This window comes from Coprococcus sp. AF16-5, from assembly GCF_003479365.1.
GTDB classification, from domain to species: Bacteria; Bacillota; Clostridia; order Lachnospirales; family Lachnospiraceae; genus Coprococcus; species Coprococcus aceti.
Map to the genome: position 1 here is coordinate 1,051,508 of NZ_QUGZ01000001.1, position 57,671 is coordinate 1,109,178.

Here is a 57,671-nt window from a genome sequence, read left to right on the forward strand (position 1 = left end):
TTTGGATAGAACACGATGATCTTTGTTCCAGGAACATCTGCAAATCCTGCAAGGGCAGCCTTACCTGTATCACCTGATGTTGCTGTGAGGATGACGATCTCATTCTTTACGCCATTCTTCTTTGCTGATGTTGTGAGAAGATATGGAAGGATTGAAAGTGCCATATCCTTGAATGCTATTGTTGATCCATGGAAAAGCTCAAGATAATATGCTCCTGCCTTATTCACAAGTGGTGCTATAACCGGTGTATCAAACTTTGAATCATATGCTGAATCTATACAATGCTTAAGCTCAGCCTCTGTGAAGTCTGTGAACATAAGCTTCATAACCTCGTATGCAACCTGCTGATAGTTCATCTTTGCAAGATCTTCCAGAGACACATCAAGTGCTGGTATAGAATCTGGTACAAAGAGTCCCCCCTCATTAGCAAGTCCCTTAAGTATAGCCTGTGATGCTGTTGCTGTCTCATTTGCATTTCTTGTGCTTCTGTAGATAAGTTCCATTTGCCAATCTCCTTAATAAATATATTTAAACATTTCGTTATGTACTAAACTCAGGAATCACCTGTATTCTTACAAATAATCGTGTGCATTATAACACAGCATTTTATAAAAAACAAGCTATAGCCCGCCTCATTCGTGCGACTTTTCCAACACTTTCCCAACACTTATCTCACTGCATTTAAAAACCCGCCTTACGGCGGGTCTTTAATATATCTGTATACAATTTCTGCTTTTTATTACTTTACATATACATCATAGTAGCCTGTTGCGAAGTTAAGAGCTGCCTGATGATTTGAGAAGTAGATATCAAGATGATTGCCATTGATAGCTCCACCTCTGTCCTGAACTGTGTATGTATGACCATCAACTATAAGCTCTGTACCAAATGCAAAGTTACTTGGCGCTGCACATGTCACACCCTCGACTGCAGGTGCACCTGAAGCTGTTGTCGGGTTATCCATGTTGCTGTACTCACCGCAGCAGATTGGACATGGACAATATGCCGTAATCCAGAATGTTCCGAGATATGTACCTGATGCCTCACCATTCACATAAATAACCTTGTCATCAGGAAGTCCATCTGTTGACTTCTCTGTTGATGGATCAACTGATATCTGATCGTCAGGAAGTCCTGCTGCTGACTTATCCTTATCCTTAACCTTCATCTGTGTGGTAGGTTCTGACTTTGTTGTGTCTGCTGCCTGCTGTGCAGCCTCTGTTGCACGAGCCTCTGTTGTGCTCTCCTGAACTCCACCGCTTATGGCTGAAGTCTTCTTAACTGTCTTCTTGCTTGAGAGGGCTACTGAACCAGTCTTGTTGACATCTGACAGAGTACCATCTGCCAGTGCAACTGATGATGTTGCCTCTCCATAGTCTGCTGTGTTGTCTGCGTATAATGTATTACCTGCTGCTGCGATCGACACTCCCTTGCCCTTGGATGAAACCATGCTGTCATCTGATGCGATAACTGCGTATGATGAAAATCCAACTGCCAGGAGTACTGCTCCTATGCTAATCTTCTTTACGTTCCTTTTCAGTGATGTCTTCATTAGTTTCTGTGATTTCATACGTGATGAATCTGAAAACTTTTGCATAACCTTTTCTCCTTAATTTCTTTACGGTTTCAGAATTGTTACAAAACCGTTAAAATTTAACTCATGACGCTATTATAATCTCTGTCGAAAGAAAGGTCAAGCAAAGTGGCTATTTTTGTAAATCATGCACAACTCGCATAAAATCTTTAATTCAGTTAATGTAAATATGCAACATTTTAAAATGCCATTTTTGTGCACATTTTACATTTTAGTGCCGTAACATTTTTGAAACAAATTAGCATCTTGTATATTTTTACTTTAGAATTTTTAATAAATTCTTTATTTCCTGTTACATTTTTTGTTTTTATGTTAACTCACAATGACCTTTTCAGGTGCGCTGTCAGCCCATCTACAGAGCAGTTCCTCAAGCTCCTCGTAAGTCTCAACCTGGTTCACATTGCTCCTGAGCTTTGCCGAATCATACATTCCGACTGAGTACCATGCCACGTGCTTTCTCATCTCATGGATACCTGTGTACTCACCCTTGAACTCAACCATGAGTCTCGCATGTCTCAGCATCATATCCTTCACTTCATATATGTCAGGCTTGTCCGGCAGCTCGCCATGCTCGTAGTAGTATTTCATATCGCGGAATATCCACGGGTTGCCCCTCGCACCTCTTCCTATCATAAAGCCGTCACAGTTCGTCTGCGCCCTCATGTCTATGATGTCCTGAGGAGTGTTTATATCGCCATTGCCAATGATCGGGATGATGCACGCCTCCTTCACCCTGGCTATGACGCTCCAGTCCGCATGTCCCTGATAATACTGCTGCCTTGTCCTTCCGTGCACCGCCACAGCGGCAGCCCCGCTCTCCTGGGCTATATGTGCTATCTCAGGCGCATTTATATGCTCTGAATCAAATCCGCTTCTTATCTTGATGGTCAGCGGTATGCTTATAGCTTTTGCCATGGCCTCGACTATCCTTCCAACGAGAACCGGATCCTTCATCAGCGCAGATCCCTCTCCATTGTTGACCACCTTCGGCACAGGGCAGCCCATATTTACATCTATGAACGAATAACCGTTGCTCTCTATCCTCTTTGCCATCTCCGCCATGATCTCAGGATCAGAGCCAAAGAGCTGCAGCCCAAATGGCTTCTCCCGCTCATCCATAGCCAGAAGCGGCTTCGTGTTCTTATTTTTATAATATATTGCCTTGGCACTCACCATCTCGCTGTACAGGATATCACAGCCCTGTTCCTTGCATAAAAGACGAAATGGCTGGTCACATACACCAGCCATCGGCGCCAGGATCAATTTATCTCTGAAATCCATAAATTTCTCCATTGCTTCTATAATAATATATAATTTGCAAAATCCGACTTATTTCTGCTTGTCCATGATAAGTCTGAGTCCGTGAAGTGTGAGATCCGGATCATACACATCTATGCAGTCCGTGTTCTCATATATCATCTTTCCAAGTCCGCCGGTAGCCACGACCTTCATGTTGTCGTATCCTGACTCCTTGCGCATTCTCTTCACTATATACTCTGTCTGGCCAATATAGCCCATGCACACACCGGCCTGCATACTGGATATCGTGTCCTTGCACAGTATCGTCTCAGGCACCTTTATCTCTATCTCAGGAAGCTTGGCTGTTCCCGTCCACAGAGCATTTGCAATAAGCCTTATGCCCGGCGATGTGACCTCAGCCTCAAACACGCCATCGGCATTGATGAGGTCGTACGTTGTGGCAGTTCCAAAGTCCACCGTGAGAACCGGTCCGCCATACATGTGATAAGCCGCAACTGCGTCAACTATTCTGTCAGCTCCAAGCTGCTTCGGGTTTGGCAGCGCTATATTGATCCCCGTCTTTATTCCCGGTTCAACTATGAGTGGTGTTATTCCAAAATATTTCTTTATGCCATTCACCAGGGAATGCATGATCTTCGGAACAACCGAAGCGATTATAACTTCATCTATAACATCAGTTGACAACTGTCTCATTCTGAGCCAGTCGCGCAGAAATACTCCGTACTCATCCGATGTTCTCGATATCCCGGTGGTCATCCTGAAGGTCTTCTCCAGGCGTTCTCCGTCAAACAGTCCTATCGTAATATTTGTATTTCCAGCATCAATAGCAAATAACATGCCCCTTTTTCCTTCCTGATCTTCCAATTATTTTATATCATTCATTTACAAGACTGTTAATGTCAACACCCTGTATAAATATCTTATAGAACAGCTCCAGACTCTGGAACAGCTCCTTCTTTTCATTCTGCAGCTTCTTGACCTTGAGTCCGCATCCTATGTCGTCAAATAACAGGTCATCCTCAAGTGCCCTCGTCTGTATCTTCAGATTGCCGGCGTCGTCAAACACCAACATAAATATTCCTCCGACCTCCTGTGTAAACGCTCCACACATGGCGTGAAGCTCGTCCTTTATCTCATCAGGAAGCTTTGAAAATTCCTTGTTCAGATAAAACTTCTGATTATATATCGAGCTGGCGCACAGAACAAGCTCGCCATCCTCTGTCCTGGTTGAAATCTCCATAACCGCTCCTATCCTATAACGTCCGCCATATCGTACATTCCTGCAGGCTTGCCCTTGAGGAACTTTCCTGCCTCAACAGCACCCTTTGCAAATACTGACTTGGAATATGCCGTGTGCTTGAACTCTATAACCTCATCAATACCTGCAAATATCACCTCATGCTCTCCAACTATAGTGCCGCCTCTGACAGCAGAGATTCCGAGCTCCTTCTTATCCCTCTTCTTTCTCACCTGGCTTCTGTCGTACACATACTCATACTGCTCATTGCATGCCTCATTGATTGAATCAGCAAGAGCAAGAGCTGTTCCGGATGGAGCATCCACCTTCTGGTTGTGATGCTTCTCAACTATCTCTATATCATATCCGGCTGGTGAGAATACCTTCGCAGCATCCTTCAGAAGCTTCATGAGTGTATTGATTCCCAGTGACATGTTCGCTGACTTGAGTATGGCAACCTTTGCACTGCACTCCTTTACCTTTGCAAGCTGCTCATCTGAGAGACCTGTTGTGCAGAGAACTATAGGAGTCTGTGTCCTCACACCGTAATCGAGGAGCTTGTCAACAGCTACAGCCGCTGCAAAATCTATGATGACATCAGCCTCGACATCACAGGCATCTATGTCTGTAAATACCGGATATCCGTTATCCCTGTTGTCCACAACATCTATTCCCGCTACAATCTCGGCATCAGGATCGCCTGCAACGATACCTGTTATTACCTGTCCCATCTTTCCATTGCAACCATGCATTATGATCTTTACCATGTCTGTCTATCCTCCATATATATAAGCTTTGTCATTTGTTGTCGTCTTTTGTGTGGTCTATGCACGCTGACATGCGCATATATTTCAACATGTACTCCATTTTACACATTTGCTGTCCATTGTGCAACGTTTATATCCACCTCGGCAAATAAAAATGTCTGCAGCCAGTTGAGACCGCAGACATCTGTATTGTTTCTATGATAATTACAGTCCTAGAGAACTCCGTACTCTTCCATTGCCTTCTTGAGCTTCTCCACGTTCTGTGGCTCCATCTCAGTGAGCGGCATTCTCATTGTTCCATCACACATACCAAGAAGCTCTACAGCCTTCTTGACAGGTATTGGATTGACCTCGCAGAACAGTGCGTTGCAGAGATCAATGGCCTTAAGCTGAAGATCAAGGCTTCCCTGAACATCTCCGTCAAGATACTTCTGAACCATATCGTGTACATCCTCAGGGATTATATTGGCTGTCACTGAGATAACTCCCTTTCCGCCAAGTGAGAGAAGAGGTACAACCTGATCGTCATTTCCTGAGTAGATATCTATGCATCCCTTTGCAAGGCTTGCAAGCTTTACAACCTGGCTTATATTGCCTGAAGCTTCCTTGATACCGACAATGTTCTCAACGTTCTGTGCAAGATATACTGCTGTTTCCGGCTGGATATTGCAACCTGTACGTGATGGCACATTGTAAAGGATTATAGGCACATTTACTGAATTTGCAACGGCTGTGAAGTGTGCGATGAGGCCCTTCTGTGTAGCCTTGTTGTAGTATGGTGTAACCACGAGCAGACCGTCCACTCCGTAGCTCTCTGCCTCTGTTGAGAGATATATTGCTGTTGCAGTACAGTTTGAACCTGTTCCTGCTATTACCTTTATTCTGTGGTCAGCGAACTCTACACACTTCTTCACGCACTCAAGATGCTCCTCGTGTGACAGTGTTGAAGCCTCGCCTGTTGTTCCGCAGATAACTATGGCATCCGTCTTGTGTGCTATATGAAACTCCACGAGCTCCTTGAGCTTATCATAATCCACATCTCCATTTTCAAGAAATGGTGTTACAAGTGCAACTGCTGAACCGGTAAAAATTGACATATTGTCGTCCTCCTTAAAAATAAATAGTCGATACAATATAGCATAAAAATGGGCTGGCAAAAAGCCAACCCATAAAAACATCCCATTCTTACAAGTAGCTCTCCATCCTCAGATGACAGTCATACAGTTCTTAACTGCACAACCAGCAACAGATCCTGTGGAATATCCATCACTTCGGCGGTCTTCCCTTTCGTCAGGCATCTTCTGCATCCACATGCATCAGCCTGCTTAATCATTAATCCCGCGCCTCTACTATATTGTATTCAGTTTAACCTTAGATAGTGCTACTATATCACCGCATCCAGACCATGTCAACCATATATTTTACTGCGTGCTTCACAAGGATTCCTCCCACTGACGTGGGCCCCTCCTTATGAAATATCATTCAAGACATTCCATCTTGCTCACAGACACCTCGTATGCCACCTTGCTGATCACCTGGTCATTGTCGATACGCTTCTGATACTCCCTGCTCTGGATCCTTCCCCAGATGGCCACATGCTCTCCTACCTGGAGCTTTCCGGCAAATCTCGCATTTCTGCCCCAGCAGATACATGGTATGTAATCGCTCTTGCCGTATGCTCTGTTGACCGCCAGCAGCACATCCGCGATCTCCCTTCCAAGGGGCGTCATCCTGTACACAGGTGCCTTACATATGTAACCGTCAAGATAGATCTGATTTGGTCTGTTCTCCTCCTCCGCATCATCCTCGTCGATGGTCTCGATCTCTCTCACAAACACAGACAGTATAAGGCGGTTTCTGGTCTCCTCATGCTTGTTGTATGACCTGAACTGTCCCTTTGCCATGATGCGCTCCCCTATGTGGGATTCGTTCACATCGAACAGTCTGTCAGACACCATGAGCGGAATAGTATCGTAAGCATCGCTGAGTCTGCTGACGATGAGATCCACCATATAGAAGCCCTCGCCAAATATCTCGTGGCTGAACACGAACTCTGATGCTATCTCTCCTGCCACCACTACCTGATTGTTGTTTAATGTTTTTTCAGTCATATTTTCTCCCTCCGTTATAACAAACTTTTGCATACTTTAAAAGTTATGCCACGCAGTACAAAAATATGCTGTCTTGTTTGATCTAGTTTTGTCGGTCTCTCTTTCGCTGTCTCATTACCTCATACGACAAAAGAGTCGCCGATATTGCAGCGTTCAGCGATTCGACCTTGCCCTCCATCGGAATCCTGAGAAGTCTGTCGGCTCTGCACGCCACCTCATCCGTCAGGCCATTTCCCTCATTTCCTATGAGGAATGCCACCCTGTCCGGGAATCCTATGTCGTAGAGATCGTCGCCGTCCAGATGTGCTCCGTACACCACAACGCCTGACTGTCTCAGCTCCTCCACAGTCCCGGGCAGGTCATCGCACATGACAAATGGCACCCTGAATATGGCACCCATCGTCGATCTGACTACCTTCGGATTGTACGGATCGCATGAACCTTTTCCTATAAGCACGGCGGTCACACCTGCTGCCTCGGCGCTTCTGAATATAGTTCCCATATTTCCGGGATCCTGGAGCGTATCCAGCACAAGAAATGTCTCTCTGTCATTCCTGCCAAGCACGGAATCAAGCTGATAATGCATGCATTTCACCACAGCCATGCACCCCTGTGGAGTCTTGGTCTGTGACACCCCTGCGAACACTCCGTCGCTGAGTATCCAGGTATTCCTCCCATCAAGCACACCCATGCTCTTGAATTCATCCCTGTATTCCTTAAGCGCACTCTCCGACAGATACACCTCCTGAACATTCTGAAGCGGAAGCTCCCTGAACATGCGTATCCCCTCGACCACGAACACGTCTCTGTCCTTTCTGAGCTTTGCATCCTTGTTCAGCTTATTAAGTTCTTTTATCCTCGGATTACTGTTTGCTGTAATTACTTCCACTTTTTTCTCCTTTTGCGGTATTTCTGTCACACTTTTCTGAGCAATACTCTGTCTTTGCCGTATTCCATCTGGAGCGCGTACACCACGCCGGAATTCTCATCCACACAGAATCCCCGGCCCATATTCTTCGCCTGTCTGGACTTCTTGAGCTGCACGTACACCGGACATGTGCCCTTGTACTCCTCAAGGATCGACATAAATGCAGACTCGTTCTTCATGTATTCGTCCACATCATCGAACAATACCCAGAGCTGGCTGTTGCTCTGAACAGGCTTCTGTCTGTTGTTCCATGGCTTCCCCGACTGAAAGCTCTTGCCACCTTCTGCCTCCTCAAAGCTTATCATATCCGACAATATGAGCTTGTTTTCCTTCTCGCCGAGATTCGCCCTGCCCCTGACAAACACTCTGGAATCCACCAGAAGTCTGTCCCTGAACTTCTCGAAATCCCTCGGGAATACTATAACCTCGACCTGTCCGACCAGATCCTCTATAGTCACATACGCCATATTCTGATTGTTCTTGGTGAGCTTCACCGTCACCCTTGATATGAGTCCGCCGATGACATACATTGCATTGTCCTGAAGCTTCTGTCCATCTCCGTCACCCTGATCCTGGCTCATCTCATCGTCATCCTCGGTGTCCACCACGAAATCCGTCGCCTGGGCCGTGCATATTCTCTGCATAAGCTCGATGTATTTGCCAAGCGGATGTCCCGATATATACACTCCGAGCACAGACTTCTCAAGCGCCAGCTTCTCCTGATCTGAATACTCCTCCACATCAGGGTAAGGCACGAGATTGCTCTGCACAAAATCGTCTCCCATCAGGTCAAACAGAGACATCTGCCCTGACTCCCTGCTCTTTCTCTCCCTTGCGGCTTCCTCCGCTATGGCCGGCAGAGCCATCATCATCTGCTTTCTGTTTGCTCCCATATCATCAAATGCACCGCTGAGTATCAGAGCCTCAACAGTTTTCTTATTTGTGTCCTTTGAAGGCATCCTTGTGAGGAAATCCCTGAGATCCTTAAACGGTCCATTCTTGGTCCTCTCCGCCTCTATCCTGTCGACAACAGCACCGCCGACACTCTTTATACCGGAGAGTCCGTATCTTATCTTGCCGTTGCTTATGGAGAACTTTGCCACTCCCTCATTTATATCCGGAGGGAGCACCTCAACTCCCATCTGCTTACACACACTTATATACTTTGCAACCTTGCCATTGTTGTCAATTACCGATGACATCAGCGCAGCCATGAACTCCACCGGATAGTAATACTTAAGGTACGCTGTCTGTGCCGCAAGTACCGCATATGCCACGGAGTGGGACTTGTTAAATGCGTACTCCGCGAACTTCATCATCTCGTCAAATATCTTATTTGCCACAGTCTCCGAGATTCCATTTGCCACGCATCCTGGAACATTGAGCTCCTTGTTGCCGTACACAAAGTTATGACGCTCCTTCTCCATCTCCTCAGGCTTCTTCTTCGCCATGGCTCGGCGCACAAGGTCACTTCTTCCCAGCGTATAGCCCGCCAGCTTCATAACGATCTGCATTACCTGCTCCTGGTAAATGATACATCCATAAGTCGGCTCAAGTATCTCCTCGAGCTCAGGAGTATCATAGTGAACCAGCTCACGGTTCTCCTTGCCCCTGATGTAGTCGTCTATGAACTGCATAGGACCCGGTCTGAACAGAGCAACACCGGCAATTACATCGTCCAGACTCTGTGGCTTCAGCTTCATCATGAAGTTTCTCATGCCCTCACTTTCGAGCTGGAACATACCCTCGGTCTTTCCCTGTCCCATGAGTCCAAGTATATTCGGATCATCGTAATCTATATTGTCTATGTCTATATCCTTGCCTGTTGTCTGCTTGACAAGCTTGACTGTATCCTGCACAACGGTCGCCGTTCGGAGTCCCAGGAAGTCCATCTTGAGCATTCCCAGATGCTCCACCGTGTTCTTCTCAAACTGGGTTACCACCGCGCCCTCGGCTCCAACTGACAAAGGCGCATACTCCTCTATCGCCTCACGGCCTATAACCACTCCCGCCGCATGCATTCCTGCATTTCTAGGGAGTCCCTCAAGCTTTCTGGCTATGTCCACAAGCTCCTTGATCTCGTCCGAGCCCTCGTACATATCCCTGAAATCCTTGCTCGTCTTGAGTGCTATATCTATGGTCATATCCTTCTCTGCAGGTATTGCCTTTGCAAGGGAATCACACACCGCATACGGGAGATCCATGGCTCTTCCAACGTCCCTTATGACGTTTCTTGCGCCCATGGTCTGATATGCTATTATCTGTGTCACGCACTCCTCGCCATATTTCCTTACGCAGTAGTCGATGACCTCCTGACGTCTGATATAGCAGAAATCTATATCAATATCCGGCATGGATACTCGCTCCGGGTTCAGGAATCTCTCAAAGAGAAGGTTGTACTGCAAAGGCTCAATGGTCGTGATGTCCAGACAGTAAGCAACCACACTTCCAACCGCCGAACCTCTTCCAGGTCCAACCGCAATTCCCTGCGATTTTGCAAAATGAATGAAATCCCACACTATCAGGAAATAATCCACAAATCCCATGCTCTTTATGACAGACAGCTCATAATCTATTCTCTGTCTGACCTCGTAGCCGTGGGTTCCCTCGGCCATCTTACCGGACTCCTCATATGTAAATCCGTACTTTTTCTCCATACCCTCATATACCAAATGATCCAGATATTCCTCCGCGGTATATCCCTCCGGCACATCGAATCTCGGAACCTTCTGCTCGCCAAATACGATATTCACATTACACCGCTCTGCGATCTTATGTGTATTCTCCAGAGCCTCCATGGCATATGGGAACAGCTCAGCCATCTCCTCCTTTGATTTGAGGTAGAACTGACCTCCATCATAGCGCATTCTGTTCTCGTCCTGAACCTTGTGATTAGTCTGTATACACAGGAGAACATCATGTGCCTCCCAGTCCTCGGCATAGATGTAGTGCGAATCATTTGTCACGACCATAGGGATACCCAGTTCCTTTGACAGACGCATGATCCCCGCATTCACGGTTGCCTGCTCAGGTATTCCGTGATCCTGCATCTCCAGGAAATAGTTGTCCTCTCCAAATATATTCCTGTATCTTATCGCAGTCTCCTTCGCACCGTCGTAGTCGCCCTTTCTGAGCTTTGTCGCAACCTCACCGGCAAGACACGCGCTGAGCGCTATAATTCCCTCGTGGTACTTCTCCAGCACCTCCATGTCGACCCTCGGCTTATAATAAAAGCCCTCAGTAAATCCTCTGGTCACGATCTTGGACAGATTGTGATATCCCAGATCATTCTCCGCCAGAAGTACAAGGTGATAATATCTGTCATCGCCCTTTCCTACTTCCCTGTCAAATCGTGATCCCGGACTGACATACACCTCACATCCGAGAATAGGTTTTATCCCCTCTCTGAGACAAGTCTCATAGAACTCTATAACACCGTACATGACGCCGTGATCCGTTATTGCGAGGGAATCATATCCCAGTTCCTTTGCCCTGCGCACAAGTCCGTCTATCTTCGCCGCGCCGTCCAGCAGACTGTAGCCTGTATGCACATGCAGATGTGTAAACTCCATATGTCTCCTCCTTATTTGTTATGCAGTATCTCCCGCCTTATATAGTCAAATGTATAATCTTCGCCCTTCTCAGCCAGAGTCGTTAGCATGTCCTCCAGCAGATCCGCCGATTCAGGGTGCAGATGATGTCTGGATCTGCCCCTCAGATAATACTCAAGCGGAAATGAATCCGTATACTTATCACCATTATAATTCTTGCTGGCAGCCACCCTGTCGCAGAACATCTCCACAACGTACTTCTCCGGCATGCGCATTCCCACCAGCTCCACACAGTTCCTGTCAACACTGTAGTCTACCCAGTATTCCAGATGGTGCTTGTTTCTTCCCTTGTGGTGCAGCCATGCGCTTGAATACCCCTTGCTCTCGCGCTCCGCATCATTCGGGCTTCTTGTTCCCTGATAATACTTTGCCCCGACTGAGAACTCAGTCCACGAATACTTTGACAGATCGTGCACAAGCCCCTGCCAGTATAATCCGCACTTAAAGCAGTTATGCATGACCATTCTCTTATGTCTGTTTATGGTTTTCAAATGTCTGTACCATTTTGGAGCATCCATATCATCCCGTCCTTTCCCACTGAGTACAAAAGGCTGCCGCAAAAACTTTTGCAGGCAGCCTTCCTCAATATTGAAGCCGAAAAAGGGACTCGAACCCTCGACCCACGCATTACGAATGCGTTGCTCTACCAACTGAGCTATTTCGGCATCTATAAATTACTACCATACGCTATCGGTTAGAAACACCAGATACCATATAGCGGTATATTTACCAATCCTTTATCGACAAACATGTCATCTGTAGATATCCTCACTGAAGTCTGATTGTCATATCTCTGTTTGAATACTCTGGAGCTCTGGGCCTTGGTGTGCGGACTTGTCTGAACATCCACTGGAATGACCTCTCCATCGCCCTCATACACGAAATCAACCTTCGCTGTGGCCGATGAGATCCAGAAATACAGATCCCCGATACTCCTGTTCACATACAGCTCTGCAAGAGCGTACTGCTCTGCTATAACTCCATCCATCATATCAAGAACATTATCTGTGTCAATATCCTGAACCAGAATACCAGCCATGACCCTGAGCAGACCATGATCAAGATGATACAGCTCAAATGACTTGTCATCCTTCTGGTTTGCCAGAGGAAGCACTCCATTCCTGACTCTGTACACCTGACGCACAACGCCCATCCTGACGATCTGATCAACTGACGCCTCGTACTCCCTGGCACGGGCCTTCGGATCAACGTATCCATACATGAACTTCTTGTTCTCCTTGGTAAGCTGAACCGGAATACTGTTCCATATCGCCATGACCTTGGTAAGATATCTCTTCGGAGTGGAGTTTATCAGATATTCAGTAGTTCTGTCAAGTATAGACTTCAAAACCACATCAACTCTTCTGAGATCTCCTGTCTTATAATATTCATCCACCGCCTCCGGCATTCCTCCGGTCACGAAGAAAGTCTCAAGCATTGTCTGGACGCTGTCCCTGACCTCATCCGGCATCGGTGTGATCTTCTGGTTCTCTATAAATGCACAGAGCTTTCTGCCCTTTCCCGCTTTCAGGAATTCCTCAAAGTTCATAGGCATCATCTCATATACGCATATGTCATCCTGGCACTCTTCCTCTCCCGGGATTGGTCCACAGGATGTCGCAATGACACAGATCCTGCAGTCAGTATTGTATCTGCTATACTCAACAAGGTTGCCGAGCAGTCCCACACAGTTCTGCGCATTGTCAAATATAAGAAGCTTATCCTTGAAATCATACTTGTCAAGCGACGTTGTAAGCTTGGCATGAAGCTTCTCCGGCCTCCTTTCCTTTGCTGCATATGCGGCAAAGTCCGGATACTTGTCCATGTCTATTATTATATGATCCTCAAAAAATCCCATGGCAAAATCAGCCACAGCCCATGTCTTGCCAACAAACTTGCCACCACGGACAACTGCAATCTTATCCGCTCCGGTCTCATACCATGTTGCAAGGTCATTCATAACATTTCTAAACAAGCATCTCACCTCGATTCGACCACTTTTTCCAAATCTATTATAGGATACCACTAAAAATTTGCAATGTAAATAGTTAAACCCATATCATTGCACTCTCTGATTTTTTATCACTTTATACTATTCATACAGGAATTTTTCCCTGAAATACGTCTTAAGTGCTGGTTCATCGATATCCATGTACTTCATCACAACCTCATACAGGAACTCCTTATAATATTCCCAGTCTTTTCCCGACATATCCAGCTCCTGTACATCCTCATAGAATATCTCTCCAAGCTTATTGCGAAGTCTTATAGTCGCTACATATAAGTTGATATTACCATTTGCATTCTCTGACTTCATCACATCCACCGTCATGTCTCCATACTTCAGATGGGTCTCTCCACGCATGATCCTTACTTCCTTCTCAATGCGCGAAAGGCACTTCTCCTCCACCATATCCCGCAGGAAATACCCACGATTTTCAAACAGATATTTCTTTATGGACATGAGAATGATCTCATTCTGAGAATAACCGGTATAATCAGATAATCTCTCCAAATCCCTAGCCATTCTGGAATCCATTCTCAAAGGCTTGCTCGTGAGCTCTCTCTTGTTAAGTCCCGGCATAATATGCTCCCTTTCTCTATCCCTATGGGGTAAAAAACCCGGAGGAGATATGTCCTCCGGGATCATTCTGATCTAATTGATATCCTGTTGTATTACTCGCCCTTGCCGATTGACAGGAATCCACTCTCATTAGCCTTCAGCAGGAATGCAAGACCGATATTCTTCTTGCCCTCCTCTGTCGCCTTGTAGATCTCACCTGTCTCAACAAGAGACTTGGCTATTGCAACTACGACATCCTTGAACTGCATCATCTGACGTCTGTCCTTAGAACTCAACTTAAATATGTACTGGTTCTTGGAGCTTATCAGAAGGATGCTGAATGTATGTACGTTATCCTTTGAAGCCCTTATTGCAGATCCGATCATTCTTGAGTTGGCAATGATGACATCCGCATTCTCATCAGGCAGATACTCTGAAACTATCAGCTTGTAGATCTTCAGGTAATCCTGCTCTGCCGTAGCATTGACAGGCATCTCGGCAACTGCAAACTCAACGACTGAATCAGCCATCTTGATAGTACCGCCATCATCGTTGATGACTGCGTTACACTCCTTTGGAACACAGAGTCTGAAGAACTTGTTCTCCACAACTTTCTGTCCCTTGGCAGGTTCTCTGAGTATGAGATCTACATAGTTCATCTCCAGCTTGTTCATCGCAACTATCGCTGACTCATCGCCGGTCTCAGCAAGATCGATAAGAGCGTCGTACAGGCTCCATATCTGCTGAGTAGTTGTAGGAACGAGCTCCATGAGCTTCTCAATAGCAGGAACATATCCCATACTTGCATTCTCTATGTACAGCTTGACCGCCTCATCGCTGGCCAGGCCCTTCTCAACCTTGTAATTGATAACCTTGAATAAGTTCTCCTTATCCCAGTCATCGAAGTTCGCATTGAACGCCTTCTCGAAATACTTGATACTCTTGATCTCGCCCTTGTAGTTATCCTGCTTCTCCTGTACCTGATAGATTCTTCCGAGCTCATATCCGGCACGGGCGCTTCCAAGACCAAGTGCTTCAAGGTAAGCCTTCTCGATCTCATATGGTGTTGCAATGTAGAATATCTGTCTCTGCTTCATCATGGCTATCTTGATAGCCGCTGACTCGCTTCCGGCCTCCACTGCACGCTCCCACTTCTCAACGGCTGTCTGAAGGTCCTCTCCCTTGAGATCCTCAAGATCCTTGATATAACCCTCAGCCTCCTGAATACCGTTCTCTCTGGCCTTCTTGAAGTAAGACAGCGCCTTGACTCCGTCTCTCTTCGTTCTGAGCAGACCATAATAATATATTCTTCCAAGATAGAATGCAACTCTCTTGTGTCCAAGACGCTCTGCATTCTCATACCAGTTAACTGCCTTCACATAATCCTTGAGCTGCTGGTCATATACGATTCCAAGAAGGAATGCAAGCTCAGGATCCTTGGTTGCCTCAAACAACTGCTTTGCATAACTTATAGTCTTCTCAACATCCCTGTATGGGCTGTCCTCATCGTAGTACAGCTCTATCAAAAGGTAACTTGCCTTTATGCTTCCAAGCTTAAGAGCCTGCTTTGCGGCTCTCATGGCGCCCTCATAATCCTCAAGGTAGTAGCAGTATATAGCCTCGTTATAATACTGCATATCCTTTCTGTTGGCACTGTGGTCACTGGCCAGCGTAGGATCTACAAACGCAAATGAGTTGGCTGTCTCAAATATGATCTCCTCGTACTGCTCTATGATCTCCATAGTAGCACACACGAATCTCATACATGCCAGTCTACGTCCATGATAGAAGGCAAATGACACGATTCCCTTCTCCATGTCCTTATGATAGTAAGTCGTACATATTCCATCTGCATACTCTGTGACATACGCCTTGAGCTGCAGCTCTTCGTCAAACGCATCGTTACAGTATCTCAGGTAGTTCTCAAGAGTCATCTTTGAATCCTTTGGCACACTGTCATAATATACATACATAGCAAAATCCTTATATGTAAGACTTGGTGCGTAATACTCCTCGCCTGTCGACTCGTTGATCGTCTTCACCCAGCCCTTTGGAAGCTTGTGGATGAATCCCTCAACCTGATCATGTACATATGTGTACTGATACTGAAGTCTTGAAGCCTCGATAACCTTGTAACGCGGCTCCTTTCCCTTTGCCTTTCTGGCCTCTGCTATATCCGTGTACAGCTTGTCCTTCTCCTCGAACTCAAGGCTGTCACCATGGGTACTCATGTACTCAACTCTCTCGTATGAAGCCTTCGCCTTGGCATCACCGGTATCAGCAAGCTTCTTGTACCACATCATGGCCTTGTCCAGATCGATAGGCACAACATAATCACTCTTGTTGCCGTACTCATCCACTCTGTTAAGTCCGCTCTCGTATATTGAACCGAGGCTCATATACGCTGCCTTTATACCGTAATCTGTGGCTGCAAGCTCATAATACTTGATTGCCTTTGAGAAGTTCTGAACCTCCAGAAGCATCTTGGCAAGCTTGAATATAACATCGCCGTCGTGGTTCTGATTCACATACTTCTCGTAATACTTGGTAGCTTTATTCAGATCCACATCCACAACTGCGTTGCGGTACTTTCCCTTCTCATAAAACTCTGCAAGTGCAAGAAGAGCATCATCCCCATATGACTTATACTGCGCATCCATTATTCCTATGTCTGCAACCTGTTCAAGTATGTTTACTGATTCCTCAGCATCTCCGTTGTCCATAAGGTTCATGGCCTTGTTGAACTGGAGCTCCACATTGTTGACCGGTTCCTTCTTTTTGGAAAATCTGGATACGAATGGTATCTTCTTTAATAATCCGTCAAAAAATCCCATATCCTGTTCCTCCGACAAATGTCCATTGATAAATTCATTTTACCACATACACATCCGAGGTGCAATAAATCATCCAAATTACTTATTGTTTTTTGTCAGATATTCTGAAAGTGCATTGACTGCTGCCTCTTCGTCAGCACCGTCTGCAACTATAGTGAGCTCACTGCCATTCTCGAAGCTCATGCTCATCATACCCATAATGCTCTTAGCATTGATTCTCTTATCTCCGGTAACAAGGTGAACCTTGCTGTCATACTGACTTGCAACCTGTACAAGAACTGCAACAGGTCTTTCCTCTGCCTCTCCCATCATTGATACAACAACTGTCTTTTCGATCATTACATCCTCCTTGGGCTCATCAACAGCCCCGCATTTCTTCTGCGATTTCACTTATTTTTCTTAATCTATGATTAACCCCCGACTTACCGATCGGCGGCGTCATCATCTCACCAAGCTCCTTAAGGGAAGCATCCTCATTCTCCAGTCTGGCAAGCGCCAGCTCCTGAAGGTTATCGGGCAGATATCCTATGCCCTTTGTCTCTATTATGTAATTAATGTCATTCATCTGCTTTACGGCAGCGCTCACGGTCTTGTTGAGGTTTGCAGCCTCACAGTTGACCCTGCGGTTGATATTGTTACGGATATCCTTCCTGATCCTTATGTTCTCCATATTCATCAGGGATATGTGTGCCCCCATTATTCCCAGCATATCAACTATCATCTCTCCATCCTTCAGATAGACGACGTAGTATTTCTTCCGCTGTATTATGCGGGCTTCCACACCAAATCCGTTTATTATCTCCTGTATGAACTGTGCCCTTCCCTCGTTCTCGCACACCACCTCCATGTGGTAGCCCTTGTTCGGATCACTGATTGATCCCGAGGTCATGAACACTCCTTTTATATATGCTCTTCTGCAGCAATCCTGCTGAACATCCATCCTGCTGACCTTCATGAGCTGACACTGCATCAGTCCTTCACACTCATGTTCATTTTCTATCTTCAAGGTCATCAGTATCGTATTGACAATCTCCGGAGAATTGATCTCCATCCTGTATACTCTGCTGTCAGCTCCGGTCCTTCTTACACTTGAGTCCGGAATATATCTGAACAGCCTCTTTATCAGGGAAGCTATCTCCTTTGCGATAACACTTCTCTCTGTAACTATCACCAGCCCGGCCGGTCTGCCAGCCCAATATCTCACATATGCCACCATTGAGATCATCGCAGCCAGCTCAGCTATCTGACAATGCCTCGCTCCTGGGACATTCCCTGCCAGCTCCATCTTAACGTCTGAAGAAAATGACATATTCCACCTGCTATACTATCTGTTATTACATGCTACAACTTCTTGACTATTGAATCCTTCAAAATATCCCTGTGAACTATCCTCACTGTATACTTTGACTTCTGCAAACGGGCATAGACAGCATTGGCTATCGTGACGGATCTGTGTTTTCCGCCTGTGCAGCCGATGGAAATGACCAACTGATTTTTGCCTTCCTTGATATAATTCGGTATCAAAAATGTTATCAGATCTATAAACTTTTCCAGATACTCAGGACCCTCCTTGCAGTTCATAACATAGTCCTGTATCTCTTTGTCGTTTCCCGTTTTCTCCCTGAGTTCAAGGTCATAGTACGGATTAGGCAGAAATCTCACATCCTGAACTATATCAGAATCCCTCGGTATTCCATACTTAAAGCCAAATGACATAACCGTAATTATGAAATTCGAATACTCCTCATTCTGCACAAATATCTTGTCAAGCTCCGCCTTAAACTCTCTCACAAGGAGGTTGGTAGTATCGATTATATAATCAGCCTCCTCCTTGAGGAAGCCGATAAGCTCACGCTCCTTGTTTATTCCATCTATTATTCGCCCACCCTTGACCGAAAGAGGATGGTTTCTTCTAGTCTCTTTATAACGCTTTACCAGAGTTGCATTGGAACACTCAATGAACAGGATCTCATAATTCATGCCCTCTCTTCTGATATCCGCCAGGCACGAATTGAGCTGTGACAAAGCCCTTCCACTTCTGATATCAACACTGATAGCAACATCATCCACCTGGATCTGCTCATCATAAGCGATCTCGGCAAACCTTTTTATAAGCTGGATAGGCAGATTATCAACACAGAAAAATCCGGCATCCTCAAGCGTCTTAAGCGCCGTTGCCTTTCCTGCTCCACTCATTCCTGTCACAATAACAAATCTCATGCTCTGTTCTCCCTGTCTCACTGAATGCTAGAAATCGCCAAGCATCTTCACCTCAGGCTCCAGCATCACGCCAAACTGATCCATAACCTTCTTCTGTACATCACGGATCAGACCTGTCACATCAGCAGCGGTTGCACCGCCCCTGTTCACAACAAATCCGCAGTGCTTCTCGGACACCTGCGCTCCTCCCACAGAATATCCCCTGAGTCCTGCATCCATTATAAGTTTACCCGCAAAATATCCCTCAGGTCTCTTGAATGTAGAGCCCGCCGACGGATACTCAAGCGGCTGCTTTGTTCTTCTGGAATCCGACAATTCCTTCATTCTGTCATCTATATCCTGCTGCACACCTGCTGTCAGCTTCATGGTAACCTCAAGAACTATGAGCCCCTCAGCCTCCACAGCACTGTGTCTGTACGAAAAATCCAGTTCATCCGACGACATATCATATATATGTCCATCGGCATCCATCACCTTGACACTGGTGACAACGTCCTTCATCTCACCACCATAAGCTCCCGCATTCATATACACCGCACCGCCTATAGTACCGGGGATCCCGGAAGCAAACTCAAGACCGGTCAGCGAATTATCCCTTGCCAGTCTGCTGACTCTCACCAGCTTCGCCCCGGCCTGGGCTGTTATCACATCACCATCAACTGTTATCCCATTCATATTGTCCATTATATTGATTATCATACCCCTGTAGCCAGCATCCGACACAAGCAGATTACTGCCATTACCAAGGACAAAATACGGTATCTCACATTTCCGACAAAGTTCTATAAGCCCCGCAACCTGATCTGCATCAGAAGGACTCGCAAAATAGTCGGCAGGACCGCCCACCCTGAAGGTAGTGTGTGCGCTCATCACCTCATCTGCGCTTGCATTCTTCTCTCCGGTTATCTCTCGAATACTGTTCAATATATCTAAATCTGACATGTCAACCTCATACAATCTGTCTTCTATATTTTATTCACATGTGCATGCATTTTAAAACAAAAGTAAAAGCACCCTCTGTCACAGAGAACTGCTTTTTTCTTAACATACACAATAAAAGTCTTTAATATATTGGATTTTACGGCACTATTCATCACCATTAAATTCATCATACATTAAAGACTTTTATAATTCAATATTAAAATTTAATATAAATTTACCATCTTTCGCAAAACCTTTGGATATTTTCACAAATTCTACTGGTAAATTTTACCGAAATTACATTCAGGTCAATTACCTTCCAAGTATGCTGCATGCACTTCCATAAATACCTGCATCATTGCCAAGCTGTGCAAGCGCGAACTTTGTCTGTCTGCATGCATGGAATGCATAATGCTCGAAATACTTCTTTACTGAATCTGTAAGTATGGAGCCCGCCTTTGACACGCCTCCACCGATTACAAATATCTCAGGATCAACTACACATGCTATCTGTGCAAGCGCACGACCCAGGATACGTGCCTGTGTATCAACTATCTCAAGTGCAAGCTCGTCTCCTGCCTTTGCTGCGTCAAATACATCCTTTGCAGTAACAGCCTCGAGCTCACGGAGAGTTGACTTCTTATCTGAAGCTGCCATAGCTCTGCCCGCAAGTCTTACCACGCCTGTTGCAGATGTGTACTGCTCCAGACATCCCTTGTTTCCGCATCCACATGTCTCAGTCTCTGAATCGTCAACACATATATGTCCGATCTCACCGCCGGCACCATTCACGCCGAACAGCATCTTGCCGTTGAGTATGATTCCGCCGCCAACACCTGTTCCAAGTGTTACCATTACCAGATTGCTGTGGCCCTTGCCACCGCCCTGCCACATCTCTCCGAGCGCAGCGACATTTGCGTCATTTCCAGCCTTTACAGGATATCCGACCAGCTTCTCCAGCTCGTCCTCAACATTCAGTATTCCCCATCCGAGGTTTACACACTTGAGAACCGTTCCATCCTCCTTGACAGGTCCCGGAACTCCGATTCCAACACCCTCAACATCTTCCTTTGCAAGCTTCTTGCTTTCAATAACTTCCTTTATAGAATCAGCAATGTCCGGAAGAACATTCTTTCCACCGTCCTCTGTGCGGGTCTTGATCTCCCACTTGTCGAGCAGTTCGCCCTCAACGGTAAAAAGTCCCATCTTTACTGTAGTTCCTCCAACATCAACTCCAAATACATACTTAGCCATGTTTTTTCTCCTTCCACATTCTCCGCTTTTTATTGTAATATCACGGCCGGCAGTCATTTACTGCTTGTCACCACCGCCGTTGCCCTTCATAATATTCTGTGTAACTCTGTTATAAAGCTCCTGAGCTGCATTGTATCCCATCTTCTTCTGTCTGTGGTTTACAGCCGCCGACTCAACTATGATCGCGATATTTCTTCCCGGTCTGATAGGTATGTTGTGACTTACCACCTTATTTCCCAGAAACTCCATATAATTGTCCTCAAGTCCTAGTCTGTCGTATTCTGTATCTTTGCTCCACTCCTCCAGGTTGATGACAAGATCGATATTCTGATCTATCTTAACGCACTCAACACCAAACAGTGATTTCACATCTATTATTCCAATTCCTCTGAGCTCAATAAAATGCCTTGTTATGTCAGGAGCTCTTCCTACAAGAGTTGCATCGCTGACCTTCTTGATCTCAACCACGTCGTCCGCAACAAGTCTGTGTCCTCTCTTCAGAAGCTCCAGCGCCGCCTCCGACTTACCGATTCCACTCTCACCCATTATCAGTACGCCCTCGCCGTATACATCGACAAGAACCGCATGCACCGATATTCTTGGAGCCAGCTCCACATGCAGCCATCTGTCCACCTCATGTACAAATGCAGATGTGACCGCATCGGATGTGAGTACTGGAACCCCATGCTTCTTTGCCATCTCTATGATAAATGGATATGGCTCAAGGCCTCGGCAGAATATAAGGCATGGCGGCTTGTATGAGAAGAACTCATCCATGATGCGCTTGTTCTCCTCCTCAGTATGCATAGCTGCCACATAGGCATGCTCAACATTACCACAAATCTGTATTCTTCCTGCATCAAAGTGCTCGAAGAATCCACCAAACTGTACTGCCGGTCTGTTCATACCCGGATCCTGGATAAGTATCTTATCCGTATCAATCTCCGGAGTATGGTTCTTGAGATCCATCTTCTCTATAAGCTGTGTAACCGTAACACTGTAAACCATATAAACCCTCTGCAACACCGAAACCGATGTTTTTCCTTTCCTAATATAGTCAATATGACTTATTTTATCGCAATTAATTATACTTATGTACGCTCTCTGTTGTCAAGCAGACATGCACAATTACACAGCCAAATATGCAACTCATTTGTGGTCTATTTATTCAGGAATCTCGCCTCATCCTGAACCATGCTGACCTCGCTTCCATCCCTCGCATCTATCAGTACAAGCTGTATCGGGTAAGTGTCGGAATGATCCGAATCCAACTGTGCAAATGAGTACACAGGTATAGCCTCATACTCGCCATCCCCTGTCTTTATCCTGAAATATGTGAGTCTCACATCGTTGAACTCCACTGAATTATATCCGGTATAATCCGCAAAGTGGCTCTCCATGACTCCCTTGAGGCTTGTCACCGCAGAATCCCAGGTGATCAGTGTCCCTGCATCCTGAATATCCCCCGCAGACTTCATCGGCCAAGTACATGTAAATCCCGTAAGTTTCTCTCCTGTAAATGCGATACTGTATGTGGACTTCTCCGTATAGTAGTATTTCTCTGCAGAAAACGAACCACTGTCCTCCGCATTCTTCTGGTTTGAGATGGTGTCTATGCCAAATGCATCCGGCTGATAGAGCGGCTGTCCATTCACGGACGCCTGAAATGTCACAGAGTATCCATCCTTCTCATATCCTACAACCTCTCCATACTCATCACTATATTGGCGGTAAAGCTCCGACTGTGATGTAGGGACCACATCATTAAAGCCCCATTTGTCCATGTAGTCCAGCGCTTTTACCATTCCGGCATCCTCATCCATGCCACTCATATTGGATTCATCAGTCTGAACGTCCGACGGATTCCCTTCATTTGCCGTTATCAGTTCCGCGGGATCCCATGAGGTATACTCCGTGAATGTCGCACCCTTGTCCGCCATATCTTCAGGAACAGGGTCCGTCACCGCAAGCTGGATAGAAAATCCCTCATCTGATATCCACGACAGATCATAAAAATACAGTATGTATTCAACTCCATCTATCTTCCCAATAAAATAATCCTTGCTGTAATCCACATCGGCACCCCTATGAGCGAACAGTTCATCTCTCTGCTCCTGTGTCACACTGTCCTTCATATCATATGGATACTCGAAAACTCCATCCTCCTCGTCAAATATGCTTTTGAGTATCGTCTCCCTGTCTTCAGCTCCTATGCTGCCCATGGTGAACTTCTTCGTATACATCTTATCGGCATCCGGAGTCTTGATCTCCGACGCTTTGATGCTTGCAGACTCCAAAGTTCCGCAATTTTCAACAGGTATATCAACACTTACGCTGGTCGGAATGCTGAGTGTTCTGGCAAGTCCACCCACACTGTCATCATAATCTGCATCCTTCTCGGTGTCCCTGGACGTGTCCGTTCCGCTGCTGTATTCCTTGATATCATCGCCCTCTATGACCGCCGTGTTTGCTTCCTTTTTCTTATCCGCGCAGCCACCGCACGCCATCGCAAGGCAAACCAAAGCTGCACATATCATCCATCTTCTTTTCCTCATATTTACTCTCCTTCACCAAGATATATTGTCATATACTCATAATAACCTGCCATTGAACTGCTCGGACTTACCTGCATGTAACAATCCTCAAGCTCACTCTCGTCAACAAGGAAATACACCGTCAGCAAATGTTCTTCGCCATCCCTCTTCAGGCAGCAGTAGCCATCCACGCTCTTTTCAGTAATCTCTGTGCCGTCATCTACTACATACGCAGGTACTCCATATGTCATCCGTCTTTCATAACTCGCACGAGGCTCACCATCTCCGCAATAATAATTCGTGTCAACCGGTGGCGCCAGCTTGTCCCCCGAGAGTTTTTCTCCCCTCTCAAGATCTATAACTATATCGTCATACGGATATGCTCTGTAGTCCGCTTTATATGTGATATACACCGCAACCATCCGCAAGCTGCTGTTATTATAATCTCCCCAGCTTGTAAAGCTGTTATCTGTCGCTTCGTTCATCCTCCGACATCTGACATCCACAAAGTTTCCGTCCGTATCCACCAGACCTTTCTCCTTGAGATCTCCCACAACATAGAGCATATCCGCAGGATCTATTCCCCGGGTGTCATCGTATACGTTCACACTGTTTACCGTCATCTCTACGCCATCCACAACAAACGACTCGTCCAATCCTATAAATGTGTACTTGTCATCCACCTGGATCGTATCAACATTATCCGGATTGTCATCATAAAATGTTGAGTCAACTCCGACCCAGTTAGATGGATCATCGCCCTCAGCATCCTTGACATTTATTCCGGTCACGATCTTGTCCAGTTCCTCATCCGTTATATCGCAGCCGATATACACAGTCAGAATAACGGACTCTTCTTTTATCGGAACGTACAGCACTCTATCAAATCCCCAATCAACTCCTCCCCTCTCAAACAACAGGTACTCATAACTTCCCGCCTGTCTGACTGTGGCATCCTCGATGCTTCGGTTTATCACAGTATTCGACTGTCCATTCCACTGGGTTGCCGCTATGGATATTCCCATATATCCTTTCCTGTCCGGGCTGTCATACTTACATTCCTCGACCTGAACCACGCCTTCCGGCAGATAATCAAGAGTGATCTCCACGTATCTTTTGCCAGAATTTATCATGTATGAATTACCATCGCTTCCTTTCATTATGCTCTGTGTTCCATTTTCTTCCTCCTCCGCCATTCTCTTTTTCATCGCGTCCAGAGTCTCCGTGCTCTCGGTGTCATCTGCAGCTGTGGCAACACCATCGTCATTGAGCTCTATCGTTCCACTTGCATAATCACCATTCTTCTCGATCGTAAATCTATACACGCTGACCGCAGCATGGATCGATACCGGTATAAGGATCACACCACACAGCAGCAGTGCTGCAACCTTGATAAATCTCTCCATTCCTCCATGTCTTTTCCCGAGGCCTGTCGGTCTGCCGGACTCCTCCATATCTCTCATTCCGGCGAGCAGACTTTCCTTTTTAGCTTTGTATTCTGCCGAAAATTCATGTTCAGACAGCTTGTCTATATTAACCGTATTGTCCGTGTTATCAACATTCTCCATATTCCTATTCTCCATCCAGCATCATCTCCTTCATCAGCAGTTTTCGCGCTCTCTTTACCGCCCGCTCATATTTCTTCCGGACCGCAGCCTCTGTCAGCCGCATCAGATCAGCTGTCTCTCTTACACTGAGCTGCCGCACTATCCTTAGCTGGAGCACTAGGGCATCATCATCAGATAATCTTCCAAGTATGCCTGTTATCAACTGTCTGTTCTCCACCTCATCAGCCATATTGCTCTTCACCGATGGATCGGCATGACTCCACAGGATGTTGTCTGCAAGTTCCGTGGAATCGTCATCCCCCTGCAGACTGCACACAGCCTCTTTATCTCTTTTATTTTTCCTGTACATATCAACAGCGATATTTCTTGCAATCTTGGTTATGTACGCCGACCTCTTCTCCTCCGGCATCCTTTTTATCATATTCCTGTATCTTATGACTTTCAGAAATGTCTCCTGTACAGCCTCCTCCGCCTGCCATATATCTCCCAATACGGCATACGACAGCCTGTATAACTTCTGTTCGTACTTGTCATAATATTCTGCTATCAATTCGCTGTCTTTCTTATCATTATGCATAATTTCCCTATCCTTTTTCATGTGCTCCCCGCCATGAACACCCCTAGATATTCTGTCTTTTTTGAACGTTCACTATATATAACGATTACATTATCATAAATGTGACACTTTTTCATAAAAAAAGAGGTTAAAGATTTCTCTTTAACCTCTTTTATGGGAAATATCACTATCTTCAGGCTTTATGCCTGTTCCGAATCCAAGTCTTCTTTATTCCCTGTATCCTCTTTATCCTTTTCTTCAGCTTCAGCCTCGGCTTCTAACAGTTTCGCAGCAGCTTCAGCCTCCTCCTTTGCCTTCTTCGCCTCTTCCTCGGCTTTTCGGGCGGTTTCCTCCAGTTTCTTCTCGTTGAGTCTGAATATCTTCCTCATCGTCGTACTGGTTCCGTATGCAATCGCACCAAATATGAATAAAACCCACAGGTACCATATATTCACAAATATAATAGGGTATCTCACGCATATAAATATAGGTGCAAACCATGCGATAAATACTTTTAACCATGATCCCTTATATGTGATAGCCAAAGCCAGTGAGTTTCTCACCGTGGTTCCCAGCTTATTGTTGTATCTGGCTATCAACGGGAACAAAAACGGAACAATAAGTCCCATAAATATAAGTTCTGTCACAAGAATTCCTGTGTAGAATGTAGATATGAATCCCGTCACTCTCTTGACAAGCAGGAATTCAAAATACATTACAAATATCGCAAGCAGAATAAAGAAATACGCTATGGTCGACTGTTTAAAGTTTCTCTTAAACTCATGGATAAATCCGGCGACAACCGTCTCTTCCTCATCCTCCTGCAGTCTTATACACATAGCATAAAGAGCTGACAGCGATGCTCCCACTGTAAATATAGGTATACAGCCAACTACAAAGCACACATTAAGTGCAAATATAGTTCCAAACGCATCCATTGCCCGTCTCAGAAGTGGTTCTTTCTCTTTTCCCCTGTCATTCTCTCTGCTCTCTTCCCTGTTGTTTGATATCTCGCTCATTCAAAATGTCCTCTTCGCTTATTGTTTCGTAAAAAAAAATAATATAATGCGGGTATCGATCGACCCAAGAGTCATCGATACCTACATTATATTTAATTGATTACAATATATATTACTCCTTTACACCACCAAGTGCAACACCTGCAATAATATATTTAGAAAGGAAGAAGTACATTACGAGGATTGGAATAACAGTTGTGAAAAGTCCACAATAGATCTGACCCCAATCTCTTGACTTATCATTTGCCTTTAACGCCTGAACGTACATTGGCATTGTCTGCTTCTTTCTCTCTGTAGCAAGTATGATAGAAGGTGTATACAGGTTATTCCATGATGCAACGAATCCGAAGATTGCCTGAGTTGCCATAGCTGGCTTCAGAAGAGGAAGTACGATCGAGTTGAACGTATGAATTTCTCCTGATCCATCAATTCTGGCAGCCTCTACGATCTCTACTGAGAGGCCAGTCTCCATGTACTGCTTCATAAAGTAAACAGTTGTTGGTGCTGCGATTGCTGGAATGATCATTGCAAGATATGAACCATAAATATGTGTGAGGTTACATATCTTGATGAAACCTACGATAGATACCTGCTGAGGAATCATCATGATAGCATATATGAAGCCCCATGCAAAATTCTTTGCCTTGAAATTGTAAACTGTAACTGCGTAAGCTGTCAGAGAACCGAAGTAGATCTGAAGAGCTGTTGCAGGTACTGTGATAATTAACGAATTGAGCATAGCCTGAAGTACGTTTACTCCACTCGTCTTCGCACCACCCTCTAAAAGTCCCTTGAAGTTAGTGATGAACTGTGATCCAGGAACAAGCTTTATTCCTGTAAGAATATCACTGGACTTAAGTGTTGAGTTAATTAACAAAATATAAAACGGTATGATTGACAGGAAACAAAGTATGATACAGATGACATATCTTAAAACCCTCGTTCCCGTTGCTTTTGATTCTGTCTGATCCAACTTTGTTCACCTACTTTCCTTGTTTTTCTGTTTTCTCTGATGTCAGCTTGTAGAACAGTAAGCTTATAATCAATGTGAATGCGAAAAGCATTACTGAGTAAGCTGCAGCTTTACCATAATCCTGTGTAGGACCTGCACTTACGTACTTCTTGATAAGCATAACTACTGTTGTTGTAGAATTGACATCTGATCCACCTACTCTTACAACCGGGTTACCTTCGTTGAAGAGCTGTGGAATATCGTACATCTGCAGACCACCGATAGCTGATGTTACAAGTGTGTACTGTAAGATCGGCTTGAGCAGTGGAAGTGTTATCTTAAAGAACTGCTGCTTTGATGTAGCACCATCAACACTGGCTGCCTCGTAAAGTGATGGATTGATACCGAGAATACCTGCACAAAGGACGATCATTGTATTACCATACCACATCCAGAACTGGATAAAAGCAATGATTATAAGTGATGCCCAGCCATGATTCAGGATACCACCCTCATCACACCATCCCCAACTTCTGAACAGGCTCGTGATAGGTCCCTGAACCTCGAACATACCGTAGAAGAGAACGGCGATTGTAGCTGCTGTAATGATGTTAGGCATGTACATGATTACCTTGAATACACCCTGACCCTTTATCTTAACCTTGATGTCTGTGAACCAGGCAGCAAGAACAAGTGCGAGAAGGATCTGAGGTACGAAGTTTACCAACCACAGAACAACTGTTATAGCAAGTGCCTGCCAGAACTCACTTCCGGTCTTTGCAAACACATAATTGGTAAAGTTACCGAGTCCTACGCTTGTTGTCACATATCTACCATTCTTAGCTGAGTAGATAAATGAGTTGTAGAACGTATAGATAAGTGGATACAGCTGAAAGATAAGGAAAACAAGGAAGAACGGAATGAGGAACATCAAACCATACTTGCCATATTCAACTGTCTTGTTCTTTTTCATAGTGTGATACGCCCCCTTAAAATATTGGTCTATAGTACACACGCACCAGCAACTTTCATTACTGATGCGTGCATTTTGTTACTTTATAGTTTTATCCTTTATTTTAGGGATAGATTACTTTGAGATACCAAGCTCTGAAGCACACTTGTCCTCGATGTACTTAACAGCATCATCAACTGATGTGTATGTACCTGAGTTGTAAGCTGTAGCTGCCTCATCGATGAATGCCTTGATTGAAGCATCCTGGTATGTTGTGTTGCTGAGGTTGATTCCCTCTGCTGATGCTGCCCATACCTCGATTGGGTTCTGTCCGCCAAGGAATTTCTGAGCTGCATTGTTGCTTGAAAGCTCACCATTGATAAGTCTCTCGTTAGCTGCCTTGTTGTTTACACAGTCACCTGTCTTGTTTGTGATATCAACACCAACATCTGGATCACATGTTAACTCGTAAAGAAGGAATGCACAAAGCTCTGGGTTTGGTGTATCCTTACCGACCATTACGTATGTACCGCCCCAGTGGTATGATGTAGGGCCTGTAACAGCTCCCCAGTTACCATCTACAGCGCCGTTACCCTGCATTGAACCTATGAACCAAGGACATCCGAAGTAGCAGAATACCTTTGAATCATTTGCCATATCAGCAGCCCATGATGAATCCCAAAGGGCTGTGTTGTTTGAATATCCACCATCATAGATCTTCTTACCTGTCTCAAGGTACTCTGTAACTGCACCGTCAAGTGTAAGCTTCTCTGATGAACCGTCATCTGTTACCCAAGGCTGTGACTGAGTATCCCAGATAGCGTACTTAACATCTGAAGGACCAGATACGATCTTGTATCCAGCACCCTTTAACTTTTCTGCTGTCTCGAAGAACTTGTCCCAATCAGCAAGAGCTGCCTGAACTGTCTCAGGATCATCTGATCCAAGAACTTCCTTAGCAATGTCTCTTCTGTAGAATATAGAACCTGCTGTAGCCTGCCATGTAACAGCCTTAAGCTCGCCGTTGTATGTGCCATACTGCTTAGCGAAGTCATATGAGTTAGCCATAACATCATCTGTGAAACCAAGATCTGTAAGGTTAGCTGTCTTTGTGTCATCCTCTGACCAGTACTTAGCTACATCGTTATCAGCAGGGATAAGTGAAGGATACTTATCTCCACTTGTAAGAGCTGTATCAATAGCTGTCTTGTACTCATCTGTTGTTCCACCAACACCAAGTGTTACGAACTCAACATAGTCCTTGTACTCTGGGAACTTGTCAAGAACGACGTTCATCTTCTTTGAGAAATCCTCATCCCATGAGTAAGCGTAGATCTTCTTGCTGTCATCCCAGCCATCTGTGCTAGGTGCTGCAATTGCTCCTGTTGCTGAAGCATCTGCCTCTGTTGCCTCTGTAGCATCATCTGATGCTGCCTCTGTTGCCTCTGTCTTAGCCTCTGTTGTTGCCTCTGTTGTAGCATCATCATTTCCGCCACATGCAACGAGTGATAATCCCATTGCCATAGCTAATGAAAGTGCTAACGCCTTTTTGATTTTTCTCACAAAAAAACCCTCCTTTTAAATATGTGTGCTATTCCAATGCTATGCTCTAAAATCACCTTATCGAGCATATCCGGAATGCCGTGTCATGCTTTTTCATGACCTCTGTTGTGATTTTATTGACAACGTCCTTGTCAACATAGGCTTATTATAGGGCATATTATCTAATTTGGCAACCCCTTTTTTGAGTTTTTTTATCTTTTTTGCACATTCGCCTTTTTTTAAGCTAAAAAAATAACTAATTAAACTTTATCTATAAGGCGTGTATTTTATCATTTTTGTCAAATAGCCTATTTTTCGTACATTCCATGCGCCTTTCCGGCTAATATGGCAACTGTACTTTATATATAGAAAACAGCTTATTTACAGGGTTTTCTTTTAGTCATTATGTATAGTGCATGCAAAACCGATCTGTTTTATTGTGCAATTTTAAATTTTAGACTTTTTTCACTATTGGAGGGGTTCTGTTCTCCTCTTCTATATGTTAGTATACTATTATTAAATATATTTGACGCGGAAGACCGGACGCCCTCCGGCTCTTTTCGTGCAGAGGAGTTTTGAATGAGCAAAAAAGATAATACACAGGAAGAGGTGCTGGAAAGCACACAGAAGGATGCCCCGGATGACATTTTGATCCAGCCAAGGGGTGTCAAGCGTGAGGTGGCCGACGGTTTCTCAGATCCTAGATCTGCAGCGCCCAAAGCGGACCTTGCGACCGAAAACAGTCTTGAGCTTCACGCCATGACGAGATCAGAGCGCCGCAGATACAGACGGGCGCAAAAAAAGGCTGAGACAGCGGACATGACACGCTCACAGCGTTTTCATTATTTTATAGACTGCAACAAATGGAAGATCATAGGAATACTGATGATCGTAGTGTCACTGGCCTGGATCTCACTGGCGGTATATTCCAATACCCGGCCGACGGTATTTGCATATGCGGTGGTCAACAGTCCTGATCCATGGAGCGTGGACACATCCGTTATAGACGACTATAAGAGCTACTATAATTATAAGGACTCGGACAAGATCAAATATATGCAGAACCTGCATTACGATCCGACTACATTTGACGCCGACTACGATGCAAATGGAACGGAATACTCTTCCTTCCCGCTGCTGTGCGAGGACAATGTATATGATGTGCTGATATCCGACAAGGCCGGAGTTGAGTGCTGCAGTTGGATAAATCTGATACATCCGCTTGATACATATGATGGCACCCTCAAAACTCTCTTCGAGGGAGAGCTCAAGGATCGTGTAGTAACGGCGCAGGATTCCGCAAATCACACTTCCGCATACGCAATAAACATCAGCGGAACGGATTTTGCCAACCGCATGAACCTGGGATACAACGATGTGTATCTCTCATTCCCGGGCAACAGCGAGGAGAATGTTGACCACATTATCAAGCTGTTGAATTACATTTTTGATCTTGGTATAGAATAAGAAAAAATGGCTGTGACATATTGTTGTGTCACAGCCATTTTTTCTGTCATGATCTGTATTCAGGTGATCATATATCAATATATCAGTCCTCTGAATCCATGTTCATGACCTGTCTCTTTCTGGCAAGCTCGTCATTTGCAAGATACTCATCGTATGTTGTCTGCTTGTCTATGAGACCTGTATTTGTAATCTCTATGATTCTGTTTGCAGTTGTCTGTACAAACTGGTGATCCTGTGAGGAGAACAGTACTACACCAGGGAACTTGATAAGTCCGTTATTGAGTGCCGTGATGGACTCCATATCGAGGTGGTTTGTAGGCTCATCGAGAATCAGGGTGTTTGAACCCATGATCATCAGCTTGGACAGAAGACATCTTACCTTCTCTCCTCCAGATAGGACCTTGACCTTCTTAACTCCATCCTCACCTGCAAAGAGCATTCTTCCGAGGAAGCCTCTTACATATGTGGCATCCTTCTCGTCTGAATACTGTGTCAGCCAGTCAACTATCACGAGGTCGTTGTCGAACTCCTTGGTGTTGTCCTTAGGGAAATATCCCTGTGAGGTAGTAACTCCCCACTTATAGCTTCCCTCGTCCGGTTCCTCCTCGCCTGCAAGTATCTTGAAGAGCATGGTGGTTGACTTGGTGTTCGGTCCGACAAATGCTATCTTGTCGTCATGACCAACCGTGAACGAGATATCATCCAGAAGCTTTTCTCCGTCAACCGTCTTGGAGATATGTGATACGGTAAGCACCTCGTTACCGATGTCTCTCTTTGGTCTGAAATCAATGTATGGATATTTTCTGCTTGATGGCTTGATGTCATCCAGCTCGATCTTCTCAAGGGCACGCTTACGGGATGTAGCCTGCTTGGACTTGGAAGCATTTGCCGAGAATCTCTGAATGAACTCCTGGAGCTCTTTGATCTTCTCTTCCTTCTTCTTGTTGGCTTCCTTCATCTGCTTGATCATAAGCTGACTTGACTCGTACCAGAAGTCATAGTTACCTGCGTAAAGCTGGATTTTGCTGTAATCTATATCTGCTATATGGGTACATACCTTGTTCAGGAAATATCTGTCATGCGATACAACGATAACCGTGTTCTCAAAGTTGATGAGAAATTCCTCAAGCCATGCGATGGCATCCATATCAAGGTGGTTTGTAGGCTCATCCAGAAGAAGTACATCCGGATTGCCAAAAAGGGCCTGAGCAAGAAGCACCTTGACCTTGAGTCCACCATCCAGATCCTTCATCAGGCTGTAGTGATACTCTGTGCCTACTCCAAGTCCGTTCAGGAGTGTGGAAGCATCTGACTCTGCCTCCCAGCCGTTCATCTCAGCAAATTCAGCCTCAAGCTCTGCAGCCTTGACTCCATCCTCGTCTGAGAAGTCCTCCTTCATATATATAGCATCTTTTTCCTTCATTATCTCATACAGACGCTTGTTACCCATGATTACTGTGTCAAGCACCTGGTACTCATCGTATTTGTAGTGATCCTGCTGGAGAACTGAAAGTCTCTCTCCATCATTCATGGTCACATCACCCTTTGACGGCTCTATCTCTCCTGACAGGATCTTCAGGAAAGTTGACTTGCCGGCACCATTTGCACCGATCAGTCCATAACAGTTACCCTCTGTAAATTTGATATTTACATCCTCAAATAAAGCCTTCTTACCAAATCTCAATGTTACGTTATTCGCACTAATCATCGACGTATATACCTTTCACTATTTACTCTGTCTGCACACGCAAACGTCTCCATTTTCAGTGATTAAGTATATCAATACATGTCAGATGTGTCAACTTTACTTTATGTACAGAGCGGTGCTTTTCCTGCCCCGCTCCACTCTTCCATTCTGATATCATTTACCAGAGATTACTGGCTGCCAGCTAGAGATTCTTGACTATAGGATCATACAGATCAAGCTCACAGTACTCTGTGTCTGTAAAATGATCGCAGTTAAGACAACTCTTACCCGTCACATCGTTTGAAAGACCCTTACAAGAACACTTCTTCTCATACGCACTGCATCTCTCTGCAACTTCTTTGTAGGTTTCTGTTGAACTTCTCATGATGTTCTCTCCTTTTTGCTATGCATTTTTCTGCTGCCTTATTATTGTGTGTCTTTTTCTGCTTTTTATTCCACATTTCATTCTTCGCTGATTCTTTGCCACATCAAGGTACGGATTCTTGACAATATGCTATATATTAAGTACAATCAGAATTAAAAATTTTTTAAATGATTGGAGATGAAATCTTGGACGCAGGTTCCATAATAAACATTATCATTCTGGTGGTGCTGATCGCACTGTCCGCATTCTTTTCTTCAGCTGAAACAGCACTCACAACGGTGAGTAAATTCTCGCTCAGGTCTCTTGCAGACAACGGCAACAAGCGGGCCTCACGGGTTCTCAAGGTCACAGAGAATTCAAGCAAGCTGATAAGCACTATTCTTATAGGAAATAACATTGTCAACATATCAGCATCTTCTCTCACGACCACATTCGTAACAAAGGCATTTGGAAGCTCTGCTGTCGGTATTGCAACCGGAGCCCTGACACTGATCGTTCTCCTCTTCGGAGAAATCACACCAAAGACCCTGGCTCAGCGTTATAACCTGAAGATATCGCTGTTATACATTGACATAATCCAGTTCCTTATGATAGTGCTCACACCTGTGATATTCATAGTGAATAAGATCGCTGATTTTATATTCTGGATCATAAGGCTCGACAAGGACGGCGGTAACCAGAAGATGACCGAGGATGAACTCATAAGCATGGTGAACGTCAGTGAGGAGGAAGGCGTCATCGAGGACAAAGAGAAGGAAATGATAACCAATGTGGTGGACTTCGGAGATTCCATTGCAAGGGATGTCATGATCCCAAGAGCAGATATGACCATCGCCTCTGTTGATATGGCTTATGATGATCTGCTGAAGCTCTACATGGAAGTACCGTATACGAGAATTCCTGTATATGAGGACTCCAGAGATAACGTGATCGGTATCCTTCATGTTAAGGATCTCTTCTTCTACAAGGCAACCCATGATATCAATAATTTCAGCGTTCGTAACATCATGAGAAAGCCACTGTATGTATATGAATATCAGAAGACCAATGATCTTCTGCACTCCATGAAGTCGGATTCCAATACCATGGCCATCGTGCTCGATGAGTACGGAATCTGCATAGGACTTATTACCATCGAGGATCTCATTGAGGAAATCATCGGAGACATCAAGGATGAGTACGACACGGAGGAACACAACAACATCATCAAGGTCGACGACACCCACTACAACGTCGATGGCTCCATCAAGCTGGATGATCTGAATGATGCACTGAATCTAAAGATAGAATCAGAGGACTACGACTCCCTCGGCGGTTACATAACCGAGCTGCTGGATCACATTCCAGCCAAGGGCGAGTCCGTCACCGACATCTCATGCATCTACAAGGTACTTGAGATGGACAAAAAGCGAGTCGCCAGAGTGCTTATCACGCTGGCTCCGCAGGAGCCAGGCGACGCCGACGGCGAGTAAGCCAGCGCCGGGTGGCGGGGTTATGCGCAAAACAGACATTTTCGTTGAAAAAGATACAATTTTGTGATATTTCTCGAAGGAATTTACGAAAAGCACACAGGCTTGCAAAAGCTTGTGTGCTTTTCTCTTTTTTCGGCTCAAAAAGATACAATCGTCAAGCTTGCAGCCAGCTAGCGTCCTGAGCATTCTCTTTCCCCTTGATTTTTTAACAAATTAATACGTTTTATAGTAAAACAACCTTGTAATGTAGTTTTGAATACTATATAATATGTCGTGTTGATTCAAAATCAACTGTTTATATGCGGTATTACACACTGCATAAACAACACATACTGCACAAAACAGCACATGCTGCGTAAACAATGCATACTGCATACACAGCACGTACAACTGTTGGAATATGTCAATTTGTGAACGGTATTTATGAACAGCATTTTCGCACAGCAGTTCCTGTGCGTGCTCCAACTAATATAAGAGGTGTCTATATGGATAAAAAGACAAATATTAAAGACATAATATCAATGGCCGGTGGCCTTGATTATATAAACCCTAAGGATATTCCTTCCATTGACCTGTACATGGATCAGTTGACCACCTTCATGGAGGATCAGCTTGGAAAGAACAGGCGCAATGACGAGGACAAGGTGATGACCAAGACCATGATCAACAACTACACGAAGAACAATCTTCTGCCATCGCCTAACAAGAAGAGATATTCTAAGCAGCACCTTATACTGCTCATTTATATATACTACCTGAAGAACATGCTCAGCATCAACGATATACAGACTCTGCTTGAGCCTCTTATAGATGGTTATTTTGATTCCAACAAGGACGGAAAGGATATTTCTGATATATACGCCCACTTGTATGAGCATCTATCCCAGCATTACGGTGACATCATCAAGGATATCGTGAGAACAGCCAACAAGGCTGATGCCATGTACGATCCTGAGAAGGACTCCTATCTCCACGATCTCAGCATGATCTCACTTCTCTCAGTTGATATATATGCCAAGAAGAAATATGTGGAGCATCTGGTAGACAAGCTCAGACAGGAATCTGAGGAAGATGCCAAGGCGAAGGCTAAAGCCCAGGCACAGAAAGCCAGAGAGCAGGCAGCAGCCAAAGCCGCAAAGGCTAAGCAGCCACAAGCAAACGCCGCTGCCGAGGGCAGGAAAAAATAGTCAGCTTACGCACAACCAACAAGTATTGCGACCAGATTTCACAGGACTCCAGCCTGTAACACAAATAAAACCCCTGAACGATAAAATGTAATCGTTCAGGGGTTTTGTCTGACTACTTGTCGGTTTTCTCGTTGCTCTGCTTGTCATTCTGCTGGAAGCTCTTCATTCTTGAAAATACAAGCTCATATCCGTCCTTGCCATAATTCAGGGATCTGTTGACCCTGCTTATCGTGGCTGTGGATGCTCCGGTCTTCTCCGCAACCTCCAGATATGTGTTGTCTTCCTTCAGCATCTTGGCCACTGCAAAACGCTGTGCTATAGATAACAGTTCATTCACCGTGCATACATCCTCAAAGAAATTAAAGCACTCCTCTTCTGTCTCCAATGTAAGTATTGCCTCAAACAGATCCTGTACTGCCTCTGTATGTACTGTTTTTCCCATGTCTAAGCTCCTTTTTGGCTTTCACGACTTTAGCGTGATAAAGTAATATATACTATATACCACTTTCTTATAATTTGCAATCTTTTTTGATCCAGACTGAAAGGCCTCTTCTGTTGACATAGAACTCGCCACAGCCCTCGTCATCTATCTTGATGTCATACTTGGCATTACCCATGACATCTGCAAAATGTGCTCCCGCAAACTGTCTGCCCACATACATTCTCTTGGTGCCGCCCATTCCATCGGACATGACAACCGCAAGTCCTGAATCCTTGTGCTCCTCGTCGCCCTCTCTGGTCCATCCAACAACCTCGCTGTGATCAAAGTAGTCGTGCTGAGTTCCGTATGCATATTTCTTTCTGAGCTTGAGCAGCTTATTCAGCATCGTCTTCTTCGACTTTACCTTAACCTGTGGTATTCCCGCGTAGTCGCCGATATACAGGCACGGATAGCCCTGCTCTCTGAGCAGTATGACCGCATACGCCAGAGGCTTGAACCAATCCTCAACGTATGATTCCAGAACTCCTCCAACCTGGGATTCGTGGTTATCTACAAATGTAACAGCCTTCTCCGGATTGCTCATCATAAGTGAACCCTTAAGCAGATCTGCCATGTTATACTCTCCATCTGCCACAGATGCATCGTGGAAATTGAAGTGCAATGGCACATCGAACATGGATGCCTCATTGTCTGTGGCCTTGATATAGCCATTCAGATATTCTGTATTCCAGTGCCAGAAATCACCGACAGCAAATATGTCCTTATGTACATATTCCGGAGCCTCATCTGCGCCCTTCTTCTTAGCGGCTGCAGGGACATCAGATGTCGCTTCAATAAAATCCTTCACAAACCATGCAGGGATAGCCTCTGCCTCCTGGAATCTGAATCCGTCCACATCAGTGGTCTTCTCGTACCACTGAGCCCACGCCATGAGCTCGTCGTACACTTCCTGATTGTAGAAATCAATCTCGCTTCCAATTATATAATCATACTTGGAATATTCCTTGTCCGCCTCGTCATAATCCTTGCCCTCAAGAGCGCACACACGCTTCTTGAATTCTTCCTGCTTCCAGTCTATTCCCGCAAAATGCTTCCAGTTCCACTTGAACTTGGAATACTTTGACTTTCTTCCAGGGAATGTAAACTTTGAAAGTGCTCCCACAGTCTTCTTATTGCCGATCATCTGTGGAATATCTTTGGTGTTGAAGTCGGCTGCTGTAACCTTCTCTATCCTGTCAGCGCCAAGCTTCTGTCTGACCGCAATGTCCGCATAGACATTTATCCCCTGATCCTTCATAGCCTTTATAGCAGCTATATACTCATCCTTAGTTCCATATCTGGTTCCAACTGAACCCTTCTGGTCAAACTCTCCCAGATCATACAGATCGTACGGAGCATACCCCATATCTTCTTTGCCCTGTGCTCCCTTTGTAGCAGGCGGAAACCATACAGCCGTAGCCCCCATCTTCTTCAGAACCGCAGCGTCCTCTGCTGCCTTTTTCCATAAATCCTGGCTGTCGGTCGTATTCGCTGTAAAATACTGTACCAAAAGTCCGTTATCCTTCATCTCAATACCTCCGTTATTGGCTTTTAATCACCCTTATAAGTCATTATATCAAATCTGAATATATGAGTAAAGACCGACAAATAACAAAAAACATGCCCGCAGACTCCCCTTACCGGAGTGCCTGCAGGCATGCCAAAGACACTATGTACTGTAACGTATATATCTCGGATCACACACGCTGATCCATGCATGTATACACCACAGCTTATAGCTGTATTACATATTCTTGATTCTCTCTATAGCTTCAACTGTATTCTCATAAGTTCCGAATGCAGTAAGTCTGAAATATCCCTCACCGCTTGGTCCGAAGCCTGAACCTGGGGTTCCGACTACATTTGCATTCTCAAGCAGATAATCGAAGAAATCCCATGATGACATGTTGTTCGGTGTCTTAAGCCAGATGTATGGCGCATTTACACCGCCTGATACAGTGTAGCCTGCATCCTTGAGTCCCTGTGAGATAACCTTTGCGTTGTTCATGTAGTATGCGATCTGAGCCTTTGTCTGAGCCTTGCCCTCGTCTGAGTACACTGCGTCTCCTGCTGCCTGAACAATGTATGGAGCGCCATTGAACTTTGTTCCATGTCTTCTTGCCCACAGGCTGTGCATTGACACGCCATCTGCGTCCTTCAGATCCTTTGGAACTACAGCATAGCCAAGACGTGTTCCTGTGAATCCTGCGTTCTTAGAAAAGCTCTTGAGCTCGATAGCACATGTCTTTGCGCCCTCGCACTCATATATTGTATGAGGAACATCCTCCTCGCTGATATATGCCTCGTATGCAGCATCGTAGATGATGACTGCTCCGACCTTATTTGCGTAATCTACCCACTCCTGAAGCTGATCCTTCTTGATCGTTGCTCCTGTAGGGTTGTTTGGGAAACACAGATATATGATGTCAGGTGTCTCCTTTGGAAGCTCTGGCGCAAAGTTATTGTCCGCAAGACATGGCATGTAAATTACATCGCTCCACAACTCTGTGTTCTTGTCGTATGTTCCTGTTCTTCCTGCCATTACATTTGAATCAACATATACAGGGTATACAGGATCACATACTGCAATCTTGCTGTCTGCTGTAAATATCTCCTGAATATTTGCTGAGTCACTCTTTGCCCCGTCGCTGACAAATATCTCATCAGCAGATATGTCCACGCCTCTGTCAGCATAGTCGTTCTTTGCTATGGTGTTTCTGAGGAACTCATAGCCGAGATCAGGAGCATATCCCTTGAATGTCTCCGCAACTGCCATCTCATCTACAGCCTTGTGAAGGCGCTCTATGATAGCCGGTGCAAGTGGCTGAGTCACATCACCGATACTGAGTCTTATAACCTTCTTGTCAGGGTGTGCCGCGCTGTACTCTCTCTGCTTTCTTCCAACTGTTGAGAAGAGATAACTTCCCGGAAGCTTTAAATAATTTTCATTTGCCTTAAACATATCTTTCCTCCTAATATATATCAGTCCAGCCTTCAAATACTTCCCTTGCCGGTCCTGTCATGTACATAGTTTCATTCTGCCTGTCGTAATCAATATCTAAAGTTCCTCCGAGCAATGAGACCTTTACCGAATCTCTCGTCCTGCCGGCAGCTATCCCCGCCGCCACAGCCGCACACGCGCCTGTACCGCACGCAAATGTCTCGCCGGAGCCGCGCTCCCACACTCGCATCCTCATATGATCTTCGTCAACGATCTGGACAAATTCTACATTTGTCCTGTTCGGGAACATGGGATGCACTTCCATCTCAGGCCCCAGAGTCTCCATCTGGCAGACATATATATCATCCACCCACACAACCGCATGGGGATTGCCCATGGATACCCGGACAAAATCCACGGTTTCATCAGGCAGAACAGCCATCTCGACAGCCGCACCTATATCCGGTCTGCCCATATCCACACATACCGCAACCACTCTTCCATCCTGCAGAATACATCTGAGCCGTTTTATACCCGCCTGTGTCTCCACAGTAAATTCCGTCTTCTCCGTCATTCCATGGTCGTATACATACTTGCCAAGGCATCTTATGCCATTTCCACACATCTCTGCCCTGCTGCCATCCGCATTGTATATATCCATATTAAAATCAGCCCTGGCCGAAGGTCCTATAAGTATCAGTCCGTCGCCCCCAATGCCCCTGTGCCTGTCACTGACAAGCCTGGCTAAGATCTCCGGATCATATACCTTTTCTCTGAAGCAGTTCACGTACACGTAGTCATTTCCAAGTCCTTCCATCTTCGTGAATCGCAATAGAAAGCCTCCCTCTTGATCTGTTTTAAAAACAATCTGAATTATCCAGTATCATATATGCCATCTCGACTATATTTATACCGTTATCCATGCTCTTCTTTTGCAGATATCTGTGAGCGCCCTGTTCATCATACTCAAAGTCGTGCATAAGCTTGAGTTTTGCCGCCTTGATGACCTTCTTCTCTTCCTTGGTTCTCTCCTTCGGCCTGGACTTTCTCTTTTTTCTCTCCCACAGAAGATTCTCTATTGTGAGACTTACGGTATTCACAAAGTCCATGGACTTTATCGGCATAGACAGACATACCACGCCGCTGTCCCGGACTTCCTCATAATTCTTCTTGCTGCTGAGCACGATCATGTCAAAATATTTCGGAATATAATTCTCAAGATCTGAATACATCATATCCAGGAATTTATATCCACATATTATGACTCCATCGTCACACGCATCCGCAGCCTGCGCCGCCTGGGCTCCGGTTGTACACACCTTTGTAACACTTATACCATTGCGAATGAGCAGGTTTTTTATACTCTTTGCTTCCTCTATTTTCGGAAAAACTATTATAACATTTACCAAATCAAAGCCCTCTCAATCGTGTATGTATAGCTATTATCAAATATATAGGTAAGCAGACCTTTCGCTCCGCTTACCTATACTACTCATCATTTTATATTGTTCGTGTATAAGATCAGACTTTGTACAGATAGTTTGAAATCTCCCAGTCTGTAACCTGTCTTGTGTACTCATTCCACTCATCCATCTTGGCACTTGTATATCTCTCGAAGATGTGTGAACCAACTGCCTCCTTCATGAAGTCGCTCTCGCTCATGGCAAGAGTTGCCTCTCTGAGGTTTGCAGGAAGGCTGTGGATATGACGTGCCTTCTTCTCCTCTGCAGTGAGGTTGAATATATTTGTATCTACACTTGGTGGAACTGGAAGCTGACGCTTGATTCCGTCAAGTCCTGCTTTAAGGCATACTGCCATGGCAAGGTATGGGTTAGCTGTTGGATCCGGACATCTGAGCTCAACTCTTGTTCCTGCACCACGTGCACTTGGAATTCTGATAAGTGGACTTCTGTTCTTTGCTGACCATGCGATGTAAATAGGAGCCTCATAGCCTGGAACAAGTCTCTTGTATGAATTTACAAGTGGGTTGGTGATGGCTGTCATCTCCTTCATATGCTCCATGATTCCGGCGATGAACCAGTAAGCCTCCTGGCTAAGTCCGAGCTTATCGTTCTCATCTGCAAATATGTTCTTGCCATCCTTCTGGAGCGACATGTTCATATGCATACCTGAACCGCATACGCCATACTTTGGCTTTGGCATGAATGTTGCGCAGAGACCATGTCTCTTGGCAATAGTCTTTACAACCAGTTTGAATGTCTCGATGTTGTCGGCGGTTCTCAAAGCCTCACCGTACTTGAAATCTATCTCATGCTGTGCAGGAGCTACCTCATGGTGTGATGCCTCGATCTCAAATCCCATCTGCTCAAGAGTAAGAACCATATCTCTTCTCGCATTCTCACCGAAATCCAGTGGTCCGAGATCAAAATAGCTTGCTCTCTCGTATGTGTTAGTTGTAGGCATTCCGTTCTCATCTGTCTGGAAGAGGAAGAACTCACACTCAGGACCTACATTCATAGTGTAACCCATCTCTTTTGCCTCAGCCAGAGCTCTCTTAAGTACATATCTTGGATCGCCCTCAAATGGTGTTCCATCAGGCTTATATACATCACATATAAGTCTTGCAACCTTTCCCTGCTGTGGTCTCCAAGGGAATGTCTCATATGTATCATAATCAGGATACAGATACATATCTGACTCCTCAATTCTCGCAAAGCCCTCTATAGAAGAACCGTCGAACATGATCTTGTTGTCAAGTGCCTTCTCTATCTGGCTTGAGGTTATCGCTACGTTCTTAAGGTCACCAAAAATATCTGTGAACTGAAGTCTTATAAACTCAACATCATCTTCTTTGACCTTTTTCAGTATGTCTTCCTTTGTGTATTTTCCCATCGTTATACTCCTTTTCTACACATTGTTTGATCCTCTGCATGTAAATCCCTATGAGTTTTTCTCATAGCTAGAGTTATAATAAACTTTGACAGAACTTTTGTCAACACAGATGAACGGTTGAGCAAATGTATATTCTGTCATAATTCTCTATCGAAGATCTCTCTTCCTGAATGTCAACCACGTTGCCACTATCATCACCGCGCCATACGCAGCGGCCACTGCCAGGGATATTCCCGCGTGACTCCAGTCTATATCGACCTGACTCATCTCCCTCACAGAGCTGAACGGCATATAGCCCAGTATTTTCTCCAGAACATCCGACTGGAACAGCACAGGCATGATCTGCACGCCGAGATCCACCAGGAAAAACAGCAGCAGATTCACGGATACGGATGCTGCCTTGGACGTCAGCGCAAATGCAAGGAATACGCATGTCATATATAACATCGTAAGCACAAAGCCCTCGCACGCTATCGATCTCAGCATATATCCCGCCACATTCAGGGTAAATGCCTTTCCAAAGCCTCCACAAATGCATCCTCCTATGGTATATACAAGTATGTCCTCAAGAGAGAGTATCCATATCGCCACTATATATACTATGATCTTCGAAAACATTATATGTGCCCTGCTGTGTCCCTGGGCTATCGCACACTGGATATCCCTGGACTTGTAATCGCTGGTGATGAGCGACGCCGCAATAAATCCAAACAGCATGCCGGACACCGAGCTTCCAGAAAACGAGCCCAGCAGATACTGGAACTGAAAATCCCCCGTGAGTTCTATTCCGAGAATATCTCCAACCAATCCCACCGAGATCAGATATATTATATCCTGGACAAAGAAAACTATCAGGCACACCCTGAAGCCCAGGCTCTTATACAGCTTATAAAATTCAGCCGACAACAGTTCACGCATAATGAGCACCCCCTATCCTGTGAATAAAGTAGTTCTCAAGGCTCTCCTCCTCGAGATGGTACTCACTGACAAACACCCTCTCATTGTAGAGAACCCATGCCAGCTCGTCTGAGTTTACCGGCTGGTCCACGATTATCTCATCGCCATTCACATACACATTCACTATATTGTATCTCATAGCAAGTATATCAAGAACCTTCTTCACATCATTGGTGCGCAATCTCAGTCTCCTGTGGCACTTCGCGTCAAGCTGCGCTGCAGAGAGGCAGTCTATGATCTGTCCTCTGTCTATCATTATGTAGTCCGTTGCCAGCTCGTGAAGCTCTGTGAGTATATGGCTGGATATAAGTATCGTCACACCAAATCTCTGATTTATCTGCTTGAGAAGATTTCTTATCTCAACTATTCCAACCGGATCAAGTCCGTTTATCGGCTCATCCAATAGCAGGAGATCCGGACCTGACAGCATGGCACAGCCAATCGCCAGCCTCTGCTTCATTCCCATCGAATAATTCCTAAACTTCTTCTTGCCAACGCCCTGCAATCCAACATTTGCTATGGTCTGCTCGATGAGCTTGTCGTTCTTTATCCCCCTCAGCTTCATATTAAGCTTTATGTTGTCTACAGCATTATAATTGTCGTGCAGTCCGGCATGTTCGCACACCGTTCCTATCCTCTTTCTGGCATTCACCAGCCCCTTGCTGTCACTGGCGCCAAATAATTCTATCTCTCCCTCGTCAGGAAACAACAGACCATTGATATGATTGATCAGGGTAGTCTTTCCTGCCCCGTTCTGTCCTATAAAGCCATATATCTTCCCCCTTTCAAGAGATATATTGACATTGGACAAAACAGTATTCTTTCCAAATGTCTTCGTGAGTCCGCTTACTCTCACAACATTCTCTGCCATTTATCCCCCACCTTTCTGTCCTCATAAAATACGCCTACAGGAAATAATATTCTATGAATTTACACAAAAACCCGTCATCCAGCACATAGCTGAACAACGGGTCCTTTATATACTTATCAATGATAAGAATTAATCCTGAACGTATGGTAATATTGCGATCTGTCTAGCTCTCTTAACAGCAATTGTGATTGCTCTCTGATGCTTAGCACATGTTCCTGTGATTCTTCTTGGAAGGATCTTACCTCTCTCTGAGATATACTTTCTGAGTGCGTTTGAATCCTTGTAATCGATCACAGCCTCTTTATTAGCACAATACTCGCAGACTTTCTTTCTTCTACGGATATTTCTTCTCTTCATTGGAGCGTCAGCTCTATCAGTCTTATTGTAAGCCATTGTATTTACCTCCTATTTTACTTGAATGGTAAATCGTCCTCAATACCTTCCGGTATACTCATGAAGCCCTCAGCTCCTGCATTGCCAGGTGCCGGTCTTCCTGCTGGCTGATATCCACCGCCTGATGCCTGTCCGCTTGCAGCCTTGCTCTCAGCAAACTCCTGCTCCTCAACAACAACATCAGTTGTGTACACCTTGTTACCATCCTTATTCGTATAGCTTCCAGTCTGGATTCTACCTGTTATAGCAATCTTCGTTCCCTGCTTCAGGTACTTCTCTGCAAACTCAGCGCTCCTGCCAAATGCAACGCAGCCGATGAAGTCTGCACTCTGGTCGCCATTTCTATTGAATCTTCTGTCTACAGCCAATGTGTATCTTGCAATAGCCATCTGGCCATCACCTGTGTTTGACTGTGAATATCTAACTTCCGGGTCTCTTGTGAGACGACCCATCAATATTACCTTGTTCATTATAGAATACCTCCTATTACTCGGCGTCTAATCTAACGCAAAGATATCTAAGAACTGATTCCATAATACGAATGTTAGCCTCAAGCTGAGCTGGAACTCCAGCCTCTGCATCAAACTGAATGAAGTAGTAGTATGCTTCGCCCATCTTCTGAATCTCGTAAGCAAGCTTCTTGAGTCCACACTCGTTAACTTCTGTAATTGTTGCGTTAGCCTTCTCAATATAAGACTTAACCTTATCAACTACAGCTGTTCTGGCTTCCTCATCAATCTTTGCACTAACAACTAAAGTTAATTCATATTTGTTCATTACATTGCACCTCCTTATGGTCTCTGGCCCACAGTCATCTGTGAGCAAGGAAAATATGATTAATACATCACAAGTTCAGATACTATCATATTTTTCCAGCCAATTCAAGCATTTTTTCTATGATCATCCCAAAAATTCTGTGGCATGCTTTCTCGACCACAAAGGGAACATGCTTCTCTGGCATCTGTAGTTCTCTCTCTGCTCCACGCCCACCGCGCTGAAGAATGTTCTCCACATATCTGTGTAATCATCCTCCATATATTCTGCACTGCCCAGCGTCTCCATCTCCTGATCTGTAAGCCGCCTCACATACATATCCGAATCCACCGGATGCACCACGGCGTAACGTCTGCCATCATCCACTATCAGCCAGTATTCTGACGGCATCCTGTCCGCAAAATGACTGGCGACAAGAAGCGCAACATCGTCCTTTGGTTCTATATGACATACATACACCCGCCCTTGGACAGCAGTGAATCTGGCTATCTCCCTGAATAGATGTGCCTCGTTGCTCACACTCCGCCCAAGCTCCATGATACGCATCACCTCCGGACTTATGAGCATATGTTCCACCTTTCGGCCCTCGGCAAATGCCAGTATCAGATATCTGTACACAGTGTCCAGTGCATCCTCCTGATGCGACAATAGTGCATTGAATACGTTGCGGTACACCAGCCAGGATACCTTCTTCACAGACCGGGTAAACTTCTGCACCTTGTCCGCATCCGGCTCGACATGTATATAGTCAGCGAACATATCCAGTTGTTCCACAGGCTCCTTCATAAGCATCACATGGTCGTGTCCGACCTGCAGTGCCATACTCCACGCCTCATATATGCATGTAGCCATATCGTCATATCTGTCTCTGCATGTGAAAACCTTCATATTGTCCATAACTTCCACCTTCACGTCTTCATTCCTATATCAAATAAAGTCATCTGTCTATACTGTTCATTGCCGTGTGATGCCTGCCAGTTCTCTCCCCGGCTCAGATCCGTCATCTCCCTGACAATGTAATCCCTCTCTATAGGGATCCTGTACATCATACGTCCGCCACACGTTATAAAATAATGTGCTCTCTTAAGCACCACCCCCATCTTCTTCAGATTATCGAAATCCAGACTTCCGTATCTGCGGGCTCTCACTATCCTGCCCGCCGACTTCGGCCCTATGCCGGGAATCCTGAGAAGCAGATCATACGGTGCCGTCTGCACCTCCACCGGGAACTGGTCAAGATGCCTCACTGCCCAGTTGCACTTCGGATCCATTCTCTGATCGAGGTTCGGCTCGTTCTCAGACAATATCTCCTCAGCGTGGAATCCATAATATCTGAGCAGCCAGTCCGCCTGATACAATCTGTGCTCACGGAGCAATGGAACCGCCGTATCCAACGCAGGGAGTGCCGAGTCCTCGTTGATCGGTATATACGCGGAGTAGAACACACGCTTCAGATCGTATCGCTGATACAGTCTCTGGGCTGTGTGTATGAGCGTGTAATCTGACTCTCCGCTGGCTCCAACTATCATCTGTGTGCTCTGTCCCGCCGGGGCAAATGCCTGTCTCCTGTCTGTATCTCCAAACATGACAGGGAGGGGCGAAGAGGCAGCACCGATGTCTCTTTTATCAGAGGTCATTCCATCTGTGAGTGCCTCTGCTGCTGACATCTGCAGAGCACCATGTCTTTCCTGCCCTGCCAGCTCTGCTTTGTATGCAGTCAGATCCTTCTGCAGATTCTTCTCGTTGAATATGCTTCCAGTAAGGTATCTGTTGATACCGCTCCTCTCCATACGCGCAGTCTTGCCCACCGCCAGTCTGTGGGATTCTATAGTGCTGGTCAGCTTGCCCATGGGATCAAGTATGGTGCCAAAACTCTTGTTCGGGGCAAGCTTCTTCAACCCCTCCTCAGTCGGCAGCTCCATATTAACACTTATCCTGTCCGCTAAATATCCCACCATGCTTATAAGCTCATCCGATGCCCCCGGAATGGTCTTCACATGGATATATCCATTGAACCTGTACTTCGTCCTGAGAAGATACAGAGTCTCACACATCCTCTGCATGGTGTATGTCGGATCCCTGAGCACTCCAGAGCTCAGGAACAACCCTTCTATATAATTCCTCTTGTAGAACTCTATGACCAGATCGCACAGCTCCTCCGGTTCAAATGTCGCTCTTGGCACATCATTGCTTCTGCGGTTCAGACAGTACTTGCAGTCATATACACAGTGGTTCGTCATAAGGACCTTAAGCAGCGATATACATCTTCCATCCGCTGCAAAGCTGTGACATATACCACATGATACACTGTTGCCCAGGGCTCCCTTCTGTCCCTTCCTGTCCACTCCACTAGATGTACACGCCACATCATACTTCGCCGCATCCGCCAGTATATTCAGTTTTTCCTTCGTTGTAAGTCCTGTAATTATCTCGTTCATGCATAATATTATACGAACATTTGTTCGGTATTGCAAGAGGTAATTTCTGGTTGCCGGTTAAAGCATAATATTACTTATGGATGGCGCAGACAAAAAAAGACCAGACACACTCTGAACGAATGTATCCGGTCTTCTCTATGCGAAAGGCTCTGGACTATGACAGTTCCTTTCTTCTATATGATCCTAAGCTATATCTTAGAGCTGTGGGCCTGCTGCAACTAATGCCTTACCTGCTGCATTACCCTCGTACTTAGCAAAGTTCTTCTGGAATCTTGCTGCAAGATCCTTAGCCTTTGTCTCCCACTCTGAAGCATCAGCGTATGTGTCACGTGGGTCAAGGATTGCTGGATCTACGCCAGGAAGCTCTGTTGGAACCTCGAAGTCGAACATAGGGATCTTCTTTGTAGGAGCCTCATTGATAGCACCGCTGAGGATTGCATCGATGATTCCTCTTGTATCCTTGATTGAGATTCTCTTGCCTGTTCCATTCCATCCTGTGTTGACAAGGTATGCCTTAGCGCCGCTCTTCTCCATCTTCTTAACAAGCTCCTCTGCATACTTTGTAGGATGCAGCTCGAGGAATGCCTGACCGAAGCAAGCTGAGAATGTAGGTGTTGGCTCTGTGATACCTCTCTCTGTACCAGCAAGCTTTGCTGTGAATCCTGACAGGAAGTAGTACTGTGTCTGCTCTGGTGTAAGGATTGACACTGGAGGAAGTACTCCAAACGCATCTGCTGAAAGGAAGATTACGTTCTTTGCAGCTGGTGCTGATGATATAGGTCTTACAATGTTCTTGATATGATCTATTGGGTAAGATACACGAGTATTCTCTGTTACGCTCTTATCAGTGAAATCGATCTTGCCGTTTGCATCAAGTGTAACGTTCTCAAGAAGAGCGTTTCTCTTGATAGCGTTGTAGATGTCTGGCTCTGAATCCTTGTCAAGGTCGATAACCTTAGCATAGCATCCACCCTCGAAGTTGAATACGCCGTTGTCATCCCAGCCGTGCTCATCATCACCGATGAGGAGACGCTTTGGATCTGTTGAAAGTGTTGTCTTACCTGTTCCTGAAAGGCCGAAGAAGATAGCTGTGTTCTCACCGTTCATATCTGTGTTAGCTGAGCAGTGCATTGAAGCCATTCCCTTAAGTGGAAGGTAGTAGTTCATCATTGAGAACATACCCTTCTTCATCTCTCCGCCGTACCATGTGTTAACTATAACCTGCTCATGGCTTGTGATGTTGAATGCTACACATGTCTCTGAGTTAAGTCCTAACTCCTTGTAGTTCTCAACCTTAGCCTTTGAAGCATTGTACACTACGAAATCTGGCTCGAAGTTCTTAAGCTCTTCCTCAGTTGGCTTGATGAACATGTTTGTTACGAAATGAGCCTGCCAAGCAACCTCAACGATGAAACGGATAGCCATACGAGTATCAGCATTTGCTCCGCAGAATGCATCAACTACGAAAAGTCTCTTGTTTGAGAGCTCCTTCTTTGCAAGATCCTTAACTGATGCCCATGTCTCCTCTGTCATTGGATGGTTATCGTTCTTGTACTCATCTGATGTCCACCATACAGTGTCCTTTGAGTTCTCATCTACTACGATATACTTATCTTTAGGTGAACGGCCTGTATAAATACCAGTCATAACGTTAACTGCGCCGAGCTCACTAACCTGTCCCTTCTCGTATCCCTGAAGGTCAGCCTTTGTCTCTTCCTCGAATAACAATTCATATGAAGGATTGTGTACGATCTCTGTTGTGCCTGTAATGCCATACTTAGTTAAATCAACTGTTGCCATTTTTCTTAACTCCTTTTCTTTAAATGTATTTCATTGATAGGGGCATTCCGCCGTGTCCTGCTGACACCGCGGTTATACCGCACTCAATAATCTGAAAATAAATATGAACATTTACTCTCATATTCAGTTGAAAGTATACCCAATTAGTCAAAATAAATCAATATGATTATTGAGTTTTTTTTGTAGTTTACAGAAACTTCTCAATTATAATCTGAATTTTATATTTATTACTTGCATAACCTAAGACAATGAGCTTCCACGTCTCTTCTCAAGGAATTTTGACTTCACTATCAGAATATCACCTGTCTGTATCTTCAGATCACCTGTCGGCAGTATAGACATATTATCCCTGAGTACCATATATATATTCACACCATACTCCTCCGTAGCCTGGAGTATGGTCCTGCCGCAAAACTTGCTCACATCATCTACGAGCAGTTCTCCAATCTCGTCCACATCAACAACTTTGGACTCCTCGTTGGCATTGTTCTGATACTGCTCTACAAATCCGGCGCTTATGATACCTGTAGGTATCGCTACCAGCAGAACTCCCATAAATGCTATGACTATCGCCATGCATTTGCCCAGCAGCGTGATCGGGTAAATGTCTCCATACCCCACGGTAAGGACTGTCGATACCGCCCACCATATGCCGCTGAAGGCGTTGCTGAACACTCCCGGCTGTGCGGCATGCTCAGTGCTGTACATACACAGGCTGCTCGCCATCATCAGTATAAATATGATGAACATGGACGATATGATCTGTCTGCTCTTTCTCAGCAGGACTATCTTAATTACATTGAAGCTGTCGTACTTTGAATTGATCCTGAAAAGATGGAATATACGGATCACCCTGAGCATCCTGAACGCCACGAAGCCAGACAGAAAGAACACTGGTATGATCGTGAGCAGATCCACAACTCCGTCATATGATATGAGGAACTTTCCTATAGCCTTTCCTCTGGTGCATGTGGGATACAGGAAATCCGCCGTCCATATGCGGAGAATGTACTCAACACAGAATATGCCTGTAGTCACCCACTCGATAACACTCAGCAGCCCATAATATGGTTCAAGCTGATCGTAGGTCTGCAGGAACATCACCGATATGTTCGACAATATGACACCCACTATGAATATGTCAAATGCCCTGCTCGCCAGATTGCTTTTGTCCCCTATCTGTATTATGTCAAATATTTGCTTTTTGAGTTTTGTCTTGTTTACCGCCATTGCTCTCCTCTTATATATCTATTTGTCCTTGAGAATGTCCATCATCTCATCTATCATCTCTTCGTCCTGAAGCCTGAACTTGATCTCCACGCGTCTCGACGCTGCCATGTCCACTGCTTATGATGCCGTTGCTCTCCGTCAGACAGTACTTTGCCACTGAGAACGTTCGCTGCTGTGAAAGTTCAAGATTGTATATGTAGGAACCATTCGTATCCGTGTGTCCCTCTATGATTATCTCCGAAACGTATTCCCTGTAATCATCGCGCAGAAGCACACTGCAGTACTTCGGCAGGAACTGGTTGATGGTAAGCATACACGAATATACCACCCGTTATGGCAAACATACACACACTTATAATCGCCCTATCTCCTATCATAATTAAAAAGAGGCTGTTTTACCAGTTGAAATACTTACTCCTTTACCTGTTATTTACATATTTATGCGGGATTTACATGTTTTTACAAGGCTCTGTGCATACCGCACAAATGGCCATTTTCTTTTTGTGCACTTTGAAAAATGTGTCATAAAATCTTTAAATTTTGAAGATTTTATTTTGCAAAACGTTTTTTTTCTGTACATATTCTGTTCATATTTTGTGTATATACTGAACTCAGTTGTTCAAGAGAAAGTAATTTACTCTTAGTTGTTTAAGTTGTTGTTTAAAAAAGAACCGCCTAGCAATTCAGGTGGTTCTTTTTTTGCGCACAAAATTATCTCTTATTTAGCAAAAAGGCTGAAAAGATACAATTTCTTCAGATTTTGTATCTTTTCAGCCTTTTATTTTGATTTAGAGATAATTTTGTGTGCAGACGAACTCATCCGCCACCAAAAGATCCCAGCATTATAACTCTACACTGCAAATTACTCCGTAGGAAGCTTAGCCTTCTCGAATATCTCAACAACCTTGTCGTCAGGCTTCTTTGTGAGAAGTGATACGACGATAGCTGTAATGAACGCTGCTGCAAATCCAGGAACGATCTCATAAAGTCCTGTTGGTGTTGCAAGGAACTTGTACCAGAGCATGTCAACAGCAAATCCGACTATGATAGAAGCAAGTGCTCCATTGTAATTCAGTCGCTTCCAGTACAGTGACAGAACGATGACCGGTCCAAATGCCGATCCAAATGCGCCCCATGCATTTGACACGAGTGCCATGATACCCTCGCAGTCTGGATTCATCGCTATGGCAAGTGCCACAACTGAGATGATGATGACCACAATTCTTCCTGCCCAGAGCATCTCCTTGTCGGATGCACTCTTTCTGAATATAGGCTTGTACACATCAGACGAAAATGCTGATGATGAAGCAAGGAGCTGTGAATCAGCTGTACTCATGGACGCTGCAAGGATAGCTGAGAGAAGTATACCAGCTACAAGTGCAGGGAACACGCCTCTTACAAGTCTGATGAATACCTGTGAGTTATCTGTAAGTCCACCGCCAAGATACTTAAGGCCGACCATACCAACTACGGATGCCATAACGAGGATGATTCCCGTCCAGCAAGTACCGACTATTCTGGACTTCTTCATCTCCTTCTCTGACTTGATCGAAATGTATCTTATAAGAATATGTGGCATACCCATATATCCAAGTCCCCATGCAAGTCCTGATATGATATTGATCACACTGGTCTTGTCAAATGAACCACTTATAAGGGCATTGTAATAATTGTCTGGAATGACTACATCAGGTGCTATAAAGCCAGCGCCCTGCATGGTGATGACCGCAATGATAGGTGCGATCATGAGAGCTGCAAGCATCAGAAGTCCCTGGAAGAAATCCGTCCAGCACACTGCATTAAAACCACCAAGGAATGTGTACACGATGATGATGACTGCAGCGCCGATCATGGCTGTATTCCTGTCGATGCCCATAACAGTGTTGAACAGAGTACCGCAGGCCGATATACTTGACGCAGCGTATATACAATATGCAACCACAAATATAACTGCACATATTATGAGAAGCAGTTTATTGTCTGACTGAAAACGATTTGTCAGATACTGAGGTATAGTGATCGAATCGTTGTACGCTATCGAAAATCTTCTGAGTCTCGGTGCTATGAATATCCAGGCACATGCTGTTCCGATGAACAGACCAACTGATATCCACATGTTGCTGAGTCCTGTCGCATAGAATGCTCCGGGCAGTCCCATGAGAACCCACGCACTCATATCAGATGCTCCGGCGCTGAGTGCAGCCACCAGACCATTCATATCTCTTCCTCCAAGAAAATAATCCTTCTCTCCGGCATTCCCCTTGGATTTGAAGAAGAAATAAATTCCTACACCGATTACCAGGACAAAATACGCTATAAACGCAATCATCTCGTAAACATTCATTAGTTAATCCACCTTCCATAATAATTATAATTTATCTGCTCCGCACCAACTTTACCACTGCAGTGCAGTATCTCACTGTCAGTGCACATAACAAAGCAAATTCTACACGGAAACTTGCCAAAATGCAAGATTTTTCAGCATTTGGCTATTATAAACTGAGGCCAGCGCTCTCCAGAATAAAAAAGCGGCCCATGGTGGCTTGTCCGGTCATGATCCCGGAAAGCCCACCATCGAGCCGGCTGTTTATATTTGACTACCTGATCTTATAGATTAGAATCCGATATGTCTGTTATCTGTGATTCTCTTTGCCTTGCCCTCTGAACGTGGAATGGTCTTAGGTGGAACCAGCTCAACCTTTGCGCTGATAAGCAGTGTCTGCTTGATATCTGTCTTGATGCGGGATGCAATAGCCGCAAGCTTTGCAGCATCGCCCATATCCACATCTTCCTTGAGCTCTACCTGAACTGTCAGCTTGTCCTGTGAATTCACACGATCAACCACGAGCATATAATGAGTTGAAGCCTCCTCCACACCGAGGAGAACTGACTCTATCTGACTAGGGAATACATTTACACCACGAATTACAAGCATGTCGTCTGTACGGCCTGTGATACGACTCATCTTGACAGTTGTTCTTCCACATGCACATGTGCCGTGTGTAAGTGTACATATATCATGTGTCCTGTATCTGATCATAGGAGTACCAGTCTTAGTAAGAGTTGTAAATACAAGCTCTCCCGGAACTCCGTCCGGAAGCGGTTCTTCTGTGACAGGATCAATAATCTCCGCGAGGACATGATCCTCGTTGATGTGCATTCCATTCTTCTCAAAGCACTCAAATGCAACTCCAGGTCCACCTATCTCAGTTAATCCATATATATCAAATGCATCAAAGTCGAGGAGCTCCTCAAGATGCTGTCTCATCTCCTCAGTCCATGGCTCAGCGCCAAAGCATCCGGACTTAAGCTTAAGTTCGGACGGATCAATACCCATCTCTCTAATCGTCTCTGCAAGATATGTAGCATATGATGGTGTACAACAGAGCATTGTAGCACCAAGCTCTTTCATCATCGTGATCTGTCTCTGTGTATTACCTGATGACATCGGTACCACCATGGCTCCAACCTCGGTAGCCCCCTGATGAGCACCGAGTCCGCCTGTGAACAATCCATAACCGTAAGCTATCTGGATGATATCATCCTCTCCGGCTCCGGCACACCTGAATGCCCTGGCAACCATCTCTGTCCATACATCAATATCATTACGTGTATATCCTGTTACGATAGGCTTTCCTGTGGTTCCTGATGAACCCTGTATTCTGATGATATCCTTCTTGTCCGCAGCAAACAATCCAAATGGGAAATTATCCCTGAGATCTGTCTTCTGTGTAAACGGAAGCTTTGTTATATCATCTATTGTCTCTATATCCTCCGGCTTTACCCCAGCTTCATCCATTCTGGCTCTGTATGCCGGAACATTTGCATATTCAAGTTCTACTGTCTTTCTAAGTCTCTCCCCCTGAAGCTTTCTTCTCTCCTCAGGATCCATACACTCCATCTCTTTATTATAGATGTAATGAATCTTCTTCTGTCTCATAACTTCACTGTCCTCCATAAGATAAATCAAATCAGCATTTGTGCAACCTGCTGATTTTGTATGACACTTTAGCGCGCCAAACAACTAAATTGTACATACATATGTGGGCTGTGTCAAGGAAAAGCCATCAATCGCAGTACATTTTCCGTATATTTTTGAGAGAGCTTCGAATATTTGCGGTCAAATGGCATATTTGCCTGATAGATTACTCTTGCATTCCGGGTTTTCAGGTCGTATATTATTATCTGACAACAAAAAGAGGACGCGGGAGCTTGTAGTACAGGCTGAGAGGAAGGTGTGACCTTCGACCGGAAACCTGATTTGGATAATGCCAACGTAGGGAAGCCTGATAGCAGTCGTTTGTTAAAGTGCAGACTTTATTGGAGTTACCAGATCGGTAACTCTTTTTTTGTGCAGATAAAAGACTTTGGAGGAAAGGGCTATGGTAACAGTGAACGGAAAAGATCTCGACGTTGCCGGGCAGAATCTGGCGGCATTTCTTGAGGAATCCGGCTACAAACCGGTGCGCATAGTTGTTGAGATCAACGAGAAGATCATACCGAGAGAGACATACGCAGACATTACATTTAACGACGGCGACTGTGTGGAGGTCGTTTGTTTCATGGGAGGAGGAGCATTATAATGAAAGAAGACAAGCTGATAATCGGAGGACATGAATTCAATTCAAGATTTATTCTGGGTTCAGGAAAGTATTCCATGAAGCTGATCGAATCAGCTATAAAGGACGCAGGAGCAGAGATCATCACTCTGGCCGTCCGCCGTGCAAATACAAAGGAAGAGGAAAATATTCTCGATTTCATCCCGGAGGGAGTTACTCTCCTGCCAAATACAAGCGGCGCGAGGAACGCCGAGGAGGCCGTGCGCATAGCAAGGCTTGCAAGGGCTCTGGGCTGTGGAGACTTCGTCAAGGTGGAGATCATGCGCGACAGCAAATATCTCCTTCCCGACAACCAGGAAACGATAAAGGCAACCGAGGCACTGGCAAATGAAGGATTTGTGGTACTGCCTTACATGTACCCGGACCTGAATGCCGCCCGTGATCTGGTAAATGCGGGAGCCGCAGCGGTCATGCCACTGGCATCACCTATAGGTTCCAACAAAGGACTAGCTACCAAAGACTTCATCCAGATCCTCATCGACGAGATCGAACTTCCGATCATAGTTGACGCCGGTATCGGAAGGCCATCCCAGGCATGTGAAGCCATGGAGATGGGCGCTGCCGCCATCATGGCAAACACTGCCCTCGCCACAGCCGGAAATCTGCCACTCATGGCATCGGCATTCAAGGACGCGATAAATTCAGGCCGAAAGGCTTATCTGGCAGGTCTTGGAAGAGTTCTCACCAGAGGGGCATCCGCGTCAGATCCACTGACCGGATTCCTGCATGACTAAGGGGGTGCACTCATATGGAAAACCACTTTCTGATAGACTCGGAATATCTTTCGCCGGAAGCGCTGGAGATCAAGCACCGTCTGGAGACAGATCCATCGTCAAGGAAAAGCCATATGGAATACCTTCCGGGCATGGAGGTTATTGAATCTGACATCCGTAGCAAGGTCATGGAGCACATGAACAGCTACGACTACAGCAGTTACACAGGCAGAGACGTCATGGCTGCCCTTGAACACGAGACGTGCAGCATAGAGGACTTCAAGGCTCTGCTCTCCCCCGCCGCCGAACCATTTCTTGAGATGATGGCGCAGCGCGCAAGCCGCGAGACAAGCAGGCACTTCGGCAACACGGTCTACATGTTCACGCCGCTCTACATAGCCAACTACTGTGAGAACTACTGCGTATACTGCGGCTTCAACTGCTACAATCACATCAACAGAATGAAGCTCTCAGCAGAGCAGATCGAGAAGGAAATGAAGGTCATCGCCGACAGCGGTATGGAAGAGATCCTTATACTGACCGGCGAGAGCCGCAGCCAGAGTGACGTAACGTATATCGGCGAGGCATGCAAGCTTGCAAGGAAATACTTCCGCATGGTAGGCCTTGAAATATATCCGGTGAACACCGATGAGTACCGCTACCTCCATGAGTGCGGTGCGGACTATGTGACAGTGTTCCAGGAGACCTACGACGCAGACAAATACGAGACTCTTCACCTGATGGGTCACAAGAGAGTATGGCCATACCGTTTCGACTCGCAGGAGCGCGCCCTCATGGGCGGAATGCGGGGCGTTGCATTCTCAGCACTGTTAGGGCTCTCCGACTTCCGCAAGGATGCACTGGCAACAGCCCTTCACGCGTATTTTCTCCAGAGAAAATACCCACACGCAGAGATGTCACTCTCCTGTCCAAGACTGAGACCGATCATCAACAACGATCAGATCAATCCTCTGGACGTA

General features: G+C 45.3%; 53 protein-coding genes, 1 tRNA gene and 2 riboswitches (2 of these 56 running past the window's edge). Of the genes, 6 read left to right on the forward strand and 48 right to left on the reverse strand.

Annotation, left to right across the window (positions count from 1 at the left end; translation table 11 throughout):
• The 28 genes from thrC to DWW70_RS04790 all read right to left on the reverse strand — a co-directional run.
• Window positions 1–503: the beginning of a threonine synthase gene (thrC, locus tag DWW70_RS04655; RefSeq protein WP_022216593.1), read on the reverse strand. It extends 985 nt beyond the left edge of the window; 503 of the gene's 1,488 nt are visible here — the first part of the coding sequence; the start codon lies at window positions 501–503; the stop codon falls past the left edge of the window.
• Between the two features lie 236 nt (window positions 504–739).
• On the reverse strand, window positions 740–1,597 hold the full coding sequence (locus DWW70_RS04660; protein WP_117548572.1) for a 3D domain-containing protein: 858 nt from the start codon (window positions 1,595–1,597) through the stop codon (window positions 740–742).
• A gap of 309 nt (window positions 1,598–1,906) precedes the next feature.
• The gene (gene dusB, locus DWW70_RS04665; protein ID WP_022216595.1) at window positions 1,907–2,875 is read right to left on the reverse strand and encodes a tRNA dihydrouridine synthase DusB; all 969 of its coding nucleotides are present in this window, start codon (window positions 2,873–2,875) and stop codon (window positions 1,907–1,909) included.
• Between the two features lie 48 nt (window positions 2,876–2,923).
• Window positions 2,924–3,691: a type III pantothenate kinase gene (locus DWW70_RS04670; protein ID WP_118016773.1), complete on the reverse strand. Its 768-nt coding sequence runs from the start codon at window positions 3,689–3,691 to the stop codon at window positions 2,924–2,926.
• Window positions 3,692–3,728: 37 nt separating this feature from the next.
• A complete protein-coding gene (locus tag DWW70_RS04675) occupies window positions 3,729–4,094 on the reverse strand; it encodes a DUF6145 family protein (protein WP_015533275.1) in 366 nt (121 codons plus the stop codon).
• 8 nt (window positions 4,095–4,102) lie between these two features.
• Window positions 4,103–4,858, reverse strand: a complete 756-nt coding sequence (dapB, locus tag DWW70_RS04680) for a 4-hydroxy-tetrahydrodipicolinate reductase (protein WP_022216597.1) — start codon at window positions 4,856–4,858, stop codon at window positions 4,103–4,105.
• A 212-nt stretch (window positions 4,859–5,070) separates the two neighbouring features.
• Complete coding sequence (gene dapA / locus DWW70_RS04685) at window positions 5,071–5,955, reverse strand: 4-hydroxy-tetrahydrodipicolinate synthase (RefSeq protein ID WP_118016774.1); 885 nt, start codon at window positions 5,953–5,955, stop codon at window positions 5,071–5,073.
• Between the two features lie 87 nt (window positions 5,956–6,042).
• A riboswitch (Lysine riboswitch) is annotated at window positions 6,043–6,215 on the reverse strand.
• Window positions 6,216–6,336: 121 nt separating this feature from the next.
• A complete protein-coding gene (locus DWW70_RS04690) occupies window positions 6,337–6,969 on the reverse strand; it encodes a single-stranded DNA-binding protein (protein WP_015533280.1) in 633 nt (210 codons plus the stop codon).
• 82 nt (window positions 6,970–7,051) lie between these two features.
• Window positions 7,052–7,858: a TrmH family RNA methyltransferase gene (locus DWW70_RS04695; protein WP_117548568.1), complete on the reverse strand. Its 807-nt coding sequence runs from the start codon at window positions 7,856–7,858 to the stop codon at window positions 7,052–7,054.
• Window positions 7,859–7,884: 26 nt separating this feature from the next.
• Window positions 7,885–11,469 carry a DNA polymerase III subunit alpha gene (locus DWW70_RS04700; RefSeq protein WP_118649311.1) on the reverse strand — a complete coding sequence of 1,195 codons (3,585 nt, stop codon included), beginning with the start codon at window positions 11,467–11,469 and terminating at the stop codon, window positions 7,885–7,887.
• 11 nt (window positions 11,470–11,480) lie between these two features.
• On the reverse strand, window positions 11,481–12,026 hold the full coding sequence (locus DWW70_RS04705) for a DUF5662 family protein (protein WP_015533282.1): 546 nt from the start codon (window positions 12,024–12,026) through the stop codon (window positions 11,481–11,483).
• Window positions 12,027–12,100: 74 nt separating this feature from the next.
• Window positions 12,101–12,173: transfer RNA gene (locus tag DWW70_RS04710), tRNA-Thr, on the reverse strand.
• A gap of 29 nt (window positions 12,174–12,202) precedes the next feature.
• A complete protein-coding gene (locus tag DWW70_RS04715; RefSeq protein ID WP_022216601.1) occupies window positions 12,203–13,483 on the reverse strand; it encodes a DUF4143 domain-containing protein in 1,281 nt (426 codons plus the stop codon).
• Between the two features lie 117 nt (window positions 13,484–13,600).
• The gene (locus DWW70_RS04720) at window positions 13,601–14,092 is read right to left on the reverse strand and encodes a hypothetical protein (RefSeq protein WP_117548565.1); all 492 of its coding nucleotides are present in this window, start codon (window positions 14,090–14,092) and stop codon (window positions 13,601–13,603) included.
• A gap of 92 nt (window positions 14,093–14,184) precedes the next feature.
• Window positions 14,185–16,905: a tetratricopeptide repeat protein gene (locus tag DWW70_RS04725; protein ID WP_118649312.1), complete on the reverse strand. Its 2,721-nt coding sequence runs from the start codon at window positions 16,903–16,905 to the stop codon at window positions 14,185–14,187.
• A gap of 78 nt (window positions 16,906–16,983) precedes the next feature.
• A complete protein-coding gene (locus tag DWW70_RS04730) occupies window positions 16,984–17,244 on the reverse strand; it encodes an HPr family phosphocarrier protein (RefSeq protein WP_117548563.1) in 261 nt (86 codons plus the stop codon).
• 19 nt (window positions 17,245–17,263) lie between these two features.
• The gene (gene whiA, locus DWW70_RS04735; RefSeq protein WP_118649313.1) at window positions 17,264–18,214 is read right to left on the reverse strand and encodes a DNA-binding protein WhiA; all 951 of its coding nucleotides are present in this window, start codon (window positions 18,212–18,214) and stop codon (window positions 17,264–17,266) included.
• Between the two features lie 32 nt (window positions 18,215–18,246).
• A complete protein-coding gene (gene rapZ, locus DWW70_RS04740) occupies window positions 18,247–19,125 on the reverse strand; it encodes an RNase adapter RapZ (protein WP_015533288.1) in 879 nt (292 codons plus the stop codon).
• A gap of 27 nt (window positions 19,126–19,152) precedes the next feature.
• Window positions 19,153–20,067, reverse strand: a complete 915-nt coding sequence (gene murB, locus DWW70_RS04745; protein WP_118649314.1) for a UDP-N-acetylmuramate dehydrogenase — start codon at window positions 20,065–20,067, stop codon at window positions 19,153–19,155.
• Between the two features lie 291 nt (window positions 20,068–20,358).
• Window positions 20,359–21,300, reverse strand: coding sequence for an ROK family glucokinase (locus DWW70_RS04750; protein ID WP_022216604.1), 942 nt, complete (start codon window positions 21,298–21,300; stop codon window positions 20,359–20,361).
• Between the two features lie 57 nt (window positions 21,301–21,357).
• On the reverse strand, window positions 21,358–22,308 hold the full coding sequence (hprK, locus tag DWW70_RS04755) for an HPr(Ser) kinase/phosphatase (protein WP_015533291.1): 951 nt from the start codon (window positions 22,306–22,308) through the stop codon (window positions 21,358–21,360).
• Between the two features lie 152 nt (window positions 22,309–22,460).
• Window positions 22,461–23,855 carry a hypothetical protein gene (locus tag DWW70_RS04760; RefSeq protein WP_118649316.1) on the reverse strand — a complete coding sequence of 465 codons (1,395 nt, stop codon included), beginning with the start codon at window positions 23,853–23,855 and terminating at the stop codon, window positions 22,461–22,463.
• Between the two features lie 2 nt (window positions 23,856–23,857).
• The gene (locus DWW70_RS04765; protein ID WP_055273654.1) at window positions 23,858–25,417 is read right to left on the reverse strand and encodes a hypothetical protein; all 1,560 of its coding nucleotides are present in this window, start codon (window positions 25,415–25,417) and stop codon (window positions 23,858–23,860) included.
• Window positions 25,407–25,979 (reverse strand): RNA polymerase sigma factor, encoded by a 573-nt coding sequence (locus tag DWW70_RS04770; protein WP_015533294.1) that lies wholly within the window; start codon window positions 25,977–25,979, stop codon window positions 25,407–25,409. The genes DWW70_RS04765 and DWW70_RS04770 overlap by 11 nt, the downstream gene beginning before the upstream one ends.
• A 179-nt stretch (window positions 25,980–26,158) precedes the next feature.
• Entirely contained in the window at window positions 26,159–26,977 is an 819-nt protein-coding gene (locus DWW70_RS04775) for a YesL family protein (protein ID WP_055143836.1), read from the reverse strand.
• A gap of 112 nt (window positions 26,978–27,089) precedes the next feature.
• On the reverse strand, window positions 27,090–27,950 hold the full coding sequence (locus tag DWW70_RS04780) for a carbohydrate ABC transporter permease (protein WP_022216607.1): 861 nt from the start codon (window positions 27,948–27,950) through the stop codon (window positions 27,090–27,092).
• 10 nt (window positions 27,951–27,960) lie between these two features.
• Window positions 27,961–28,902 (reverse strand): carbohydrate ABC transporter permease, encoded by a 942-nt coding sequence (locus DWW70_RS04785; protein WP_015533296.1) that lies wholly within the window; start codon window positions 28,900–28,902, stop codon window positions 27,961–27,963.
• Between the two features lie 114 nt (window positions 28,903–29,016).
• A complete protein-coding gene (locus DWW70_RS04790) occupies window positions 29,017–30,444 on the reverse strand; it encodes an ABC transporter substrate-binding protein (RefSeq protein WP_118649318.1) in 1,428 nt (475 codons plus the stop codon).
• 558 nt (window positions 30,445–31,002) lie between these two features.
• On the opposite strand from DWW70_RS04790, the gene DWW70_RS04795 reads away from it, so the two are divergent.
• Window positions 31,003–31,890, forward strand: a complete 888-nt coding sequence (locus DWW70_RS04795) for a hypothetical protein (RefSeq protein WP_022216609.1) — start codon at window positions 31,003–31,005, stop codon at window positions 31,888–31,890.
• An 82-nt stretch (window positions 31,891–31,972) separates the two neighbouring features.
• On the opposite strand, the gene DWW70_RS04800 is transcribed toward DWW70_RS04795, so the two are convergent.
• Both DWW70_RS04800 and DWW70_RS04805 read right to left on the reverse strand, forming a co-directional pair.
• Entirely contained in the window at window positions 31,973–33,598 is a 1,626-nt protein-coding gene (locus DWW70_RS04800; RefSeq protein WP_015533297.1) for an ABC-F family ATP-binding cassette domain-containing protein, read from the reverse strand.
• 181 nt (window positions 33,599–33,779) lie between these two features.
• Entirely contained in the window at window positions 33,780–33,962 is a 183-nt protein-coding gene (locus DWW70_RS04805; RefSeq protein ID WP_015533298.1) for a hypothetical protein, read from the reverse strand.
• A 185-nt stretch (window positions 33,963–34,147) separates the two neighbouring features.
• Here DWW70_RS04805 and DWW70_RS04810 point away from each other — a divergent pair, with 185 nt between their 5' ends.
• The gene (locus DWW70_RS04810) at window positions 34,148–35,434 is read left to right on the forward strand and encodes an HlyC/CorC family transporter (protein WP_330410571.1); all 1,287 of its coding nucleotides are present in this window, start codon (window positions 34,148–34,150) and stop codon (window positions 35,432–35,434) included.
• Between the two features lie 485 nt (window positions 35,435–35,919).
• Window positions 35,920–36,621 carry a DUF1836 domain-containing protein gene (locus tag DWW70_RS04815; RefSeq protein WP_022216611.1) on the forward strand — a complete coding sequence of 234 codons (702 nt, stop codon included), beginning with the start codon at window positions 35,920–35,922 and terminating at the stop codon, window positions 36,619–36,621.
• 112 nt (window positions 36,622–36,733) lie between these two features.
• Here the strand turns inward: DWW70_RS04815 and DWW70_RS04820 are convergent, their stop codons facing one another.
• From DWW70_RS04820 to DWW70_RS04905, 18 genes are all read right to left on the reverse strand, one after another.
• Window positions 36,734–37,063: a YerC/YecD family TrpR-related protein gene (locus DWW70_RS04820; RefSeq protein ID WP_015533300.1), complete on the reverse strand. Its 330-nt coding sequence runs from the start codon at window positions 37,061–37,063 to the stop codon at window positions 36,734–36,736.
• 67 nt (window positions 37,064–37,130) lie between these two features.
• On the reverse strand, window positions 37,131–38,630 hold the full coding sequence (locus tag DWW70_RS04825) for an alpha-amylase (RefSeq protein ID WP_055279808.1): 1,500 nt from the start codon (window positions 38,628–38,630) through the stop codon (window positions 37,131–37,133).
• 216 nt (window positions 38,631–38,846) lie between these two features.
• Complete coding sequence (locus DWW70_RS04830) at window positions 38,847–40,064, reverse strand: LL-diaminopimelate aminotransferase (RefSeq protein WP_022216612.1); 1,218 nt, start codon at window positions 40,062–40,064, stop codon at window positions 38,847–38,849.
• Between the two features lie 10 nt (window positions 40,065–40,074).
• Window positions 40,075–40,875, reverse strand: a complete 801-nt coding sequence (dapF, locus tag DWW70_RS04835) for a diaminopimelate epimerase (protein WP_055143828.1) — start codon at window positions 40,873–40,875, stop codon at window positions 40,075–40,077.
• 25 nt (window positions 40,876–40,900) lie between these two features.
• Window positions 40,901–41,452 (reverse strand): ANTAR domain-containing response regulator, encoded by a 552-nt coding sequence (locus DWW70_RS04840; protein WP_022216613.1) that lies wholly within the window; start codon window positions 41,450–41,452, stop codon window positions 40,901–40,903.
• A gap of 112 nt (window positions 41,453–41,564) precedes the next feature.
• Window positions 41,565–42,896, reverse strand: a complete 1,332-nt coding sequence (glnA, locus tag DWW70_RS04845; RefSeq protein WP_118649319.1) for a type I glutamate--ammonia ligase — start codon at window positions 42,894–42,896, stop codon at window positions 41,565–41,567.
• Between the two features lie 147 nt (window positions 42,897–43,043).
• On the reverse strand, window positions 43,044–43,814 hold the full coding sequence (locus tag DWW70_RS04850) for an ABC transporter permease (RefSeq protein ID WP_015533304.1): 771 nt from the start codon (window positions 43,812–43,814) through the stop codon (window positions 43,044–43,046).
• Window positions 43,807–44,724: an ABC transporter ATP-binding protein gene (locus tag DWW70_RS04855; RefSeq protein WP_022216614.1), complete on the reverse strand. Its 918-nt coding sequence runs from the start codon at window positions 44,722–44,724 to the stop codon at window positions 43,807–43,809. Before DWW70_RS04855 ends, DWW70_RS04850 begins: the two co-directional genes overlap by 8 nt.
• A gap of 129 nt (window positions 44,725–44,853) precedes the next feature.
• Window positions 44,854–45,117, reverse strand: a complete 264-nt coding sequence (gene rpsR, locus DWW70_RS04860; RefSeq protein WP_015533306.1) for a 30S ribosomal protein S18 — start codon at window positions 45,115–45,117, stop codon at window positions 44,854–44,856.
• Between the two features lie 17 nt (window positions 45,118–45,134).
• Window positions 45,135–45,587 carry a single-stranded DNA-binding protein gene (locus DWW70_RS04865; protein WP_022216615.1) on the reverse strand — a complete coding sequence of 151 codons (453 nt, stop codon included), beginning with the start codon at window positions 45,585–45,587 and terminating at the stop codon, window positions 45,135–45,137.
• Window positions 45,588–45,603: 16 nt separating this feature from the next.
• Window positions 45,604–45,894: a 30S ribosomal protein S6 gene (rpsF, locus tag DWW70_RS04870; RefSeq protein WP_015533308.1), complete on the reverse strand. Its 291-nt coding sequence runs from the start codon at window positions 45,892–45,894 to the stop codon at window positions 45,604–45,606.
• Window positions 45,895–46,017: 123 nt separating this feature from the next.
• The gene (locus tag DWW70_RS04875) at window positions 46,018–46,788 is read right to left on the reverse strand and encodes a TIGR03915 family putative DNA repair protein (RefSeq protein WP_022216616.1); all 771 of its coding nucleotides are present in this window, start codon (window positions 46,786–46,788) and stop codon (window positions 46,018–46,020) included.
• An 11-nt stretch (window positions 46,789–46,799) separates the two neighbouring features.
• A complete protein-coding gene (locus DWW70_RS04880; RefSeq protein WP_022216617.1) occupies window positions 46,800–48,329 on the reverse strand; it encodes a putative DNA modification/repair radical SAM protein in 1,530 nt (509 codons plus the stop codon).
• Window positions 48,330–48,524: 195 nt separating this feature from the next.
• Window positions 48,525–50,129 (reverse strand): phosphoenolpyruvate carboxykinase (ATP), encoded by a 1,605-nt coding sequence (gene pckA / locus DWW70_RS04885; RefSeq protein ID WP_004849399.1) that lies wholly within the window; start codon window positions 50,127–50,129, stop codon window positions 48,525–48,527.
• A gap of 240 nt (window positions 50,130–50,369) precedes the next feature.
• Window positions 50,370–51,359, reverse strand: a complete 990-nt coding sequence (locus DWW70_RS04890) for an ion transporter (protein ID WP_118649320.1) — start codon at window positions 51,357–51,359, stop codon at window positions 50,370–50,372.
• Window positions 51,360–51,405: 46 nt separating this feature from the next.
• The gene (locus tag DWW70_RS04895) at window positions 51,406–51,672 is read right to left on the reverse strand and encodes an OmpA family protein (protein ID WP_015533311.1); all 267 of its coding nucleotides are present in this window, start codon (window positions 51,670–51,672) and stop codon (window positions 51,406–51,408) included.
• A gap of 549 nt (window positions 51,673–52,221) precedes the next feature.
• Complete coding sequence (putP, locus tag DWW70_RS04900; RefSeq protein ID WP_015533312.1) at window positions 52,222–53,703, reverse strand: sodium/proline symporter PutP; 1,482 nt, start codon at window positions 53,701–53,703, stop codon at window positions 52,222–52,224.
• A 270-nt stretch (window positions 53,704–53,973) separates the two neighbouring features.
• Window positions 53,974–55,299 carry a phenylacetate--CoA ligase family protein gene (locus DWW70_RS04905; RefSeq protein WP_118649321.1) on the reverse strand — a complete coding sequence of 442 codons (1,326 nt, stop codon included), beginning with the start codon at window positions 55,297–55,299 and terminating at the stop codon, window positions 53,974–53,976.
• 254 nt (window positions 55,300–55,553) lie between these two features.
• Window positions 55,554–55,659, forward strand: a riboswitch (TPP riboswitch).
• Window positions 55,660–55,741: 82 nt separating this feature from the next.
• Between DWW70_RS04905 and thiS the strand changes: the two genes are divergently transcribed.
• The 3 genes in view from thiS to thiH are tightly spaced (at most 14 nt apart) and all read left to right on the forward strand, a layout consistent with a single transcriptional unit that may run on beyond the window.
• A complete protein-coding gene (gene thiS, locus DWW70_RS04910) occupies window positions 55,742–55,942 on the forward strand; it encodes a sulfur carrier protein ThiS (RefSeq protein ID WP_118649322.1) in 201 nt (66 codons plus the stop codon).
• Window positions 55,942–56,712, forward strand: a complete 771-nt coding sequence (locus DWW70_RS04915; protein ID WP_015533315.1) for a thiazole synthase — start codon at window positions 55,942–55,944, stop codon at window positions 56,710–56,712. The genes thiS and DWW70_RS04915 overlap by 1 nt, the downstream gene beginning before the upstream one ends.
• A 14-nt stretch (window positions 56,713–56,726) precedes the next feature.
• Window positions 56,727–57,671, forward strand: partial view of a 2-iminoacetate synthase ThiH gene (gene thiH / locus DWW70_RS04920; RefSeq protein WP_055143820.1) — the 5' portion only. The gene runs 309 nt beyond the window's last position; only the first 945 of its 1,254 coding nucleotides appear in the window; it begins with the start codon at window positions 56,727–56,729; the stop codon falls past the right edge of the window.

Coding starts and splice junctions, on each gene's coding strand:
- dapA (WP_118016774.1), bottom strand. CDS start 5,955: ATGTCAATTTTTACCGGTTCAGCAGTTGCACTTGTAACACCATTTCTT.
- DWW70_RS04760 (WP_118649316.1), bottom strand. CDS start 23,855: ATGAGGAAAAGAAGATGGATGATATGTGCAGCTTTGGTTTGCCTTGCG.
- DWW70_RS04675 (WP_015533275.1), bottom strand. CDS start 4,094: ATGGAGATTTCAACCAGGACAGAGGATGGCGAGCTTGTTCTGTGCGCC.
- murB (WP_118649314.1), bottom strand. CDS start 20,067: ATGTCAGATTTAGATATATTGAACAGTATTCGAGAGATAACCGGAGAG.
- DWW70_RS04785 (WP_015533296.1), bottom strand. CDS start 28,902: ATGAAAAAGAACAAGACAGTTGAATATGGCAAGTATGGTTTGATGTTC.
- glnA (WP_118649319.1), bottom strand. CDS start 42,896: ATGGGAAAATACACAAAGGAAGACATACTGAAAAAGGTCAAAGAAGAT.
- DWW70_RS04830 (WP_022216612.1), bottom strand. CDS start 40,064: ATGTTTAAGGCAAATGAAAATTATTTAAAGCTTCCGGGAAGTTATCTC.
- DWW70_RS04820 (WP_015533300.1), bottom strand. CDS start 37,063: ATGGGAAAAACAGTACATACAGAGGCAGTACAGGATCTGTTTGAGGCA.
- whiA (WP_118649313.1), bottom strand. CDS start 18,214: ATGTCATTTTCTTCAGACGTTAAGATGGAGCTGGCAGGGAATGTCCCA.
- DWW70_RS04915 (WP_015533315.1), top strand. CDS start 55,942: ATGAAAGAAGACAAGCTGATAATCGGAGGACATGAATTCAATTCAAGA.
- DWW70_RS04855 (WP_022216614.1), bottom strand. CDS start 44,724: ATGGCAGAGAATGTTGTGAGAGTAAGCGGACTCACGAAGACATTTGGA.
- DWW70_RS04850 (WP_015533304.1), bottom strand. CDS start 43,814: ATGCGTGAACTGTTGTCGGCTGAATTTTATAAGCTGTATAAGAGCCTG.
- pckA (WP_004849399.1), bottom strand. CDS start 50,129: ATGGCAACAGTTGATTTAACTAAGTATGGCATTACAGGCACAACAGAG.
- DWW70_RS04765 (WP_055273654.1), bottom strand. CDS start 25,417: ATGGAGAATAGGAATATGGAGAATGTTGATAACACGGACAATACGGTT.
- thiS (WP_118649322.1), top strand. CDS start 55,742: ATGGTAACAGTGAACGGAAAAGATCTCGACGTTGCCGGGCAGAATCTG.
- DWW70_RS04750 (WP_022216604.1), bottom strand. CDS start 21,300: ATGGCTAAGTATGTATTTGGAGTTGATGTTGGAGGAACTACAGTAAAG.
- dapB (WP_022216597.1), bottom strand. CDS start 4,858: ATGGTAAAGATCATAATGCATGGTTGCAATGGAAAGATGGGACAGGTA.
- rapZ (WP_015533288.1), bottom strand. CDS start 19,125: ATGAGATTTGTTATTGTGACAGGAATGAGTGGAGCAGGAAAGGCAACG.
- DWW70_RS04880 (WP_022216617.1), bottom strand. CDS start 48,329: ATGAACGAGATAATTACAGGACTTACAACGAAGGAAAAACTGAATATA.
- dusB (WP_022216595.1), bottom strand. CDS start 2,875: ATGGATTTCAGAGATAAATTGATCCTGGCGCCGATGGCTGGTGTATGT.
- DWW70_RS04815 (WP_022216611.1), top strand. CDS start 35,920: ATGGATAAAAAGACAAATATTAAAGACATAATATCAATGGCCGGTGGC.
- DWW70_RS04660 (WP_117548572.1), bottom strand. CDS start 1,597: ATGCAAAAGTTTTCAGATTCATCACGTATGAAATCACAGAAACTAATG.
- DWW70_RS04720 (WP_117548565.1), bottom strand. CDS start 14,092: ATGCCGGGACTTAACAAGAGAGAGCTCACGAGCAAGCCTTTGAGAATG.
- DWW70_RS04770 (WP_015533294.1), bottom strand. CDS start 25,979: ATGCATAATGATAAGAAAGACAGCGAATTGATAGCAGAATATTATGAC.
- DWW70_RS04700 (WP_118649311.1), bottom strand. CDS start 11,469: ATGGAGTTTACACATCTGCATGTGCATACAGGCTACAGTCTGCTGGAC.
- DWW70_RS04725 (WP_118649312.1), bottom strand. CDS start 16,905: ATGGGATTTTTTGACGGATTATTAAAGAAGATACCATTCGTATCCAGA.
- DWW70_RS04730 (WP_117548563.1), bottom strand. CDS start 17,244: ATGATCGAAAAGACAGTTGTTGTATCAATGATGGGAGAGGCAGAGGAA.
- DWW70_RS04670 (WP_118016773.1), bottom strand. CDS start 3,691: ATGTTATTTGCTATTGATGCTGGAAATACAAATATTACGATAGGACTG.
- DWW70_RS04690 (WP_015533280.1), bottom strand. CDS start 6,969: ATGACTGAAAAAACATTAAACAACAATCAGGTAGTGGTGGCAGGAGAG.
- DWW70_RS04890 (WP_118649320.1), bottom strand. CDS start 51,359: ATGGCGGTAAACAAGACAAAACTCAAAAAGCAAATATTTGACATAATA.
- DWW70_RS04795 (WP_022216609.1), top strand. CDS start 31,003: ATGAGCAAAAAAGATAATACACAGGAAGAGGTGCTGGAAAGCACACAG.
- DWW70_RS04895 (WP_015533311.1), bottom strand. CDS start 51,672: ATGCTTACCATCAACCAGTTCCTGCCGAAGTACTGCAGTGTGCTTCTG.
- DWW70_RS04905 (WP_118649321.1), bottom strand. CDS start 55,299: ATGAGACAGAAGAAGATTCATTACATCTATAATAAAGAGATGGAGTGT.
- hprK (WP_015533291.1), bottom strand. CDS start 22,308: ATGGTTTACAGTGTTACGGTTACACAGCTTATAGAGAAGATGGATCTC.
- DWW70_RS04805 (WP_015533298.1), bottom strand. CDS start 33,962: ATGAGAAGTTCAACAGAAACCTACAAAGAAGTTGCAGAGAGATGCAGT.
- DWW70_RS04875 (WP_022216616.1), bottom strand. CDS start 46,788: ATGGACAATATGAAGGTTTTCACATGCAGAGACAGATATGACGATATG.
- DWW70_RS04865 (WP_022216615.1), bottom strand. CDS start 45,587: ATGAACAAGGTAATATTGATGGGTCGTCTCACAAGAGACCCGGAAGTT.
- rpsR (WP_015533306.1), bottom strand. CDS start 45,117: ATGGCTTACAATAAGACTGATAGAGCTGACGCTCCAATGAAGAGAAGA.
- DWW70_RS04775 (WP_055143836.1), bottom strand. CDS start 26,977: ATGAGCGAGATATCAAACAACAGGGAAGAGAGCAGAGAGAATGACAGG.
- putP (WP_015533312.1), bottom strand. CDS start 53,703: ATGAATGTTTACGAGATGATTGCGTTTATAGCGTATTTTGTCCTGGTA.
- rpsF (WP_015533308.1), bottom strand. CDS start 45,894: ATGAACAAATATGAATTAACTTTAGTTGTTAGTGCAAAGATTGATGAG.
- DWW70_RS04705 (WP_015533282.1), bottom strand. CDS start 12,026: ATGGATGCTCCAAAATGGTACAGACATTTGAAAACCATAAACAGACAT.
- DWW70_RS04800 (WP_015533297.1), bottom strand. CDS start 33,598: ATGATTAGTGCGAATAACGTAACATTGAGATTTGGTAAGAAGGCTTTA.
- DWW70_RS04825 (WP_055279808.1), bottom strand. CDS start 38,630: ATGAAGGATAACGGACTTTTGGTACAGTATTTTACAGCGAATACGACC.